Source organism: Micromonospora sp. NBC_00617, assembly GCF_045161355.1.
In the GTDB taxonomy this organism is placed as follows: Bacteria; Actinomycetota; Actinomycetes; order Mycobacteriales; family Micromonosporaceae; genus Micromonospora.
The window spans coordinates 1,034,554-1,092,224 of record NZ_CP107751.1 but is presented as its reverse complement, the minus strand read 5'-3'; the positions used below and the strand labels follow the sequence as shown (position 1 = coordinate 1,092,224).

Annotated in this window: 45 protein-coding genes and 8 pseudogenes (2 of these 53 only partly in view); 21 read left to right on the top strand and 32 right to left on the bottom strand. The window is 70.0% G+C overall.

Features of this window, described 5'->3' with window-relative positions; genetic code table 11:
• The 7 genes in view from OG505_RS04895 to OG505_RS04865 are tightly spaced (at most 5 nt apart) and all read right to left on the bottom strand, a layout consistent with a single transcriptional unit that may run on beyond the window.
• On the bottom strand, positions 1–6,451 hold the 5' portion of the coding sequence (locus OG505_RS04895; protein WP_405431291.1) for an amino acid adenylation domain-containing protein. The gene continues 710 nt to the left of window position 1, outside the view; the window shows 6,451 of its 7,161 coding nt (coding positions 1–6,451); the start codon lies at positions 6,449–6,451; its stop codon lies beyond the left edge, outside the window.
• Entirely contained in the window at positions 6,448–12,903 is a 6,456-nt protein-coding gene (locus OG505_RS04890; protein ID WP_405434391.1) for an amino acid adenylation domain-containing protein, read from the bottom strand. Before OG505_RS04890 ends, OG505_RS04895 begins: the two co-directional genes overlap by 4 nt.
• 5 nt (positions 12,904–12,908) lie before the next feature.
• Complete coding sequence (gene sbnB / locus OG505_RS04885) at positions 12,909–13,919, bottom strand: 2,3-diaminopropionate biosynthesis protein SbnB (protein ID WP_405431289.1); 1,011 nt, start codon at positions 13,917–13,919, stop codon at positions 12,909–12,911.
• A complete protein-coding gene (gene sbnA, locus OG505_RS04880) occupies positions 13,913–14,923 on the bottom strand; it encodes a 2,3-diaminopropionate biosynthesis protein SbnA (protein WP_405431288.1) in 1,011 nt (336 codons plus the stop codon). The genes sbnB and sbnA overlap by 7 nt, the downstream gene beginning before the upstream one ends.
• Positions 14,920–15,975 (bottom strand): threonine/serine dehydratase, encoded by a 1,056-nt coding sequence (locus tag OG505_RS04875; protein WP_405431286.1) that lies wholly within the window; start codon positions 15,973–15,975, stop codon positions 14,920–14,922. The genes sbnA and OG505_RS04875 overlap by 4 nt, the downstream gene beginning before the upstream one ends.
• On the bottom strand, positions 15,972–17,444 hold the full coding sequence (locus tag OG505_RS04870; protein WP_405431284.1) for an amino acid adenylation domain-containing protein: 1,473 nt from the start codon (positions 17,442–17,444) through the stop codon (positions 15,972–15,974). The genes OG505_RS04875 and OG505_RS04870 overlap by 4 nt, the downstream gene beginning before the upstream one ends.
• Positions 17,441–18,388, bottom strand: coding sequence for an ornithine carbamoyltransferase (locus OG505_RS04865; protein ID WP_405431283.1), 948 nt, complete (start codon positions 18,386–18,388; stop codon positions 17,441–17,443). Before OG505_RS04865 ends, OG505_RS04870 begins: the two co-directional genes overlap by 4 nt.
• A gap of 178 nt (positions 18,389–18,566) precedes the next feature.
• On the opposite strand from OG505_RS04865, the gene OG505_RS04860 reads away from it, so the two are divergent.
• Positions 18,567–18,764 carry an MbtH family protein gene (locus OG505_RS04860; protein WP_093402962.1) on the top strand — a complete coding sequence of 66 codons (198 nt, stop codon included), beginning with the start codon at positions 18,567–18,569 and terminating at the stop codon, positions 18,762–18,764.
• Positions 18,765–18,947: 183 nt separating this feature from the next.
• Positions 18,948–20,195: a diaminobutyrate--2-oxoglutarate transaminase gene (ectB, locus tag OG505_RS04855; RefSeq protein WP_405434390.1), complete on the top strand. Its 1,248-nt coding sequence runs from the start codon at positions 18,948–18,950 to the stop codon at positions 20,193–20,195.
• On the opposite strand, the pseudogene OG505_RS04850 reads toward ectB, so the two are convergent.
• The 5 genes and pseudogenes from OG505_RS04850 to OG505_RS04830 form a co-directional block, all read right to left on the bottom strand.
• Positions 20,193–20,501: pseudogene (locus OG505_RS04850) on the bottom strand (transposase); the annotation flags it as partial. The gene ectB and the pseudogene OG505_RS04850 sit on opposite strands and share 3 nt — an antisense overlap.
• A gap of 91 nt (positions 20,502–20,592) precedes the next feature.
• Positions 20,593–20,946: pseudogene (locus OG505_RS04845) on the bottom strand (cation:proton antiporter); the annotation flags it as partial.
• 38 nt (positions 20,947–20,984) lie between these two features.
• Positions 20,985–21,164: a hypothetical protein gene (locus tag OG505_RS04840; protein ID WP_405431282.1), complete on the bottom strand. Its 180-nt coding sequence runs from the start codon at positions 21,162–21,164 to the stop codon at positions 20,985–20,987.
• 55 nt (positions 21,165–21,219) lie between these two features.
• A complete protein-coding gene (locus tag OG505_RS04835; protein WP_405434388.1) occupies positions 21,220–21,624 on the bottom strand; it encodes a ChaB family protein in 405 nt (134 codons plus the stop codon).
• Between the two features lie 53 nt (positions 21,625–21,677).
• Complete coding sequence (locus OG505_RS04830) at positions 21,678–22,115, bottom strand: phage holin family protein (protein ID WP_405431281.1); 438 nt, start codon at positions 22,113–22,115, stop codon at positions 21,678–21,680.
• 475 nt (positions 22,116–22,590) lie between these two features.
• Between OG505_RS04830 and OG505_RS04825 the strand changes: the two genes are divergently transcribed.
• Complete coding sequence (locus tag OG505_RS04825; protein ID WP_405431280.1) at positions 22,591–23,037, top strand: hypothetical protein; 447 nt, start codon at positions 22,591–22,593, stop codon at positions 23,035–23,037.
• On the top strand, positions 23,030–23,188 hold the full coding sequence (locus tag OG505_RS04820) for a hypothetical protein (RefSeq protein ID WP_405431278.1): 159 nt from the start codon (positions 23,030–23,032) through the stop codon (positions 23,186–23,188). The genes OG505_RS04825 and OG505_RS04820 overlap by 8 nt, the downstream gene beginning before the upstream one ends.
• A gap of 79 nt (positions 23,189–23,267) precedes the next feature.
• On the opposite strand, the gene OG505_RS04815 is transcribed toward OG505_RS04820, so the two are convergent.
• The gene (locus OG505_RS04815) at positions 23,268–23,546 is read right to left on the bottom strand and encodes a hypothetical protein (protein ID WP_405431276.1); all 279 of its coding nucleotides are present in this window, start codon (positions 23,544–23,546) and stop codon (positions 23,268–23,270) included.
• Positions 23,547–23,823: 277 nt separating this feature from the next.
• Positions 23,824–23,994 carry a hypothetical protein gene (locus OG505_RS04810; protein ID WP_405431275.1) on the bottom strand — a complete coding sequence of 57 codons (171 nt, stop codon included), beginning with the start codon at positions 23,992–23,994 and terminating at the stop codon, positions 23,824–23,826.
• 261 nt (positions 23,995–24,255) lie between these two features.
• On the opposite strand from OG505_RS04810, the pseudogene OG505_RS04805 reads away from it, so the two are divergent.
• Positions 24,256–24,645 (top strand): annotated as a pseudogene (locus OG505_RS04805) (helix-turn-helix domain-containing protein); the annotation flags it as partial.
• 38 nt (positions 24,646–24,683) lie between these two features.
• Here OG505_RS04805 and OG505_RS04800 read toward each other — a convergent pair.
• Positions 24,684–25,448: pseudogene (locus tag OG505_RS04800) on the bottom strand (IS256 family transposase); the annotation flags it as partial.
• Between the two features lie 254 nt (positions 25,449–25,702).
• Here OG505_RS04800 and OG505_RS04795 point away from each other — a divergent pair.
• Positions 25,703–26,413 (top strand): annotated as a pseudogene (locus tag OG505_RS04795) (IS630 family transposase); the annotation flags it as partial.
• Positions 26,414–26,433: 20 nt separating this feature from the next.
• Here the strand turns inward: OG505_RS04795 and OG505_RS04790 are convergent.
• Positions 26,434–27,093 (bottom strand): helix-turn-helix transcriptional regulator, encoded by a 660-nt coding sequence (locus OG505_RS04790; protein ID WP_405431273.1) that lies wholly within the window; start codon positions 27,091–27,093, stop codon positions 26,434–26,436.
• Positions 27,094–27,206: 113 nt separating this feature from the next.
• Between OG505_RS04790 and OG505_RS04785 the strand changes: the two genes are divergently transcribed.
• The 4 genes from OG505_RS04785 to OG505_RS04770 are packed head-to-tail and all read left to right on the top strand — an operon-like array spanning position 27,207 to position 30,000.
• Positions 27,207–27,716, top strand: coding sequence for a DUF2231 domain-containing protein (locus tag OG505_RS04785; RefSeq protein WP_405431271.1), 510 nt, complete (start codon positions 27,207–27,209; stop codon positions 27,714–27,716).
• Positions 27,716–28,111 carry a hypothetical protein gene (locus OG505_RS04780; protein ID WP_405431270.1) on the top strand — a complete coding sequence of 132 codons (396 nt, stop codon included), beginning with the start codon at positions 27,716–27,718 and terminating at the stop codon, positions 28,109–28,111. The genes OG505_RS04785 and OG505_RS04780 overlap by 1 nt, the downstream gene beginning before the upstream one ends.
• A gap of 1 nt (position 28,112) precedes the next feature.
• Positions 28,113–28,709 carry a GTP cyclohydrolase I FolE gene (gene folE / locus OG505_RS04775; RefSeq protein ID WP_405431268.1) on the top strand — a complete coding sequence of 199 codons (597 nt, stop codon included), beginning with the start codon at positions 28,113–28,115 and terminating at the stop codon, positions 28,707–28,709.
• A gap of 28 nt (positions 28,710–28,737) precedes the next feature.
• On the top strand, positions 28,738–30,000 hold the full coding sequence (locus OG505_RS04770) for an NAD(P)/FAD-dependent oxidoreductase (protein WP_405431267.1): 1,263 nt from the start codon (positions 28,738–28,740) through the stop codon (positions 29,998–30,000).
• A gap of 358 nt (positions 30,001–30,358) precedes the next feature.
• On the opposite strand, the gene OG505_RS04765 is transcribed toward OG505_RS04770, so the two are convergent.
• From OG505_RS04765 to OG505_RS04755, 3 genes are all read right to left on the bottom strand, one after another.
• Positions 30,359–31,645, bottom strand: coding sequence for an SLC13 family permease (locus OG505_RS04765; RefSeq protein WP_405431266.1), 1,287 nt, complete (start codon positions 31,643–31,645; stop codon positions 30,359–30,361).
• Positions 31,646–32,137: 492 nt separating this feature from the next.
• Positions 32,138–32,596 (bottom strand): CBS domain-containing protein, encoded by a 459-nt coding sequence (locus tag OG505_RS04760; RefSeq protein ID WP_405431264.1) that lies wholly within the window; start codon positions 32,594–32,596, stop codon positions 32,138–32,140.
• Positions 32,597–32,743: 147 nt separating this feature from the next.
• On the bottom strand, positions 32,744–33,016 hold the full coding sequence (locus tag OG505_RS04755) for a hypothetical protein (RefSeq protein WP_405431263.1): 273 nt from the start codon (positions 33,014–33,016) through the stop codon (positions 32,744–32,746).
• Positions 33,017–33,271: 255 nt separating this feature from the next.
• On the opposite strand from OG505_RS04755, the gene OG505_RS04750 reads away from it, so the two are divergent.
• From OG505_RS04750 to OG505_RS04740, 3 genes are all read left to right on the top strand, one after another.
• Positions 33,272–34,291: a histidine kinase gene (locus OG505_RS04750; protein WP_405431261.1), complete on the top strand. Its 1,020-nt coding sequence runs from the start codon at positions 33,272–33,274 to the stop codon at positions 34,289–34,291.
• A 2-nt stretch (positions 34,292–34,293) separates the two neighbouring features.
• Entirely contained in the window at positions 34,294–34,950 is a 657-nt protein-coding gene (locus OG505_RS04745) for a response regulator (protein WP_405431260.1), read from the top strand.
• Positions 34,951–35,369: 419 nt separating this feature from the next.
• Positions 35,370–35,720, top strand: a complete 351-nt coding sequence (locus OG505_RS04740) for a hypothetical protein (RefSeq protein ID WP_405431259.1) — start codon at positions 35,370–35,372, stop codon at positions 35,718–35,720.
• Positions 35,721–35,828: 108 nt separating this feature from the next.
• Here the strand turns inward: OG505_RS04740 and OG505_RS04735 are convergent, their stop codons facing one another.
• Complete coding sequence (locus OG505_RS04735) at positions 35,829–36,323, bottom strand: hypothetical protein (RefSeq protein WP_405431258.1); 495 nt, start codon at positions 36,321–36,323, stop codon at positions 35,829–35,831.
• 319 nt (positions 36,324–36,642) lie between these two features.
• On the opposite strand from OG505_RS04735, the gene OG505_RS04730 reads away from it, so the two are divergent.
• Together OG505_RS04730 and OG505_RS04725 are read left to right on the top strand one after the other, a co-directional pair.
• Positions 36,643–37,275 carry a hypothetical protein gene (locus tag OG505_RS04730; RefSeq protein ID WP_405431257.1) on the top strand — a complete coding sequence of 211 codons (633 nt, stop codon included), beginning with the start codon at positions 36,643–36,645 and terminating at the stop codon, positions 37,273–37,275.
• A gap of 135 nt (positions 37,276–37,410) precedes the next feature.
• Positions 37,411–37,689 (top strand): hypothetical protein, encoded by a 279-nt coding sequence (locus OG505_RS04725; protein WP_405431255.1) that lies wholly within the window; start codon positions 37,411–37,413, stop codon positions 37,687–37,689.
• An 86-nt stretch (positions 37,690–37,775) separates the two neighbouring features.
• Here OG505_RS04725 and OG505_RS04720 read toward each other — a convergent pair whose 3' ends face one another.
• Genes OG505_RS04720 through OG505_RS04710 form a run of 3 tightly spaced genes read right to left on the bottom strand, consistent with a single transcriptional unit; the run spans position 37,776 to position 40,805 of the window.
• A complete protein-coding gene (locus OG505_RS04720; RefSeq protein WP_405431254.1) occupies positions 37,776–39,539 on the bottom strand; it encodes an FtsX-like permease family protein in 1,764 nt (587 codons plus the stop codon).
• A 1-nt stretch (position 39,540) separates the two neighbouring features.
• On the bottom strand, positions 39,541–40,269 hold the full coding sequence (locus tag OG505_RS04715; protein WP_405431252.1) for an ABC transporter ATP-binding protein: 729 nt from the start codon (positions 40,267–40,269) through the stop codon (positions 39,541–39,543).
• The gene (locus OG505_RS04710) at positions 40,266–40,805 is read right to left on the bottom strand and encodes a PadR family transcriptional regulator (RefSeq protein WP_405431251.1); all 540 of its coding nucleotides are present in this window, start codon (positions 40,803–40,805) and stop codon (positions 40,266–40,268) included. Before OG505_RS04710 ends, OG505_RS04715 begins: the two co-directional genes overlap by 4 nt.
• A 440-nt stretch (positions 40,806–41,245) precedes the next feature.
• Here OG505_RS04710 and OG505_RS04705 point away from each other — a divergent pair.
• A pseudogene (locus tag OG505_RS04705) lies at positions 41,246–42,535 on the top strand (IS701 family transposase).
• On the opposite strand, the gene OG505_RS04700 reads toward OG505_RS04705, so the two are convergent.
• Both OG505_RS04700 and OG505_RS04695 read right to left on the bottom strand, forming a co-directional pair.
• Entirely contained in the window at positions 42,423–42,755 is a 333-nt protein-coding gene (locus OG505_RS04700) for a hypothetical protein (protein WP_405434894.1), read from the bottom strand. The pseudogene OG505_RS04705 and the gene OG505_RS04700 overlap by 113 nt on opposite strands.
• Positions 42,756–43,003: 248 nt before the next feature.
• Positions 43,004–45,694 carry an RICIN domain-containing protein gene (locus OG505_RS04695; protein ID WP_405431250.1) on the bottom strand — a complete coding sequence of 897 codons (2,691 nt, stop codon included), beginning with the start codon at positions 45,692–45,694 and terminating at the stop codon, positions 43,004–43,006.
• A 563-nt stretch (positions 45,695–46,257) separates the two neighbouring features.
• On the opposite strand from OG505_RS04695, the gene OG505_RS04690 reads away from it, so the two are divergent.
• A complete protein-coding gene (locus OG505_RS04690; protein ID WP_405431249.1) occupies positions 46,258–47,388 on the top strand; it encodes a LacI family DNA-binding transcriptional regulator in 1,131 nt (376 codons plus the stop codon).
• A 369-nt stretch (positions 47,389–47,757) separates the two neighbouring features.
• On the opposite strand, the pseudogene OG505_RS04685 reads toward OG505_RS04690, so the two are convergent.
• The 4 genes and pseudogenes from OG505_RS04685 to OG505_RS04670 all read right to left on the bottom strand — a co-directional run.
• Positions 47,758–48,017: pseudogene (locus OG505_RS04685) on the bottom strand (transposase); the annotation flags it as partial.
• A gap of 25 nt (positions 48,018–48,042) precedes the next feature.
• Complete coding sequence (locus tag OG505_RS04680) at positions 48,043–48,441, bottom strand: peptidase inhibitor family I36 protein (RefSeq protein ID WP_405431247.1); 399 nt, start codon at positions 48,439–48,441, stop codon at positions 48,043–48,045.
• Positions 48,442–48,451: 10 nt separating this feature from the next.
• Positions 48,452–49,504: a polysaccharide deacetylase family protein gene (locus OG505_RS04675; RefSeq protein WP_405431245.1), complete on the bottom strand. Its 1,053-nt coding sequence runs from the start codon at positions 49,502–49,504 to the stop codon at positions 48,452–48,454.
• Positions 49,505–49,560: 56 nt separating this feature from the next.
• Complete coding sequence (locus OG505_RS04670; RefSeq protein ID WP_405431244.1) at positions 49,561–50,865, bottom strand: aspartate aminotransferase family protein; 1,305 nt, start codon at positions 50,863–50,865, stop codon at positions 49,561–49,563.
• Positions 50,866–51,121: 256 nt separating this feature from the next.
• Between OG505_RS04670 and OG505_RS04665 the strand changes: the two genes are divergently transcribed.
• The 3 genes from OG505_RS04665 (at position 51,122) to OG505_RS04655 (ending at position 55,077) form a co-directional block, all read left to right on the top strand.
• Positions 51,122–52,393, top strand: a complete 1,272-nt coding sequence (locus OG505_RS04665) for a helix-turn-helix domain-containing protein (RefSeq protein ID WP_405431242.1) — start codon at positions 51,122–51,124, stop codon at positions 52,391–52,393.
• A 246-nt stretch (positions 52,394–52,639) separates the two neighbouring features.
• Complete coding sequence (locus OG505_RS04660; RefSeq protein ID WP_405431241.1) at positions 52,640–53,902, top strand: condensation domain-containing protein; 1,263 nt, start codon at positions 52,640–52,642, stop codon at positions 53,900–53,902.
• Positions 53,899–55,077 carry a cytochrome P450 gene (locus OG505_RS04655; protein ID WP_405431240.1) on the top strand — a complete coding sequence of 393 codons (1,179 nt, stop codon included), beginning with the start codon at positions 53,899–53,901 and terminating at the stop codon, positions 55,075–55,077. Before OG505_RS04660 ends, OG505_RS04655 begins: the two co-directional genes overlap by 4 nt.
• A 42-nt stretch (positions 55,078–55,119) precedes the next feature.
• On the opposite strand, the gene OG505_RS04650 is transcribed toward OG505_RS04655, so the two are convergent.
• Positions 55,120–55,947, bottom strand: a complete 828-nt coding sequence (locus OG505_RS04650; RefSeq protein WP_405431239.1) for an RNA-guided endonuclease InsQ/TnpB family protein — start codon at positions 55,945–55,947, stop codon at positions 55,120–55,122.
• On the opposite strand from OG505_RS04650, the pseudogene OG505_RS04645 reads away from it, so the two are divergent.
• Positions 55,934–56,136 (top strand): annotated as a pseudogene (locus tag OG505_RS04645) (transposase); the annotation flags it as partial. The gene OG505_RS04650 and the pseudogene OG505_RS04645 sit on opposite strands and share 14 nt — an antisense overlap.
• 88 nt (positions 56,137–56,224) lie before the next feature.
• Here OG505_RS04645 and OG505_RS04640 read toward each other — a convergent pair.
• Together OG505_RS04640 and galE are read right to left on the bottom strand one after the other, a co-directional pair.
• Positions 56,225–57,484, bottom strand: coding sequence for an FAD-binding protein (locus tag OG505_RS04640; protein ID WP_405431237.1), 1,260 nt, complete (start codon positions 57,482–57,484; stop codon positions 56,225–56,227).
• Positions 57,485–57,513: 29 nt separating this feature from the next.
• Positions 57,514–57,671 carry the 3' end of a UDP-glucose 4-epimerase GalE gene (gene galE / locus OG505_RS04635; protein ID WP_405431236.1) on the bottom strand. It continues 799 nt past the right edge of the window, so only the last 158 of its 957 coding nucleotides appear in the window; the start codon falls outside the window, past its right edge; its stop codon occupies positions 57,514–57,516.

Genomic DNA, 57,671 nt, shown 5'->3' with positions numbered 1-57,671 from the left:
CGAAGGCGACCACCGGCAGATTCGGATCGAGGTGCTCGGCCAACCGCCGGTACCAGTGCGCGCTGCCGCCGCCGGGGTGCACACACACCAGTGGCGGCTGGTCGCCGGTCCGGCGCAGCCAGAGCAACGCCGTGACCGGCTGCCGCTCGCCGTCGATCGACGCGGCGAGCGCCGCGAGCGTGCGGTGCTCGACGAAGGTTCGAACGGTCGTCTCTATGCCGTGCCGGTCCCGCAGCATCGCGATCGCCCGCAACGTCAGCAGGGAGTGCCCGCCGAGGTCGAAGAAGTCGTCGTCACGGCCGACCCGGGGCAGGTGGAAGACCTCGGTCCAGACCTCGGCGACGGCCACTTCCGTGGGCGTACGCGGCGCGCTGTATTCCCGTACCGACGTTCCCGCCGCCGGCCGGGGCAGCGCGGCCCGGTCGAGCTTGCCGTTGTTGTTCAACGGGAGCCGGTCCAGGCGGACCCAGGCCGTCGGGACCAGGAAGCCGGGCACTCTGCTGCGCATCACGTCACCGAGCCGGGCGGGGTCGGCCGGGCCGCCCTCGTCGAGCACGACGTACCCGACGAGCTGCTTGATGCCGTCCACGCCCTGGTACGCCGCCGCCGCGGCAGCCCGCACCGTAGGCAGCTCGGCGATCGCGGCCTCCACCTCGCCCAACTCGACGCGGTGCCCACGAATCTTCACCTGGTGGTCGCGCCGCCCGATGAAGTGGATCGTGCCGTCCGGATCCTGGCGGACCATGTCCCCGGTGCGGTAGAGCCGGTTTCCCGGCGCGTGTCCGGACGGGTCCGGTACGAAGCGTTCGGCGGTCAGGTCCGGACGGCTCTGGTATCCGCGCGCGACGCCCGGCCCCCCCAGCAGCAGCTCACCCGGCACGCCGAACGGAACCGGGTCGAGGTTCTCGTCGACGACGTGCACGTAGGTGTGATTGATCGGCTTCCCGATCGGAATGACGTCGGTGAGCGCCGGCAGTGGGATCCGTGGGTGGACGGTGGCGAACGTGGTGCTTTCGGTCGGGCCGTACCCGTTGCTGACCAGCACGCCGTGTTCCATCGCCTTACGCACCTGCAGCGGCGGCAGCACCTCGCCGCCGACCACCACTTCCCGTATCCCGGCCAATGCCTGCGGCCGAACGTCCATCATGGTGTTGAAGAGGCCGGTGGGCAGGCACAGCACGGTCACCCCGTGCCGGCGCAGGAGCTCGTCGAGCTCGTCGGCGGTCGGCGTTTCCGGGGCGACGACCAGCCGCGCCCCGTTGCACAGCGCGCCCCAGAGCTCGAACGTCGACGCGTCGAAGGCGAGCGTGCCGGCTTGCAGCATGACCTGGTCGGCGTCCAGCTGCGCGTAGTCCTGGCCGTGCACCAGCCGAACGACGCCACGGTGCGGGACCAGCACGCCCTTCGGACGTCCGGTGGACCCCGACGTGTACGTGATGTAGGCGAGGTTCTCCGGTGACAGCGTCACCTGTGGCGCGGTGGTCGACCGGCTGCCGTCCGACCACCAGTCGGAGTCCAGGTTCAGCGTGGTCAGCCCGGCACGCGCCGCGAAACGGTGGGCGTGGGTCGGTCCGCTCACCAGGACCTGGGCGCCGGAATCATCGAGGAGATAATCGATGCGGCCGCCCGGATACTTGGGGTCGAGCGGCAGGTAGCAGCCGCCGGCCTTGAGGATGCCGAGCAGCGCGACCACCGTGTCGATCCCGCGGTCCATGCAGACCGCGACGGGCGTTTCCAGGCCGACGCCGTGCTCACGAAGCGCCAACGCCAACTGGTTGGCCCGGGCGTCGAGTTCGCCGTAGGTCAGGCGCGAATCGCCGCACTCGAGTGCGACGGCGTCCGGCCGGGCCTGCGCCTGAGCCGTGAACAGGTCGGTGACGCACGCCTCGGGCAGGGCGGGCCAGTCCTGCTGCGGCTCGGTGAACCGGTGCGCCGGGGTCGAGCTGAGGTCGACCGGATTCGCGCCGTCGTCGGCGATCATCGCGGTGAGCAGTTCGAGGAAGGTCTCACCCAGGGCGGTAAGCCGCTCCTGGGTCGCCCAGCCGGCCCGGCACTCCAGGCGCAGCTCGCCGGGGAAGGTCAACGTGACCAGGGTGAACTCGTTGGGGCTGTCGTCGACGACCGTGCCGAACACGTCCTGCTGTGCGTCGAGCACGTGGAAGTCGAGGTAGGAGAAGATGCTGCTGATCAGCGGCGTACCGGTGCCCCAGGCGCGCTGCATCGCGGGGATCGGGTAGCGCCGGTGCGGCCAGACGGCAAGCTCCTCGGCGAACACGGCGCGCACGAGGTCGCGCCAACGGGGCGTACGCAGGTCCACCGCGAACGGCACCGTGTTGAGGTACATCCCCATCACCTCGTCGCCGCGCAGCAGTTCGGGCCGGCCGTTGACGACCAGACCACTGAAGAACCGCCGCTGGCCGGTGATGACGCCGATCATCGCGAGGTGCGCGGTGTGCAGCACGGCCTTGAGCGAGGTCTGCGTCCGCGCGGCCAGCTCACGCAGCCCCGGTTCGAGATGCCGCCAGGACATCCGCAGCTCCGGCACCGCGCCGTGGCCGGCCGGGGCGGTGTCCGCCGGCAACGCGATCCGGTCGTACTCGCCGACCCGGCTCCGCCAGAACCGTTCGTCCGGCCCGGCCGACAGCGATCGCCGTTCCAACCTGACGAAGTCGGCGTACCGCCCCGGGGGCGGGGGCTTCAGCGCATCGGGGTCCGCGTCCCGGATCGCCCGGTAGGTGTCCCGCAGCTCGGCGATGAGGGAGTGGTGGCTCCAGCCGTCCAGGATGGCGTGGCACTCGGTGTGGGTCAGCACCCACGTCCGCTCCCCGGTGCGGTGCACGTGCCAGCGCAGTTGCGGCGCGTGATCGATGGGCAGCATCGCCAGCTTCATCGTCTCCCGGTACCGCTCCAGGATGTCCTGCTGCTCAGCTTCCGGGAGCTCGCGCAGATCGTCGAAGCCCACCTCGACCCGCGCCTCGGCGTGGACGAGTTGCATCGGCTCGGTGTAGCCGGACACGTCGAACGTGGTGCGCAGGATCTCGTGCCGGTCGACCAGCCATTGCGCGGCCTGCTGCAACGCGGCCAGCGAGAACGGGCCGTCGTCGACGATGTCGAAGCTGGTGACGTTCTGGTATGCCGGGTGCGAGCCGTTGACCAGCATCTCGTACACCATGCCGGCCTGCACCTGACCCATCGGGTAGGCGTCCACCAGGCCGTCGGGGAGCCGGTCACGGTCGGCCGGGTCGAGTTGCTCGAACGGGCCGACCGGCGGCTCGTCCGCACCGGTCGCCGGCCGGTCGGCGAGCGTCGCCAGCTGCGCCGCGGTCTGGTGCGTGAAGATGTCCTGCACCGACAGGTTCAGCCCGCCCCGGCGCAGGGTTCCGATCGCGCGGATGGCACGGATCGAGTCACCCCCGACGTCGAAGAACCGGTCGTGCACACCGATCCGTTCGATGCCCAGCGCCGCCGCGAGCGCCTCGGCGACGACGCCTTCGGCCTCGGTGCGGGGGGCGACGTACGCTCCGGCCGCCCAGGCACGGCCAGGTGTCGGGGCCGGCAGCGCGCGCCGGTCAGTCTTTCCGCTGGTGGTCAGGGGCAGCGCGGGCAGCAGCTGCCAGTGGCTCGGGATCATCGCCTCGGGCAGTCGACCGCGCAGGAACGACGCCACGTCGCTCACCTCGACGCCGGCGTCCGTGTCCTGGGCGACGAGGTAGCCGACGAGCTGGCCGTCGTGCACCGCGACGGCGACCGCGGACACTTTCGGGTGCTCCGCCGCCACCGCCTCGATTTCGCCGAGTTCGACGCGGTGCCCACGGATCTTCACCTGGTCGTCGAGCCGGCCGAGGTAGTCAATCCGGCCGTCCGGCAGGTACCTCGCGAGGTCACCGGTGCGGTACAGCCGCCCTCCACCGCCGGACTCCTCGAACGGGTCGGGAACGAACCGCTGTGCCGTGAGCCCCGGGCGGCTCAGGTATCCGCGGGCCAACTGCACGCCGCCCAGCAGCAGCTCACCCGGCACTCCGATCGGGACCGGTCGCAGGTTCTCGTCGACGATGTAGGTGCGCGTGTTGGCGATCGGCCGTCCGATGGTGACCGGCGTCCCGGGCACGCACCGCACCGCGGTGACGTCGACGGCCGCCTCGGTCGGCCCGTAGAGGTTGTGCAGCTCGCAGCCGATCCGCTCGTGGACGGCGGCGACCAGGTCGGCGGGGAGCGCCTCGCCGCTACAGATCATTCGGCGCACCGACGGCAGCGGCCCGAACGACTCGGCCAGGAACACCCGCAGCATCGACGGTACGAAATGCAGGGTGGTGACCTGCTCGGTGGCGATCAGGTCGGCCAGGTAGTGCGGGTCGCGGTGGCCGTCGGGCCGGGCGATCACCAGGGTGGCCCCGGTGATCAGCGGCCAGAAGAACTCCCACACCGAGACGTCGAAGCTGTACGGGGTCTTCTGCAGCACCCGGTCGGAGTCGTCCAACCGGTAGGCGTCCTGCATCCAGCGCAGCCGGTTGACGATCGCGCGGTGGGTGACCACGACGCCCTTGGGCCGGCCGGTCGAGCCGGACGTGTAGATCACGTACGCCGGGTGGTCCGGCCCCGCCGGGGTCGTGCTCGCCGGCGCCGATCCGCTGCCGGTGATGGCCGGTTCGCCGTCGGTGAGCACGATGGTGACACCGGCGTCGGCACACATGTAGTCCCGGCGCTCGGCCGGGTGGTCCGGGTCCAGTGGCAGGTAGGCGCCGCCGGCCTTCTGGATCGCCAGCAGGGCCACCACCAGCTCGATACTGCGTCGGCGGCACACGCCGACGATCGACTCCGGCCCGACGCCCGCGTCGACCAGGTACCGCGCCAGTCGGTCGGTCCGCCGGTCCAGCTCGGCGTAGGAGACATCCTCGCCCTCGAAGCGGAGGGCGACGGCGTCCGGGGTCCGGGCCACCTGTCGCGCGAACAGCTCCGGCAGGGTGCCGGTCGGGTACGCCACCTCGGTCTCGTTCCACGTCCGCACCACCAGCTCCCGCTCCGCCGGTGGGGACTCGACCAGCTGGCTGATCGGTGTGTCCGGCGTGGCCGCGATGCTGCCGACGAGAGTGGTGAAGTGGCTCGCGAACCGCTCGACGGTGTCCCGGTCGAACAGCGCGGTGGCGTAGTTCAGGAAGCCGGCGAGGGTGCCGTCGGGCTGGTCGACGACCACCAGGGTCAGGTCGAACTTGGCGTCGCTCTCGCCGACCGGCAGTTCCTCGGCGCGTAGTTCGCCGACGCGGCGGGCCGTGGAGTCCCCGTTGGCCCACAGGAACATGGTCGAGAACAGCGGGGTCCGGGACGCGTCGCGCACCGGGGCCAGCTCGTCCACCAGCCGTTCGAACGGGAGTTCCTGATGGGCGTAGGCGCCGAGCGCCATCTCCTTGACCCGCCGGAGCACCTCGCGGAAGGGCGGATCGCCGGACAGGTCGGTGCGCAGCACCAGCGTGTTGAGGAACAAGCCGATCAGGTCCTGCACCTCGGCCCGGTCGCGACAGGCCACCGGGGTGCCGATCGTGATGTCGTTGCTCCGGCCGAACCGGCCCAGCGTGATCGCGTACGCGGCCATCAGCACCATGAACGGCGTCGCGCCGGACTGGCGGGCGAGTTCGTGCAGGGCTCGGGCGTCCGGCGCGGACACCGCGAACGGGACCAGGTCGCAGGCGCTATCCCGGACCTGTGGGCGGGGCCGGTCGAGCGGCAGTTCCACCGCGGTGGCGCCGGCCAGCGCCTGCCGCCAGTAGTCGAGCTGACGGTCCAGCTTGGCACCGGACATCGCATCGCGCTGCCACGCGGCGAAGTCCGCGTACTGCACCGGTAGGGGCGCCAGCGGGGACGGCCCGCCGGTCAGCGCGGCGGTGTACAACCGGTCGAGCTCACGCCACAGCACCTGCTCGGACCAGCCGTCGAAGGCGATGTGGTGCAGGGTCACCACCAGCGCGTGCTCCTCGTCGGCCAGCCGCGCGAGGGTTCCGGTCAGCACCGGGCCGGTCGCCAGGTCGACGGGTGCCCGGTCGTGGGTCATCCAGCCGGCGATCCGTTCGTCCTGCGCGGCGGGGTCGAGGCCACGCAGGTCCACCTCGTGCAGCGTGGCCGGCTGCGGAGGGTCGATCACCTGGCCCGGTTCACCGTCGACCACCACGTAGCGGGTGCGCAGCACCTCGTGCCTGGCCACGATTGCGTCCAGCGCCGCCCGCAGCGCGCCGGGTTCCAGCGGCCCGAACAGGCGCAGGCCGGTGCTGGCCAGATACTCCGTACCACCCGGCCGGACCTGGTCGAGAATCCACAGCCGGCGCTGCGCGAACGACAGCGCGGGGGGCGTCTCACGCGAGACCCGGGTGATCCCCTCGTCCGGCGCGGCGGTCGCGACACCTCCGAGCCTGCGCCGAAGCAACTCCGCGCGCAAACCGGCTCGATCGATTGTCTCAGTCACAGGGCACCATCCTGGGAAAGCAGTTCGCTCATCTGGGCGTCGGTCAACTCGTCGAGTTCCGCCGTGATCAGGTCGGTCACCGCCACCGCCAGCTCGGCCACGGTGGTCACCTCGAACAGGCAGCGCAGCGGGACCTCCACGGCGAAGGCCGCCCGCAGCCGGGCCAGGACCCGGGTGGCCAGCAACGAGTGGCCACCGAGCCCGAAGAAGTCGTCATCGACGCCGACCCGGTCGACGCCGAGAATGTCCGACCAGATCCCGGCGATGGTCTCCTCCGCCGGGTCCCGCGGTGCCACGTACCCGCGGGCGCCGTCGAGTTCGGACGGTGTCGGATCTGGCAGCGCCGCCCGGTCGACCTTCTTGCTCGGTGACAGCGGCAGGGCCGCGACGGTGACCCAGGCCGACGGGATCATGTACGAGGGCAGCGACTCTCGTAGGTACGCCCGCAGCTCGTCGAGGTCGGGTCCGGTGTCGTGAGGCCACTCCAGGTAGGCGACGAGCCGCTTGTCGCCGAGCCCGACGTCCTTCGCGACGACGGCAGCCGCGGACACCGCGGGGTGCCTGGCCAACACGGCTTCGATCTCGGCGAGTTCGATCCGGAAACCCCGAATCTTCACCTGGGTGTCAAGGCGGCCGAGGAAGTCGACAGCGCCGTCCGGCCGGAGCCGCACCAGGTCGCCGGTGCGGTAGAGGCGCGCTCCCGGTTCGGTGGCGAACGGATCGGGCACAAACCGTTCCGCGGTCAGCTCCGGCCGGTCGTGGTAGCCACGGGCCAGGCGCACGCCGCCGAGGTACAGCTCGCCGGGTACCCCCACCGGGAGCGGACGCAGCTCCGCGTCGAGCACGTACACCCGGGTACCGGCGGCCGCGCGGCCGATGTGCAGGGTGGCCGTGCTGCGCTCGTCGGCGAGATCGCCCGACACAGGGTTGAACATGCAGGTGACGGTCGCCTCGGTCGGCCCGTAGGTGCAGAGGAACCGGCCGGGTAGGCCGGTCGCCGCCCAGCGTTGGGCGTCGTCGACGGTCACCACGTCCGAGCTGATGTTGATGGTCTTCATCGCGGTGAGCCGGTCCACGCCGGACTCCATCATCTCCCGGTAGTACGCCGGGGTGATCTCCATGATCGTCACGCCGTACTGCGCCAGCTTGACCGGCAGCTCGCTGGGCGTCCAGAAGACCGGATCGCTCACCACGATCGTGGCACCGGCGGCCAAGGTGGCGCCGATCTGATCCATCGCGACGTCGAAGGTGAGTGCCGAGAGCAGCACGACCCGTTCGCCCGCGCGGATGCCGTACTGGTCGGCGACCACCCGGCAGTGGTGCGCGTACGCCCGATGCGAGATCATCACGCCCTTGGGGCGGCCGGTCGACCCGGACGTGTAGATGATGTACGCGAGGTTGTCCGGCACGGTGACCGATGCCGGGTCGGCCGTTGGCCGGCCGCTCGCCCGGTCCCCGTCGTCGACGACCAGCACCGGCCGGTCGTGCCCGGCGAACCGGTCGGCGAACGCGCCGGTGGTCACCACCAGGTGCGCTCCGGCGTCGGCGAGCATGTAGCGCAGCCGCTCCGGGGGATGTTCCGGGTCGAACGGCGCGTACACCCCGCCGGCCTTGAGCACCGCCAGCAGCACCACGACCGGTGCGATCCCGCGCTGAAGGCACGAGCCGACGATGACCTCCGGACCGACCCCCATCGCACGGAGCTGGTGCGCCAACTCGTTGACCCGGGCGTTCAGCTCGGCGTAGCCGAGCCGCTCGGCGCCGAACACCACGGCGGTCGCCTCCGGAGTCCGGGCCGCCCACTGTTCGAACAGTTGCGATACCGAGAGGTGCCGTTCGCCGGGCGGGTCGAGCAGGTCCAGCCGGTCCGCGTCGGGGTCCGCCCATTGGTGCACGATCGTGTGGCGTTCGTCGGCCGACAGCAGATCCAGCTCGCTGATCCGGGTCTGCGGGGCGGCGGTCACGCCGCCCAGCAGGCGTAGGTACTGGCCGGCGAGGCGTTCGATCGTCGAGCGGTCGAACAGCGCCGTGGCGTACTCGAACCAGCATTCCAGCCGGCCGTCCGGCTGCTCCATCACGGACAGGGTGAGGTCGAACTTGGCCACCGACAGGCCGCTGTCCAGGCCGGTCGCGGCGCACCCGGCGAGGGTGGACGCCGCGTTACCGGCACCGGTGTGCTGTACCTCGAACATGATCTGGAACAGCGGGTTGCGGGACAGGTCGCGGTCCGGTTGCAGGGCGTCGACGAGGTGTTCGAACGGCACCTCCTGGTTGGCGAACGCCTCCAGAGCGCTCCGGCGGACCCGGTCGACCAGGTCGAGGAAGGTCGGGTTCCCGCCCAGGTCGGCCCGGACCACGAGGTTGTTGACGAAGAAGCCGACCAGGTCCTCGGTCTCCGGCCGCGTCCGACCGGCGACCGGGGTGCCGATCGCGATGTCGGTGCGGCCGGTGTGGCGGCTCAGCAGCACGTCGAACGCGGCCAGCAGCACCATGAACAGGGTTGCGCCGATCTGGTTGCCCAGCTCGCGTACTGCTGCTCCGGTGGTCTGCGGAATATCGACGATCAGCATTTCGCCGCGCAGGTCACGCCCAGGCTGGCGGGGCCGGTCGGGGGTCAGCTCGACCGGCACGAGCCCGGCGAGACGGTTTCGCCAGTGCTCGATCTGGTTGCCGATGGTGCCGTCGGCCTGCCGTTCGCGTTGCCAGGCGGCGAAGTCGGCGTACTGCACCGGAAGCGGCTGCGTCGACCAGGGGGTACCGGCGAGCCCTGCCACGTACGCCTCGTTCAGCTCGCGCAGGAAGATGCCCAGCGACCAGTTGTCGAAGGCGATGTGGTGCAGGGTGATCGCGACCAGGTGTTCGTCGGCCGCCGTGTGCACGACCGTGACCCGCAGCGGACGCTCGTGGGTGAGGTCGAACGGCCGGGCGCTCACCGCTTCGATGATCGTCCTGGCGCGCTTCGCGGCGTCCGCGGTGCCGGTCAGGTCCACCACGTCGAAGGGCACCGGGCCGGGGGGATCCACGAGTTGCAGCGGAACACCGCTGTCCCCGACGTAGCGGGTGCGCAGCACCTCGTGCCGGGCGCTGACCTGCTCCACCGCGCGGCGCAGCGTCGCGGTGTCCAGCGTTCCGGTGAGGTGGTACACCATCGGGATCAGGTATTCCGCGCTGCCCGGTTCGAGCTGGTCCAGGAACCACAGTCGTTGCTGGCCGAACGAGGTCGGCAGGGTGCCGTCGCGGGGTACGGACACGATCTGCGGCTCGCTGTCGGGTGTCGTGCCCGCGTCGATCGCCGCGGCGACCCGCTCCACGGTCCGTCCTTCGAACAGGGTGGCCACCGTCAGCTCCAGCCCGAACCTGCGGCGCAACCGGTGCGCGAGCCGGATCGCCAGCAGCGAATGCCCACCCAGCGCGAAGAAGTCGTCGGCGACGCCGACCCGCTCGACCCCGATCAGCTCGCCCATGAGGGTGGCGACGGCCCGCTCGGTCTCCGTCCGTGGGGCGCCGTGACCGGCGGCTACGTCATCGGGCTCGACGTGATCCGGGTCGTCGCCGGGTGGGCGGCTGCCGGGGGGCGGCAGCGCCGACCTGTCGACCTTTCCGTTGGACAGCGACGGCAGCGCGGCCAGCGGGACGATGCTTGCGGGAACCATCGCGGCGGGCAGCCGGGTGCCGAGGAATCCAGACAACTCGTCGGTCTCCACCATCGCCCCGGCGGTCGGCACCACGTAGCCCGCGAGTTCCAGGTCACCGGTGACGGATCGGTAGGAGGTGACCACGGCCGCCGCGACCGACGGATGCGCCCGGAGCGCGCCCTCCACCTCACCGGGTTCGACACGCACCCCCCGCACCTTGACCTGCGCGTCGAGGCGGCCGACGAACTCCAGGACCCCGTCGTCACGCCACCTGGCGAGGTCTCCGGTGCGGTACCACCGCTGGCCGGGCCGGGTGGCGAAGGGATTCGGGGTGAAGCGTTCGGCGGTGAGGTCGCCGCGCCCGGCGTAACCGCGGGCGAGGCCGACACCGCCGATACACAACTCACCCGGCACGCCGATGGGCGCGAGCCGGCCGGCGGAGTCCACCACGTACAGGTCGACGCCGGGTAGCGCGGCACCGATCGGAACCGTACCGTCGGTCTCGCCACGCGCGTAGCGCCACGCGGTCACGTCGATCGAGGACTCGGTCGGTCCGTAGGTGTTGTACAGCTCCACCTCCCGCACGCCGAGCAGTCGCTCGCACAGTTCGGTCGGCAGCGGCTCGCCGGCCGAGCACACCAGCCGCAGCGCGTCGCAGGCGGCCAGCTCCGGCTCCTCGACCACGGTGCGCAGCACGGACGGGACGAGTTGCACCACGGTGATCCGGTACGCGGCGAGGGCACCGACCATCACCGCGGTGTCGCGGTGCGCGTCCTGCGGCGCCATCACCACAGAACCGCCGGACACCAGCGGCGCCAGGAACTCCCACATCGACGCGTCGAACCCGATGGTCGTCTTCTGGAGTACACGGTCGGTACTGGTGAGCCCGAACCGGTCCACCGCCCACAGCACCCGGTTCCGGATCCCGCCGTGACTGATCACGACGCCCTTGGGGCGACCGGTGGAGCCGGACGTGTACATGACGTAGGCGGCGCTCGCGGCGTCGAGCGCCACCGGCGGCGGTGGCGTGGCGCGGGCGATGTCGTCCCACTGCTCGTCGAGCACCACCACCGGGGTCTGCTGCGGAATCCGCTGTCGCAGCGCCGTGTCGGTGAGCACCAGTTCGACGCCCGCATTTTCGATCATGAACTCGAGTCGCTCGTCGGGCAGGTCGGGTGCGAGCGGGACGTAGACCGCGCCGGCGGTGAGCGAGCCGAGCAGCGCGACCACGAGATCGGTACCGCGGTGCAGGGCGACGCCGACGGCGGTTTCCGCGCCGACTCCGCGAATGCGCAGGAAGCCGGCCAGGTTGTCCGTCCTGGACCTCAGCTCGGCGTAGGTCAGCTCGGTGTCACCACAGACCACGGCCACCGCGTCCGGCGTGGCCTCGGCCTGCGCCCGGAACAGGTCCGGCAGCAGCGCGTCGGTCGCTCCGCGCGGTGCGGGGTGCCAGCCGAGCAACTGCTGCTGTTGCGCGGCCGCCACGGTCGACACGTCGCGCAGCGGCGTCTCCGGCGCCGCCGCCAGGTTCTCCAGCAGCGCCACGTAGTTGTCGGCCATCCGCTGGATCCGGGCCCGGTCGAAGAGCGCGGTCGGATAGGTGATCCGGGCGACCCAGGATCCGTCCGGCTCCTCGGTCATCTGAAGCGACATGTCGAAGGTGGCACTGCGTACGGGGGTCGGCACCCAGTCGACCTCGATGCCGGGCAGACTCGGCGGCTCCCCCTGGCCGTTCAGGACCGCGAACCCGACCTGGAAGAGCGGGTTGCGGGACAGGCCGCGGTCCGGTGACAGTTCGGCGGCCAGGCGTTGCAGGGGTACGTCCTTGTGCTCGAAGGCGTCCAGGGCCGTCTCGCGGACCCGGCCGAGCAACTCGACGAAGGTGGGATCGCCGGACAGGTCGGTCCGCAGCACCACCGTCTGCGCGAGCGAGCCGATCACCGGCTCCAGCTCGACCCGGTTCCGCCCGCTGGTCGACACCCCGACACCGAAGTCGAGCTGGTCCGCGTAACGGCTGATCAGGAGCTGGTAGGCGGCCAGGAACACCATGAACGGGGTCGCCCGGGCGGCGCGTCCCACGGAGCTGATCCGGGCCGCCAACGGGGCCGGCACCGCGAACGCCACCACGTCGCCGGCCGGTTCCCAGGCGGCGGGGCGCTGCCGGTCCGTGGGCAGTTCCAGTGACGGCAGTCCGGCCAGTCGCTCACGCCAGTAGTCCAGGTGCCGGACGAACGCCGCGTCGTTCGCGTCCCATCGGCTCCGTTGCCAGTCGGCGAAGTCGGCGTACTGGAGCTCCAGCGGCTCCAGCGGCGACTTCTCGCTGGCGGCATGGGCCGCGTAGAGCACGCCCAGCTCCCGGGCGAGGATGCCCAGCGACGGGCCGTCGAAGGCGATGTGATGCACCACCAGCATCAAGATCGCGTCAGTGGGGGAAAGCTGCACGAGGGTCAGCCGCCAGGGAGCTGATTCACGCAGGTCGATCGGTGTGGTCACCGCCGCCTCGCCGATCTCCCGTACCCGTCGGTCCTGTTCAGCTGCCGGGTGCCCGGTGAGGTCCACCACCGTGAGGTCGGCCGCCGCCGGCTCGTCGATGATCTGCACCGGCTGTCCGTCAACCGTCGAATAGCGGGTGCGCAGAATTTCGTGCCGGCCGGCGATGTCAGTGAAGGCGGCGGTCAGCGCCGCCCGGTCCAGCGGCCCGCGCAGCCGGAATCCCCAGTGCAACAGGTACTCCTGGGTGCCGGACCGGACCTGGTCGAGAAACCACAGCTGCTCCTGCTCGAACGACAGTCGGAGCTGGTTGTCGGTTTCGAGGATGTCAGTCATGCGCACACCTGCTGCTTTGTCGGTAGGAAGTCATCCAATGTGGTGCCCAGGCTGCGGCCCGACGCCGCACGCCGGACCAAATCGGCCACTGCCAGATCCAGGCAGCCGAGTCCGAACGGGGAGAACACCGTCACGGCTTCGTCGCTTCTGACGTACCGCTCACCGGCCACCAGGACTTCGCCGAGCGAGGCGGCGATGAAGTCGCGGTGGCCGGCTTCCTGTTGGGCCAGGTCCAGCGATGTCGCGGCCCGGCACACGTGGTCCGCGTCGTCGACGATGTTCACGCTGGAGCGGATCGAGTCGGTGGTGAGGTCACGCAGGGACAGATGCAGCACCAGCGTTCCCGGGCGGCAGTGCTCGGTACCCAGGTGCGGGGCGCTCGCCGTCGTAGCCAGGCACACCAGCTTGTGGCGGGACATGGCGTCGGCCGCGTTCTCGGCCACGTCGATCTTCAACGTCGGCCAGACCGACCGCGCCTCGGCGGCGAAGGACTGCGCCCGTTCGGCGCTGAGGTCGTACAGGGTCACCGTGTCCAGCGTCGGCAGCACGGTGCGCAGATACCTCAGCACCTCGAAGTTGATCGGACCGCAGCCGACGAGCGTCACCGCGGATTCCGGGCTGGACGAGGAGAGCGTGGACGCCGCCAGGGCGGCGCTCGCGGCCGTACGCCCGGCCGAGATCGCCGACGCTTCGAGGATCGCCTCCGGCACGCCGGTGTGTACCGAGTTCAGGATCATCACGGCCGAGGCCCGGTGCATCCCCCGGTCGAGGTTGCCGGGGAAGGATGACACCCACTTCACCCCGCAGGTCGGCGTCTCATCTCCCAGATAGGCCGGCAGCGCGATGATCCGCTCGCGCTCCCCGTCGGGGAAGCGGAGGAAAACCGACTGCGGTACCCGGGTACGGCCCAACGCGTGCGACCGGTACGCCGCCTCCACTGCGGACACCACATCGCGCTCGCCCCCGTCGAGGACGGAACGGACCTCACCTGCTCCGAGAATCAACATGGTGCCACCTCCATGTCGGGCTTGGTCCACAGGTGCGACACGTCACCGAAGTACGTCATGACCCAGTCGTCGTCGTAGATGGTGTCGAGGTACCGCTCACCGCGGTCGGGAAAGACCATCGCGCAGGTGGCCCCGGGTCGGATCTGATCGCGTATCTGCTCCAGGCCCGCCACGACGGCACCCGACGAGCCACCGACGAGAATCGCCTCGCGGGCGGCCAGCCGGCGGCACGCCACAATTGCGTCGAGATCGTCGACTCGGACCACGATGTCGGCCAGATCGCTGCGGTACAGCTTCGGACGCACCGATGCGCCGTGGCCGGGAATCATCCGCCACCCCACCGCTGGGCCGAATATCGCACTGCCCAACGCGTCCACCGCCACGATGGTCACCGGCAGTTGGTGCGTCCGGATGTATTCGGCGCACCCCCGCAGGGTGCCGCAGGAACTCGTGGCACAGAACAGGTAGTCGATGTCCGGCAGGGCGCGCACGATCTCTCGTACGGTCGTATGGTGTGCCTGCGGGTTGAGCGGGTTCGAATACTGGTCCGGGCAGTACGCGTGATCGATCGTAGCGACGAGTTCACGCACCCGACGGATGCGGACGGGCAGGTACTCTCCGGTGGCCGGATCGACATCGGTGACCACCTCGACCTGCGCGCCCAGCGCCCGCATGATGGCGATGTTGTCCTTGTTGGTGCGCGGGTCTACCACACAGATGAAGCGAATTCCGTAGTACCCGCAGACCTGCGCGAGCCCGATTCCGAGATTGCCGGAACTGGACTCGATCACCACCGATCTTCCGGGTAAGAGCCGCCCGTCGTGTATGCGTTCTCGCAGCATCTCCAGCGCCGAGCGGTCCTTGATACTGCCGCCCGGATTGTGCGACTCCAACTTAGCGAACGTCCTGAACGGACTCTCGGGGTCGAGCTTCACCAGCTCGACGATCGGTGTCGCTCCGATGGTCGCCAGCACTCCTGACCCGGTGGGGGTTTGTTCGGTCATAGAGCCGCTCCTCGAATTGCATCCGCCGCGATGCGCCTACTACGAGATTCCTCCGCACCATCGAGACAGCGCAGGGAAGAACATGCAGACTCACCGGTTGACGCCGGCAGCAGTTCTGCCGGAGGTTCTTCTGTTTTCTTCGTACTGCTGCTGCCGGCCGCGCCGTTTCCACCCGAAACGATCACCACCGCACGGCCGGCAGATCCGCGCCGTAGGGCGCCGGCCAGCGCTACCGCACCGCTTGGTTCCGCGCTGACACCGGCTCGGCGAAGGACACCCAGCGCGTGGGTGATCGCCTCGTCGGTCACGCCGATCAGGTCGTCGACCCGGTGCCGAATGATCGGCCAGGGAACCGCACCGGGTCGTTGCCCGCGCAGGCCGTCGGCGATCGTCATGGACGGTGGCAGCTCGGTCGGCGCACCCTGGGCAACGGAAACCGCGTAGCGGCGTGCGGACATCGGCTCCACCCCGACGACCCGCACCCGCCGGGACAGCGCCGACGCCGCCAGGCAGACGCCGGCCAGCAGGCCGCCACCGCCGGTCGGTACGAAGATCGTCGTGACGCCCGGCACCTGTTCGAGCACCTCAAGCCCGACCGTGCCGGCCCCGGCCACCACCAGCTCGTCGTCGGAGGAAGGCACGAAGACCGCCCCGGTCGCCGCGGCGATGTCCGCGGCCCGGCGGTCGCGTTCGACCACGCCGCCGGTCACCTGGACCACGCTGGCGCCGAGTGCCCGGATCGTCCGGGCCTTGCCGTCGCTGGCCCCAGCAGCCATCACGATCGTCACCCTGATGCCCAACGCGGCACCGAGCATGGCGACGGCGATGCCGTGGTTACCGGAGGAACCCGCCACCACCTCGTCGGCGTACCGGGTAAGCATCGCGTTCGCCGCGCCCCTGATCTTGAACGAGCCGCCGCGCTGGCGGTGCTCGGCCTTGACCAGCACCCGCGAATCCAGCGGCAGCACCGGAGTGCGATCCACCAGGCCGGTGATCCGGTCGGCGGCCAGACGCACGTCCGCGAGGGTGGGCCCGACACCTGTCGTCCTCATGGCCCGTCCACGGTGACCGCCCTGCGGTCGGTCTTGCCGCTGACCGTCGTCGGTAGGCGGTCGATCCGGGCGAACCGTCGCGGGATCATGTAGTGGGGCAACGTCATCGCCAGGTGGGCGCGCAGCGCTGCGTCCGTCACCTGCGCCGACGCGGCGGCGACGTGCGCGATGAGGAAGACCCGGCCGCCGGCATCGGTACCCGCGGTGACCACCGCGCCGGTGACGGCGGGATGGGCCAGCAGCGCGCCCTCGATCTCGGCCGGGTCGATCCGGTAGCCCCGGACCTTGATCTGCCGATCGATGCGGCCGAAATACACGAGGCCACCGTCGGGCAACCGACGCGCCAGGTCACCGGTGCGGTACATGCGCGCGCCGGGCGCGCCGTGTGGGTCCGGCAGGAACCGGTCCGCGGTCAACCCCGGCCGGCCGCTGTACCCGCGCGCGACACCACATCCACCGATCCACACCTCGCCGACACCGCCGTCCGGCACGGCGTGCAGCTCGTCGTCGAGCAGATGCACGCTCACGCCGTCGATCGGTGTCCCGATCAGGTCGACCGTCGTGTCCGGGACCGGCGGCACGGCGAAGCGGGTCGAGGTCATCGTGGTCTCGGTCGGGCCGTACTGGTTGATCATCCGTCCGGGCACCCGGTCGCGGCCACCGGCGACGAGGAACGGTCGCAGCGACTCACCGCTGGACACGGTCAACCGCAGGTCGGGCAGATCGCTGCGTCGCAGCGACGTCAGGAAGGTCGGGGTGGCCGACAGAATCGTGTTCACCCCCCACCTGCGGAGGGCCGCAACGAACTCACCGGCGCGCAACAGGGTGGAGCGCGGCACCAGGACCACCTGCCCGCCGGCGACGAGCGGGGCGAACGTGTCGCGGATCGAGGCGTCGTACCCGAACGGCGCGAGTTGCAGCACCACGGTGTCCGGACCGAGTTGGTAGTCGTCGACGATGAACCGTAGGTAGTTGGTGACGCCGCGGTGCTCCAGCAGTACCGCGTTCGGCGGCCCGGACGAACCGGAGGTGTGACTGACGTAGGCCAGCGATCGGGGCGACAACGGTCGCAGGGGTGCCGGCGCGTCAGGCGCGTCGACGAACACGGTCGGGCCGTCGATGGCGAGGTCGTGCTGCACGGCCCGGGCCGGTGTGGTGACCAGGAACCGGGCCTGGGCGGTGCGGACCATCGCCGCCAGTCGCTGATCGGGCAGCTCGGTGTTGAGGGTGAGGAAGGCGCCGCCGGCCCGAAGCACGGCCGCCATCGCGATGACGGCCTCCGGGCCCCGGTCAACCATGACCGCGCAGACCTGCTCCGGTCCGACGCCCCGGGCGACCAGCGCCCGGGCCAGCCGGTCGGTCCGGGCGGCGAAGTCCTCGTAGCACAGGGCGGTGTCCGGGGTGACGATCGCCGGTGCGTCGGGCCGGGTCGTGGCGTGGGTCAGGATGTCGTCGAGAAACGTGGTCACCGCCCCGCTCCGCCGCTCGGCCGGTCGACGACGCACCACTCCAGGACCGCCCGGGCGCTGTGGTACTTGTTCTCGGCTTGGGCGAAGGCGATGCTGTCGGGACCGTCGAGTACCGCCCCGGTCACCTCCTCGCCCCGATGTGCCGGCAGGTCGTGCATGAACACCGCGCCCGGGCAGGCCGCCATCAGAGCCTCATTGACCTGGAACGGGGCGAACTCGGAACGCCAGTCGGGCGTCGGCTTCGTCGAACCCGTGGTCTGCCAGCGGGTGGTGTAGAGGACATCCACCGGTGGCAGGCCCGACAGGTCGTGCCGCTGTTCGACCCGCGCGCCGCTACGCCGGGCGGACACCGCCGCCTGGTCGAGGTACCGCTGCTCCACGCCGTACCCGGGCGGGGTACGCAGGTGCAGTTCGGCGCCGGGGTACCGGGACAGCGCGAGGGTCAGCGCCGAGGCGGTGTTGTTCCCCTCCCCCACGTACAGCACCCGTACGCCCTCGACCCGACCGAAGTGCCGGACGATCGTGGTGAGGTCGGCGAGGGCCTGAGTCGGGTGTTCGACCGCACTCATCGCGTTGATCACCGACATGCGCTTCTGGGCGGCGTACGCCCGAAGCTCGGACTCCGGCCCGACGGTGCGGGCGACCAGGACGTCGAGCATGCCGAAGAGCACCGCGCCGGTGTCCTCCACCGACTCGCCGGTGGCCAGTTGCAGGTCGTTCGGGCCGTACGTGATCAGGCCGGCGCCGAGACGCAGCGCACCGGCGGAGAACGCGGTCCGGGTACGGGTGGAGGTCTTGCGGAACAGCACGCCGACGACCGCCCCGGACAGGGGCTGGTCGGCTCCCGCGGAACCACGCGAGTACTCGGCGCCGCGCTGGACGATCCAGCGCAGTTGGTCGTCGGAGAGGTCGTCGATGGAGATCAGATGGCGTCGCTCGGTCATGCCGAGCCCCCTTCCAGGTGGCGATCGGCCGTGACCCCAGAGCCTGCGCGAGGTGCGGACCGTCGAACAGGGAGGGAGCCGCACGACGCGTCTGCGTGTTCGTCTCTATGGGCGGTACGCGTGGGCCCGGCAACATCGGGCTCAGCTATCCGGATCACCCGACCATGCCGGAGGGGTCATGACTGACGACGGTGTCTACCGCGTCGTGCGCAACGACGAGGAGCAGTACTCGATCTGGTGGGCCGACCGGGAGCTGCCGCTCGGCTGGACCGCCGAAGGGACGTCCGGGTCGAAGCAGGAGTGCCTGGACCACATCGGGAAGGTGTGGTCGGACATGCGGCCGCGAAGCCTGCGGGAGCAGATGGCCCGGGCCTGACGGCCGAAGTCCGTACCGCACCACACCTCATGCCGCCCCGCCGAACATGGCGTGCGGCGGGGCGGCAGCACAACGTCCCGTCGCCGAGGGCCGGCAGCTCAGGGTCGTGGACGCAGGCAGCTACATCGACGCGGCTCCGAAACCGTAATGGACGGGCAGCTCCAACTCCGAGGAGACATCATGATGGCCCCGACTATTGAGTCAGAGGTCCGTAGTTACTGCCGAAGCTGGCCGATCGTGTTTGACCACGGGCGTGGCAGCCGAATGTTCGCCGACGACGGCCGCGCCTACCTTGACTTCTTCGCCGGCGCGGGCGCCCTCAACTACGGCCACAACCATCCGATCCTCAAGCGAGCCCTGCTGGACTACCTGGAGCGGGACGGGGTCACCCACAGCCTCGACATGCTGACCGCCGCCAAGCAGGACTTCCTCGCCGAATTCGCATCGCAGGTACTCGCCCCCCGCAGCCTGGACTACCGCGTGCAGTTCACCGGACCCACCGGTACGAACAGCGTCGAGGCGGCACTCAAACTCGCCCGCAAAGTGACCGGACGCCACACCGTCGTCGCCTTCACCGGCGCCTTCCACGGCATGTCACTCGGCTCACTGGCCGTCACCGGAAACGCCACCTTGCGCGCAGGTGCCGGCGTCCCACTCGGAAACACCTGGCGCGTCCCGTACGACGGCTTCGCCGGTGGCCAGATCTCCGGGCTCACCCTGCTCGACACCATGCTCGCCGACAGCAGCAGCGGAATGGACCTACCGGCCGCCGTCATCGTGGAGACCGTGCAGGGCGAAGGCGGCATCAACCCGGCCCGCGCGATCTGGCTCGCCGACCTCGCCGAGCTGTGCGCCCGCCGCAAGGTGTTGCTGATCGTCGACGACATCCAGATGGGCTGCGGTCGCACCGGCCCGTTCTTCAGCTTCGAGCACGCCGGAATCACTCCCGACATCGTCTGCCTTTCCAAGTCCATCAGCGGGTACGGCCTGCCGATGTCCCTTACGCTCTTCCGCCCCGAACTCGACGTGTGGCAACCCGGCGAACACAACGGAACCTTCCGCGGCAACAACTTCGCCTTCGTCACCGCGGCGGCCGCGCTCAAGGAATTCTGGGTCGACAGCAAACTGGAGAAGCAGACAGCGGAACGGGACATCCTGCTTGAGGCGAGGCTGGCGGAACTCGCCGGTCGGCACCGGGCGCAGGCAGTGACGTCACGCGGCCGGGGCCTGGTGTGGGGTCTGGCCTTCCGGGAACCGCAGCTGGCCCGACGGGTCGCCCAGGAGGCGTTCGCCCGTGGGCTGCTGGTGGAGATGTCCGGATCCGCCGACGAGGTGGTGAAGCTGATGCCGCCCCTGACCCTGACGGATGAGGAACTGGCCGAGGGCCTCGACATCCTGAAGCAGTCGGTGACGGCAGCGGTCGACCGCTAAGTGGGTGTCGGTGACGATGAACCGTTTCCGGCCGTTGATCTTCTTGCCGGCGTCGTAGCCGCGGGAACCGCGGGACACCGTGTCGGCGCCTTTCACGCTCTGCGAGTCGATGATCCCCGCCGTCGGCTCCGGCTGACGACCGTGAGCCAGGCAGACCTGCTCGCGTAGTTCGGTCAGGATCCGCTCGGTCACACCCCGGTTGTTCAACCGCGTGAAGTGCGCGTACACCGTCTGCCACGGCGGGAAGTCGACCGGCAGGTACCGCCACGCGCAGCCGGTACGCACCACGTACAGGATCGCGTCGATGACGGCCCGGCGGGCATGCTTTTACCGCATGACCGGCCAGCCAGCCGAGCACGAGGCCCACCAACACCGCCCCGAACACCCCCCACAGCGCCGCCGTCACCTGGTCGGCCCAGGGCTGCGCGCCGATGCCGGCCAGGGCGAGGACAACGAGGGGGAACGCGAGCCCGTCGTTGCCGCCGGACGCACCGCTGATCACCTGCCGCAGCCGTTCGGGCAGCTGACGCTCGGCCGGGCCGCCGGAGACGATGCTCGAGGCCAGCACCGGGTCGGTGGGGGTCAGGCAACTGCCGAGCAGGGCGGCCAGACCCAGCGGCACGCCGAGCACCAGCCAGGACAGCCCGGCACTGAGCACCGCCATGCCGACCATGCCGGCGGAGAGAAGCAGGAGCACCGGCCGCAGCACCGCCCGGTAGCCGGCGAGGGAGAAGCGCAACGCGACGGCCATCAGGGACACCGCCAGCAGGGCGCGACTCACCTCACGAGTCAGCTCGGCGCCAGCCTGTCGGCGACGTCGACCAGGCCGAACACCGGACCCACCAGCACCCCCAGGCCCAGGGCCAGCAACGGCTCGGACAGTACGGTCCGACGGATGGCGCTCGACCAGAAGGCCAGCAGGACACCAAGACCCCCGACGAGGGCGTACGCGAGCAACAGCAAACTCATGCCCGCCCGCTACCCGCCGGGCCACCGGCCATGCCCGACTGGCGGTGCCGACGCCTCACTTGCGGCGGGCGCGGGCGGTAGCCCGGGCGTTGGCCTTCTCGATCGCCTCTACCAGCTCACCCTTGTTCATTTTCTCCGGGTCGTCGATGCCGACCTTGCGGGCCACGTCGTCCAGATGGCCCTTGCCGGCGTTCGCGTCCACCCCCTGCGCGGTGGGCCGGTCGCGGTCCCGCGAGGCCGGAGTGCCCTGCGCCGCCTGCGGGTCCGAGGGGCCCTTGTGCTCCTTGGGCTCCCAGTGATCGCCGACCTTCTCGTGGGTGTGCTTCAACGACGCGTACGCGGCCCGGTGCGCCCGCTCGCCGTCACCGTAGCTCTCCTCAGCCGACTCCAGCGTCTTCTTGTACGTGCGAACCGCCTTGTCGTCCGAGCGCGCGATGGTCGACGGTACGTCGTCGCGCATCTCCTCGGCCTGCTCGTGCTTGTCCGGCACGACGTCTCCCGTCCTCGGTCCTGTCACCTGCCCAGTTCGTCGCGGGCGGCGTCGACGCCGGCGGGCAGCACCCGACCGGCGGTCTCCGTCACCATGTCCCGCACGTCGTCGGCGAGGCGGGCCGAAGGGCCGCCGGCCGCCCGCAGCTGCGCCAGCCCGACCCTGCCCAGCAGCACGGCTGCGCCCAGGTAGCCGGCGGTGAGACCGGCGGCGGCCAGCCGGCGCGGAAGCATCGTCTCCAGCATCCGCAGCACGGTGGCCGACGCGGCTCCGGCGCCGAGCACCAGGCAGCCGCCTGCGGCTGCCAGCAGCACGATTCCCAGGCCGGCAGGGCGGGCCGCCTCGCCCACCTGCGTACGCACGGCCCGGACCTCCTCGCGGACCACGTCTGCCACGTCCTCGGCCAACCGCCCGGTCGCGCTGGTACGCCGCCCGTCCGATCCTGTGGTCCCCTCGCTCATCGCACCTCCCGACTGCGCCGCCGCGTGCCTCCGGCGTACCCGGGTAGGACGGCCGCACACCGCTAGCCTTCCTCGTTGTCCAGGTCGACCCGGTGCGCCGTTGCCGGGCCACGGATGCCGGTAAGCTGTCACAGGGTGATCGATGACCCCCGCCGGCGCGGCCGTGACGACGACGCCCGCCTCAACGGTCTCGCCCATCAGCTGGACAAGCCGATGGGCATCCTGGGGCCGCTCTTCCTGCTATTCGTCCTCGCGCAGGCGTTCCTTCACGACGAGCCGCTCAGCACCGTGCTCACCATCACGAGCTGGATCCTGTGGGCGGTCTTCGTCGCCGACTTCACGCTCCGTGCCTGGCTCGCCCGTCACCACGCCAGGGAGTTCTGGAAGCACAACTGGTGGCAACTGATCTTTTTGGCGGTGCCGTTCCTGCGCTTCCTGCGCGGCGAGCGCTCTGCGGGCGGCCCGGGGCGGTGGCGTGGTTGCCGCCACCATTCGCGGGTCGCGTTCCGCCGGGCGGCTGCTCACCGACCGGCTGGCCTGGCTCGCGGCGGTGACCTTGGCCGTCATCCTCGCGGCCGGGCAACTGCTCACGCTGACCGGCTCCTATCGCAGCTTCCCCCAGGCCCTGCACGACGCGGCACTCACCACCATCACCGGGGAACCGCTGGGCGCGGGTGACACGTTCGCGCAGATCCTGGAGCTGGTGCTGGCCGCGTACTCGGTGGCGGTGTTCGGCACGCTCGCCGGCGCCCTCGGCGCGTTCTTCCTCAGCCGGGGGCGGGCGGAGGACGAACCGGTCGACCGGACGAGTGACCGCGCCCGACAGGGGCACCCGTTTGACCCCGACCGGGATGGGAACGCGACGCGCGGCGACGGCGCGGAACAGCCGTGCCGCGTAACACGGGGAGGCCGACATGGATGACCGCGAACGCCTGCACGAACTCCGTCAGCAGGCTCACGACGCCGGCATCGAGGGCAACTCCAAGATGACCGAGCAGCAGTTGCGCGACGCGCTGCGCATGGTGGGCAAGGGCGAGCAGCCGCAGATGGCCAAGCACAACGCCAAGCGGTAACGCCGGCGGCTGGCGGCAACGGCCGTCCCGCCGGTGCCGCCAGCGCCTGGCCAGCCGATGTCGAGGCTCAGAATTTTGGTCAGGGCCGCAGCAGGACCGTGGCCCTGGCCTGGTCGCGTCGGGCGAAACGCTCGTACGCCCGGGGTGCCTGGATCAGGGGCAGCGAGGCGGTCCCGTGGAACGACGACCCAGCCCCCGTACTTACACTCGGCGAGTCGACGAGGCGGCGGACCGCGTCAGGAGCCGAAAACAGCGGGGCCGCGGCCCACCCGTGGTGACCGTTCAATACACCCAGACCCCGGGTCTTCTTCGGCAGCACGTCGTGGGCCCACAGCCAGTCCATGGCTGGCAGCGTCACGCGGACGCACCCGTGCGAACGCCGTGCACGGCGGGACGCTGGTGTAGCCGGGGATCGCGATCCCCTGCTCATGGAAGTATTTCGGCCGGTACAGGCGGCCGAGCGGGCCGTCGCGCTCGCCGACTTGCGCACGGTGGCGCTGCCCGAGCACCTGCCCGACGTCCTGCGGCGCCTACATGGATGAGCACGGCCGGTGCCACCTGCGGGGTCGTCCTGCAAGCCACGAGGAACGGCGGTCTTCTCTGCGGCCGTGCCGCAGAGAACGGAGAACGCCCTCTCAGGCTGGCGACCAGGGCACGGTCGGCTGCAGCACGGCCTCCTGCAGCGCCACCGTGCGCAATCGGGTGACCTGCTGGTACGCCGGGTCGGCGACCATCGCGCAGAACGCCTGCCGACTGGGGTACTTGACCAACAGGACGGCGTCCCATGCCTGCCCGTCGTCGGCCACCAACGCACGACCGCCCGCGCCGGCGTAGATGACCTCGCCGCCGTAGCGGGCAGGAACGTCTGGTCGTAGGCGACTGGGCCCGTGAATGGGAGGGGCACGCCTGTGACAAGGCCACTGGCGCCTACGCCGTGCACGGTACCGCTGGTCGAGGTAGGCGTCACCGAGATCACCGATCGCCACGGCCGCCGCCTGCAGGACCTCGTCGGCCGGGCGACTAGTGTCCTGCGCCGGGTATTCGTTGAATAATTGTAGGGTCGGTGGGTGGCGCGTAGAGGTCGGCCGGTGGCCGAGGTGACGTTGACAGATGAGGAACGCGCGACGTTGGTGCGTTGGTCGCGGCGGGCCAAGTCGTCGCAGGCTTTGGCGCAGCGGTGTCGGATCGTGCTGGGCTGCGCGCAAGGCAAGTCCAACCAGGACGTCGCTGTGGAGTTGGGGATCTGGCCGCAGACGGTGGGCAAGTGGCGCAACCGGTTCGTCGCGCGCCGGTTGGCAGGTCTGGTCGACGAGCCGCGGCCGGGCGCACCGCGCAGGATCGGTGATGAGCAGGTCGAGCAGGTCGTGGTCGCCACCTTGGAACGCACGCCGAGCGATGCCACGCACTGGTCGCGGGCGTCGATGGCGGCCGAGTCCGGGTTGTCCCGCTCGACGGTGGGCCGGATCTGGAAGGCCTTCGGTCTTCAGCCCCACTGGGTGGAGACGTTCAAGCGAGCCTCGATCGCCTCGGGCAGGCCGGTGAGCCCGTCGCAGCAGGCGATGAGCACGTCGCGCACGCCCCGGTTACGCAGTTCGGTGCAGACCTGCATCCAGAACTTCGCGCCCTCGCTCTGCGCCACCCAGATACCCAGGACGTGCTTGACCCCATCGGCGCCGACACCAACGACGAGGTAGCAGGCCTTGTTGCGCACCGTGCCGCCGTCGCGGACCTTCACCATCAGGCAGTCGACGTAGACGATCGGGTAAACCTCGTCCAAGGGCCGCTGCTGCCAGGTCTTGACCTCGTCGAGGACCTCGTCGGTGATGGTGGAGATGGTGTCCGGGCCGACCTCGGTGCCGTAGACGCGGTGCAGGTGATGCGCGATGTCCCGCACGGTCATCCCACCGGCATACAAACTGATGACCACATCCGACAGGCCACCGAGGCGGCGGGCGTTCTTCGGTAGCAGCATCGGAGTGAACGTGCCCGCCCGATCCCGGGGCACCTTCACCTCGACCGGCCCGATCTCGGTCTGCACCGTCTTCGCGGTGCTCCCGTTGCGCGAGTTGCCCGACCCCTTGCCCGCCGGATCATGCTTGGCATAGCCCAGATGTTCCCGCAGTTCGGCCTGCAGCCCCCGCTCCAGGACCACCTTCACCAGCTCCGACAGGAACCCGCCCGGCCCGGTCAACCGCAGCCCATCGCCCTTGACCTGCGCCAAGACCGCGTCCAACGCCTGCTCGTCGACCAGCTCAGCCACCGCCCGACGAGCCGCCGCGCCCGCAGCGGCCTCGTCCAAGCCCGGCCCGGCCAACGGCAGCCGCGGCCCGTCGGCAGCGATCCGATCGACCAACTCCGCGAACTCACCAGCATCATCGCGCTCAGCCCGCACGCCCGGGCCCACCATCGGGTAACTCATCCACTCGGTCCTATCTGTGCTAGCCGGACTCCACCGGCCTTAACGGAAATTCGACATATTCCGTTACACAGATCTCCCTACAGGCCCCCGGCGCCGTGCAGCGGGTGTGGGACGCCCGAGGCATCAAGCCGCACCTGGTCGAGACGTTCAAGCTGTCCAACGACAAGCGGTTCGAGGAAAAGCTCGTCGACGTCGTCGGGCTGTATCTGAACCCGCCGGACAAGGCGGTGGTCTTGTGCATGGACGAGAAGTCCCAGATTCAGGCACTGGACCGCACGCAGCCGAGCCTGCCGCTCAAGCCCGGCCGGGCCGGCACGATGACCCACGACTACAAGCGCCACGGCACCACCACCCTGTTCGCGGCCCTGGACGTGCTGACCGGCAAGGTGATCGGCAAGTGCTTCACCCGCCACCGCCACGACGAGTTCCTGCGCTTCCTACGCACCATCGACACCACGGTGCCCCGCAAACTGCAGATCCACATGATCGTCGACAACTACGGCACCCACACCCACCCCAACGTCAAGGCATGGCTGGCCAAACATCCCCGCTTCCACCTGCACTTCACCCCGACCAGCTCGTCCTGGCTCAACCTGGTGGAGCGCTGGTTCGCCGGCCTGACCGACAAGATGATCCGCCGCGGCGTGTTCCGCAGCGTCGACGACCTCGTCACCGCGATCGAGGAGTACCTGCGCGTACACAACGACGACCCAAAGCCGTTCGTGTGGACCGCCACAGCCGAATCGATCCTGGTCAAGGTCCGACGTGGACGAGTCGCCCTCCAACAAGCGGCTAGTCAAAACTGAGACAGAACACTAGTACGCAGCTAGTGCTCCGGTAGGCAGTCCAACCGGACGCAGCAGGCCCCGGGACGCGGCGCGAGCCGGGGCAGCAGGTCGGTACGTCCCGCACCGTCGATCATGCCGGCGAGGATCGCGTGGTTGAGCCCGCACACCAGGGCGGTCTGCCGGGTGGCGAGGGCGTGGAACGGGCAGTTACGCAGCAGCACATGGTCGCTGAGCGTCTCGGGTTCGAAGCCGAGCCCGGCGAGCACGGGGATGAGGTCCTCGCTGGCGTCGCGTACCCGCGCGCCGATATCCCGGCCGCGTTGCCGGGCATACCGCCGTGCCGCCTCGGAGGCGTCGTGCGGGTCGTCGGCAACCGCGTCGGCGAGGATCTCGGCGATGAGCTCGTAGCGCCGCTCGGGAACGGTGATCGCCACGCCGTCGCCGGCCGCCTCGTAGACCTTCGGCGTCCGGCCGCGCCCCCGGGGCTGGTCGGCCGGCGTCTGGTAGTGGGACCGCAGCAGGCCGGACTCGACGAGCTTGTCGAGGTGGAACGCGGTGAGGTTGCGGGACATGCCGTGCGCCTCGGCCGCCTCCTCGCGGGTGACCGGGTGATCGGCCCGGCACACGTAGTCGTACAGCGCCCGTCGGGACCGGTCGACGAGCGCGGCCATCGCGCTCCAGCGCTCCCCCGTGCTCATGCCGAAAGGTTATCACCAACGATGGCTATTGAAATTCTCAACGTGGTGCGGCAGCATGATCGATATCACCAATGAGCGTTGGTGAAAATCACCTGGGGGTTCCCGTGCGACCCATGGATCAGGCCAAGCACCCGGTGACCAACCTGGCCGGCCGCTACGGCCACCCACTTCATCCCGCGCTGGTGGCGGTGCCGATCGGCGCCTGGGTGGCCAGCTTCGCCTTCGACCTCGCCTCCCGGTTCGGGTCCGGGCCGCAGGGCCTGACCGACGGCGCACGGTGGCTCATCGGCCTCGGCGTCATCGGCGCGCTCGCCGCCGCGCTCGCCGGCTTCCTGGACCTGTTCGCCATCCCCACCGGCACCCGCGTCTTCCGCACCGCGCTCGCGCACATGGCGATCAACCTCGCGGTCACCGGCGCGTACGCGGTCAACTTCGCCCTCCGGGGTGCCGGCCCGCCGGGTCCGGTGGCCGCGGGACCGCTGGCGCTCTCGGCGATCAGCCTCGCCGGGCTGGCCGTCGCCGGTTACCTCGGCGGCGAACTGGCCTACCGGTACGGCGTACGCGTCGCCGACGAGACCACCCAGGCGCGGGGCTACCACCGCGCAGACAAGGAGAACTCCTGATGGCCATCGCCGCACTCGTCACCTGGCTGATCACCGCCGTCGGTGGCTTCGTCATGCTCGGCACCTGGATCAGCCACGGCGGCCACCGGCCGGGAAGCGGCAGTCGACTCGCGCCGGGCCTGGTGTTCGGCCACTTCGCCCTGGCCGTGATCGGGCTGGTGCTGTGGATCGCCTACCTGGCCGTCGACAACGACGTGCTCGCGTGGGTCGCGTTCGGGGCACTCCTGCCGGTGGCGCTGCTCGGATTCACGATGCTGGCCCGCTGGATCCCCGCCCGCCGGTCCGGGACCGCCGAGTCCCGGTTCCCCGTACCGGTGGTGATCGGCCACGGTCTGTTCGCCGTCGCCACGCTCGTGCTGGCCGCGCTCGCGGCCCTCGGTGTGGGAGGTCGCTGAGGTGAGTGTCACCGCCCTGCGGGTGCAGCACCAGCGTCCCCGCCGCGACCCGGCCGCCGCCGAACGGGCGGCGGCGGAGTTCCTGGCCGCGCTCGGCGTCGACCTGTCCGCCGACGGGCTCGCCGACACCCCGGGCCGGATGGCCCGCGCCTACGCCGAACTGCTCACCCCGCGCGAGTTCCAGCTGACCACCTTCGACAACGACGAAGGCTACGACGAGCTGGTGCTGGCCCGGGCCATCCCGATCAGGTCGGTCTGCGAACACCACCTGCTGCCGTTCGTCGGCGTCGCGCACGTCGGCTACCTACCCGGCGAACGCATCCTGGGCCTGTCCAAACTGGCCCGGGTGGTCGAACTGTTCGCCCACGGCCCACAGGTCCAGGAACGCCTGACCAAACAGATCGCCGACTGGCTGACCAGCCAACTGCGCCCGCGCGGGGTCGGCGTGGTCATCGAAGCCGAACACCTGTGCATGACGCTGCGCGGCGTCCAGGCCGTGGGCAGCAGCACCATCACCTCCACCCTGCTCGGCACCCTGCGCGACGACCACCGCTCGCGCGCCGAGTTCTTCACCCTGACCGGGATCGGCACCCGCTGATCGACGCACCTCGAAAGGAGCTGGACCGATGTCGAAGACCGGCACGTTCGTGATCGTGGGAGCCGGGCTCGCCGGCGCGCGGGCCGCGCAGACGCTGCGGGAGGAGGGCTTCGACGGCGGGATCGTCGTGCTCGGCGACGAGCCAGAGCGACCGTACGAGCGGCCGCCACTGTCCAAGGGCCTGCTGACCGGCGGCGCCGAACCCGACAGCGTGTTCGTGCACGACGCCGGGTGGTACGCCGCGCACGACGTCGACCTGCGCACAGCCGCCGTCGCCGTCGCCGTCGACCGCGCCGCCCGGGAGGTCCGGCTCGCCGACGGACAGCACCTCGGCTACGACAAGCTGCTGCTGGCCACCGGCGCCACGCCCCGCGACCTCGCGGCGCCCGGCACCGACCTGGACGGGGTGCTGCGGCTGCGTACCCTCGCCGACAGCCGTCGAATCGCCGCGGCGCTGGTCGACGGCGCGCACATCGTGATCGTCGGAGCGGGGTGGATCGGCCTGGAGGTCGCCGCCGCAGCCCGGCAGCGCGGCGCCACCGTCGACATCGTCGAAACGGCCGCGCTGCCGTTGCGCCGGGTGCTCGGCGACGAGATCGCCCGGGTGTTCGCCAACCTGCACCGGGACCACGGCGTCACCTTCCACTTCGGCGCGGAGGTCCGCGAGATCCGCGGCAGCGATCAGGTCTCCTCGGTCCTGCTGGCCGACGGCACCGAGGTGCCCGCCGACGCCGTGGTGGTCGCCGTGGGCGTGCGGCCGAACACCGAACTGGCGACAGCGGCGGGCCTCACCGTCGAGAACGGAATCGTCGCCGACGCGTCCCTGCGCACCGCCGACCCGGAGATCTACGCCGCCGGTGACGTCGCCAACGCCTACCACCCCGTGCTGCGCCGGCGCCTGCGCGTCGAGCACTGGGCCAACGCACTCCACGGCGGTGCCGCGGCGGCCCGCGCCATGCTGGGACAGCCCGTCAGCTACGACGACCTGCCCTACTTCTACACCGACCAGTACGACCTGGGAATGGAGTACGTCGGACACGCCCCGCCCGAGGCGTTCGACCGGGTCGTCGTCCGGGGCGACGCCGCCAAGCGCGAGTTCATCGCCTTCTGGACCGCCGGCGGGCGGGTGCTCGCCGGCATGAACGTCAACGTGTGGGACGTCGTCCCGTCGATCCGGCGGCTCGTCGCGGCAGCCCAACCGGTCGACCTCGACCGACTGGCCGACCCCGCCGTGCCGCTCGACGAGCTGCAGCCGCCGCCGGTGTCGGCACCCGGGACTCAGATCGGGTAGCCGACGTCATTGCGGAGCCGGCCGGCACCCACCGGAGTCGGCCGGTCCCGACGTGACCGCCCACCTCGGACGGCGAGAGGATCAAGTGGTGAACGTGAGGCGGTACACCCCCCAGTGGCCACTTTTGTAGACGGCGCCGGGATCACCCCAGGCCGCCACGGAAATATGTGCGTGCGCGGCTTCCCGATAGCTGCCGGACGGACGGCAGGCAGTCGGGCTCTCCTACCGGCAGACCACTTCCGCCTATCCGCACGGGGCCGGGTCCTGGATCGTGGCCAGCGACAACCTGGGCCACCGGTCCGGCCTGACCGCGGCGGCCGGGTTGATGATGGACTAACCTCTTCGCGGCGCCGCGCCGTTACATGAAGTAGCGGAGCCAGACGTACAACCAGGCGATCAGCGTGCTCAGAATCGTGACCACGATGCCGTACTTGGTGAACTGCCAGAACGAGATCCGGTGCCCGTTCCGCGCCGCGATGCCGATGGCCACCACGTTGGCACTGGCCGCCACCGCAGTGCCGTTGCCGCCAAAGTCCGCGCCGAGGGCGAAGGCCCACCAGAGCGCCTGACCGGTTTGCGGGTCTGGCGCTTCGGCGACCAGCCCCTCCACCACCGGCGCCATCGTGGCGACGTACGGGATGTTGTCGAAGAAGGCGCCGAGCACCGCGGAGCCGAGGAGCAGGGACGTTGCCGCAGCGAAGAAGTTGTCACCCACCACGTTGATCGCCCACTCGCCGATCGTGCCGATGACACCGGTATGCACCAGCCCCGCGACCATCACGAACAGGCCCATGAAGAAGACCAGCGTCGGCCACTCCACCTCCTCCAGCACCTCGGAGATGTCCAGCTTCGAGACCAGCACCATCACCCCGGCGCCGACCAGGGCGACCAACGACGGGTCGATGTGCAGCACGGAGTGCAACCCGAAGCCGAGCACGACAAAGCCGAGGACGATCAGGCAGCGCACCAGCAGGCGCACGTCGGTGATGGCCCGCCGCTCCTGCAGCGCCATCACCGACGCGACGCGTTCGGGGTTGTAGCGGAAGGACTTGCGGAACAGCACCCGGGTGAACAGCACGAACACGGCGAAGATCACGACGACGATCGGAGCCATGTGTACGAGAAAGTCGCCGAACGTCAGCCCGGCCCGGCTGCCGATGATGATGTTGGGCGGGTCGCCGATCAGTGTCGCGGCACCGCCGATGTTGGAGGCCAGCACCTCGGCGATGAGGTACGGCTGCGCCGGGATGTGCAGCCGGTTGCAGACCACCACGGTGACCGGGGCGACCAGCATGATCGTGGTGACGTTGTCGAGGAACGGTGAGGCGACGGCCGTGATCAGCATCAGCAGCACCATCAGCCGGTACGGCTTGCCACGGGACTTCTTCGCGGCCCAGATCGCGAGGTAGTCGAAGATCCCGGTCTGCTTGATGACCCCGACAATGATCATCATCCCGAGCAGCAGGAAGATAACGCGCCAGTCGATGCCCTCGTGCTCGGAGAAGAAGACCTCGGCACCCGGGATCAACCCGAAGACGGCCATCGCCGCGGCGGCGATCAGCACAACCTTGACCTTGTCCACCTTCTCGGTGGCGATGAAGAAGAACGCCACCACGAAGATGACGAGCGCGATGACGGCGCTCATCGGGCGGACCCCGGCGGTCCGGAACCGACGCCGGCCACGGCCCGTTCGGCGAGGTCTCTACCGAACGGGATGACGTCCGCGTTGGGCAATCGCCGGGCAGGCGTCACCGCAGGACTGTGGAACATGGAATTACCTCCGGACGATGGCGTTCCGCGGTGCGGTACGCCGGGCGGATACGAGGTCAGGCGCGCGCGCCCGCCGGAACGCGGGGCGCGCGGGTGGCGCAGGGCTCCCGGGCCCAGACCGGTGCCGAGGGCTTGTCGGCGACGGCCACCGGAGTAGGCCCGCCGGGTGGCGTCAGGCCCGCGACGCGCGACGGACGTGCGACGCGCAGGGCAGCGCGGATTGCAACGCGCAGAGCGACACACGTGGCAGCGCGCCCCGTGGCACGCACAGCGACACAGGTGGCAGCGCGCGGGGCGCCACACAGCGCACCGGCCACGCGGTCACGGTGGTGGAGGTAGCTGGCACCCGTCGGGCGGGTGCGCCGGATCAGGCGTCCGGGTCCGGAACGGCCAGCCGGGCGAGCATGCTGTCCAGGGTGATCGCCCCGACGAGTACGCCGCCTTGGTCGACCACTGCCACCAGCGGGCTGCGCTGGCGGGCCATCAGGGCCGCTACCTCGAGCAGGGTCCCGTCCAAGCCCACGATGATCGGCCGAGCGGCGTCGTGGACCAGGCAGTCGCCGACGGTGAGTGTGCCCAGTTCCTCCCAGAACAGATCGGCGTGGGCCTCGTCGATGGCCCGGGCGAGCGCCGAATCCTCCTGGTACGTCCGTGGGACCGCCAGGCGGAGCACCTGGGTACCGGGCAGCACCGTCCGGGGCCGTCCCCGATCGTCGACGACGATCAGTCCAGGCAGCCTGTTGAGCGCCATCAGGCGCACGGCTTTCGCCACGGAATCCCGGACGGTCACCGTCGGAACTGTCACGGCGATCTCTCGTGCTTGCATAACACCAATCCTTGGGACATGGCCCAGCTTCGGCCAACGCTCTCGGGCGATCCGGCCACCGGCGGCCCCTGCTCAGGTGTTCCGCCGACCCGGGTACCAGCGAACCACGGAAACCGTCGGAGAGCTGACCATCCTCGCGCCGCAAGATCACGTGGAGTCGCCGACCAGCTCGGAGAAGCGCCGTTCGAGGGTGGCCAGCCGGTCGGCGACCGGGCGGCTGTGCAGGATCTCGGCGAGCTGATCGGCCTCGTCGTGTTCCATCACGATGCGTTCGACCGGTACGTCCGGGTCGTCGGCGCCGTAGATCAACAGCAGCCGCTGATCGAGGTTGTCCACGAGCGTGCCGAATCGCTGCCCGCCCCTGGTCCGGAAGTGGTGCACCACGCCGATCCCGGGGACCGTGGTATGGGTGATCTGCACTGTGCCTCCGCTCGGGTAGGGGGCCGTCGGTCGGGGAAGTACGGTGGCTGGACGGGAGCTGGCTACCCGGCCTGGCCCGGTCGACTTCCCGGTTTCAAGCATCCGGGCACGGCAGGCCCGCCACCATTGGGTCCAGCACCCATCTCCACCCGGGTGGAGCATGTAGGAACCGCTGGTGCGGGGGGCAGATGTTCGCGACCTGATCAGTGGCGCGCCGGATGGACAAAACCGCCGTGTCACGCCGACGCTGGCGACATGACCAATACCGCCGTCCGGCGAGGCCGCCCGTCGCGACGCCACCTTCCGCGCGGCCGACCGCCGACGCAGGCCCTGTTCCGCCGACTGTTCGCGCTCAACGGCCTGGTCTTCACCGTCGGAACGCTCGTCCTCGCGCTCTCCCCCGCCACGGTATCCTCGCCGGTGCTGCTCACCGAGGTACCCGTGCTGATCATCGGGCTCGCGCTCATCCTCGCCGTGAACGCGCTGCTGCTGCGAACCAGCCTGGCGCCGCTCGGCGCGCTCACCACGCTGATGCAGCGGGTGGACCTGCTGCACCGCGGTGACCGGCTGGTCGACAGCGGCAACGGCGACCTCACCAACCTGATCGAGACCTTCAACGCGATGCTCGACCGGCTGGAGGCCGAACGCAGCGCGAGCAGCGCGCACGCGCTCGCCGTTCAGGAGGGCGAGCGGCAGCGGATCGCGCGGGAACTGCACGACGAGATCGGGCAGAGCCTGACGGTCGTGCTGCTCGGCCTGAAGCGGGCGGTGGACCGAGCCCCGGAGGAACTGCGCGAGGAGCTGCACGCCGTACAGGAGACCGTCCGGTCCAGCCTCGACGAGGTGGGGCAGGTCGCCCGCCGGCTGCGCCCCGACGTCTTGGAGGACCTCGGGCTGCACAGCGCTCTGAATGCCCTCGCCACGGAGTTTTCCCAAGTCAGCGGCGTGCCGGTGACGAGGAAGTCGGATCCGGACGTACCGGCCCTGAGCGCCGAGATGGAGCTGGTGATCTTCCGGATCGTTCAGGAGAGCCTGACGAACGTTGCGCGTCACGCGCACGCCACGAAGGTGGAACTGTCGCTGCGGGCCGAGGACGACACCGTGGTGCTGAGGGTCGCGGACAACGGGACCGGTGACGTACGCCACGAGGGCGCCGGGATCCGCGGCATGCGGGAACGGGCGTTGCTCATCGGCGCGCGTCTCACCATCTCCGCGCTTCCCCGGGGCGGCACCGAGGTACGCCTGACCGTGCCTATGATGGCCGAGGGGAGTTAGCGGTGACCGTTTCCAGAACGAGGATTCTGCTGGCAGATGATCATGCACTGGTCCGTCGAGGGCTACGCCTGATCATCGACGCCGAACCGGACCTGGCGGTGGTCGCCGAGGCGGCCGACGGCGCCGAGGCGGTGGAGGCCGCCAAGGAGTCGGAGGTCGACCTGGCCATCCTCGACATCGCAATGCCCCGGATGACCGGACTCCAGGCAGCCCGCGAGATCTCCCGGCGGGCACCGGGCATCCGCATCCTGATCCTCTCGATGCACGACAACGAGCAGTACTTCTTCGAGTCACTTCGGGCCGGCGCCTCCGGCTACGTGCTCAAGTCGGTCGCCGACCGGGACCTGCTGGAGGCCTGCCGGGCTGCGATGCGCGGCGAGCCCTTCCTCTACCCGGGCGCGATCACCGCGCTCATCCGGGACTACCTGCACCGCGACCGGCAGGGAGAACGGATCCCGGAGAGCATCCTGACCCCGCGCGAGGAGGAGATCGTCAAGCTGATCGCCGAGGGCAACTCCGCGAAGGAGATCGCCGAGGCGCTGTTCATCAGCGTGAAGACGGTCGACCGGCACCGGGCCAACATCCTGCAGAAGCTCGGCATGCGGGACCGGCTCGACCTCACCAGGTACGCGATCCGGGCCGGCCTGGTCGAACCGTGAGCAGGGTGGTGGTGTGCGGGGCTGCGGACTGTCAAGCTGCTGATGGGCTGGTCATGACCGGGATGGCGGCCTGGTTGACGTGGTTGCTGTCGGGTTTGTTGATCCATGCCCGGTCGGGCAGGCGGGGCGGTAGCGGGCGGCGGCGGCCGAACCGTTGCGGGTGCGCGGCCCAGGCCGCGTCGCGCCGGCTACGGCGAGACCGCGGGCCATCCGTATCTCACTGTGTCGATGCTGTACAGCCTCTAACTCCTGGTCCGGCGCGGCTGAGCTACACAGCCGCCATCGATGTAGGGCAGACCTGGCCCCGTGATGACCAACGAGCGCCTTGATCACGTTGTCCGCCCCGCATAGATTTCATCCTTGTGGCCTACGGGGATACTACGACGACCGATGTCCGATCCCGGCGTCGGTTGCCATTGGTGCTCAAACTGTCCGGCCTAGCGCTTGTGGTCGCGGTCACGGTGGCGTTGACTCTGCTGGCTGTCGACAGACGCAGAGAAGCGGAGGCACGCGATGGGGTGCAATGGTGCCACCAAAAGGTCGTCCAGCGGGCGCTGGAGGACCAGAAGGCCACCGAATCAGCTGAGGTCCGGTTCCTGGGGGAACAGTTTGTCATCGGCCAGAACGATGCTGGACGACCCGACATCGCGGTTGACGGTGCCGTGTCGATCGGCGGGGTGGAGTCACGCTACTTATGCGGCCGGGAGTACGCGGACGGCACTGGCCACCTGACAGTGCACTGGGCCAATGAAAGGACTGGACAGGGCTAGCTGTGGCAGTGATCGGACGGCAGGCAAGCGGGTCTCCTCCTCGGGCACTCGCCAGACCTTCCAGGCTCCCGGGACGGGGACAAGGTGGAGCGTCCTGCCGGACGAGTCTCAATGATGGTTGTCAAGCCCGGGGTTGTCGGGCCTGATCCGGCTGGCCGCTCTGGGCCATGACACGGTGGGGCAGGTAGCTGCGTCGGTGGCGGTGCAGCCGTTCTGTTCGCGGAGGCGGCGCCACTGCTCGTGGGCGGCGAAAATGCGGTTCAGGCCGTCGCGCTCGTCTCGTAGTTCCAGGAACTCGTCGAGTAGGTCGAACAGGCTCTCGACGGTGCGGGCGTCGAGGTCGGGGTCCATGTCGCCGACGTCCTTGGGGCCGGTGGATTCGGCCAGGTGAGCGACGGTGCTCCACCAAACGTGGTTGTCGAGGCAGCCGGCTTGAGTCACCAGCCACGGTTGGAAGCCGGTCAGCAAGGTCCCTGCGTTTGCCTGGTTGCACCCTTCGATGAAGGCCACGACACTGGCGAAGTCTTCTCGGATGAGCCACATCCTGGGCCGCTTGCGGATGTTGGCGAACAAGTCCCGGTAGTTGGTGATCGTGATCGTCACCGCTGGATTCTGCCTGGCTGTTGGCTGTCCATGCGCCCGCGGTAGGGGTCTCCTCGGTCGAGCAGCCCTGTGGGTGTCCGGCGGGCACCGACTCTGACGCCTTCGGTGCCCGCCGACGAGGTCAGCGTTTAGGAAGCCCTGCTCAGAGGTTCGCAATGGGACGGTGTCAGATGACGGACTCGCGACAGGCTTCAGCCCGCGCACCTGCAACGCTTTGCGTCGATCTACAGCACGCCTGCAGACGCGGCGTTAGGCGATTCGAGACGATGCTCTGCCGATCAACGGAGTTCGAAGAATGCCTTCCATCCACCCAGACAGGGTGCAGTTCGCGTTGAATGAGTTGGCTGACCGGCTGGTAGTTCCAGCTGACTTAATCTCTGTTCACCGAGATGACCCCGCGCGAAGTCGCAGCCGCCGCTACCAGAGCATCCGTTACGGAGCTTTTCTTTTCACCTACGGGCCATTCGAGCGCTTCTTCAACCGGCTAATCGAACTACATGGCGGGCCAAGTCAAGGTTTATCGTTGACCACGGACAAGCTGAGATCGACCTTCGAGCAGCGACTCGCGGTGCCCAACCTGACGAAAACGTGGAAAGCACGGGTTCGAGTGGCTCCCGGCCAACATGGTGGTAACAAGCGTTGGCGCTGGACTTACCTGGCTGGACCCGACCTTCGGGACTACCTGCTCGATGCTCGCCGGCTGCGGCACCTTCTGGCCCATGGCGCCGATCCGAGCGACGCAGAGAACTTGTCTATGACGCTATACGTGCGCCGCAGCGACGGCGGACGCTCAGTAACTCTGATGTGGGCGGAGGGTTTTCTGCAAGCGGCACAGGACATCGCATCATCGACCGCACGCCGGCTTGCAGGCGGGGACGTTGCCCTACCGGACTGGCCGCAGCCGGTACGGTCCGGTGTCAGTGCGCGACTACCGGATGCTCCATACCAGTAGGTCGATCGAGCTGAGACCCTTGCCGATGAGGCGGTAGGACGCCTTGACCGAATCGGTGGCTGTGGCGACGCGGTCGCCAATACGCGCGGATCGCGGCATGAGCGGAAGCCGCCGTCCTCAGGAAAGATGCCTGCCATGACCGAGATCTCGCTCTCCGTGCCGGCTTATGACCCCGCGATAGGCGTCGTGGCGCCAGCTGAAGGCGGCACCGTCACCGTCGAGATCGTCAACGGATCAGTCGAGATCTTCGGTGACCCTGCTGGTCTCCGGGACCCCGCACGAATGTGCCTGGCGTTGGCAGACCCGCGGGCACCGGCCGGCGCGCATATTCACCTCGACCCCGGCATCAACCCGCTTGATCTCGGTTCCGCCTCCCTCATGCTTGCCCGCCACACGGCGCCGTCGAAGCCGTAGCCCCCTATCCGCGGCTACTTGTCCGTGCGTAATCTTCGGTGGTTTCGCTCGGTTCGCCGTGAGCGGCTGCATGCCGTTGGCGGCCGTCAGGTCGGTGCGGACTGGAGGGTGTCCGCGACCGGGTGGCGTGCGGCGGTCAGCGCGGGGATGGCGGTGAGCGCGGCGATGGCGAGCAGGACTCCGAGTGCGGTGGCGAGCAGCCAGGAACCGGGTGGGTACGGGACCTCGTCGGTGCTGAGGGACGCAACAAGCCCGATGCCGGTCGGGATCCCCACGGCGACGCCGGGTATGGCGGGAAGCAGTTGCGCTGCCGCCAGGCCCACGCCGGCCTGCGCGGGCGTGGCACCGAGCGTCCGCGCGACGGTCAGCGGCTGCCGGGCGTCGAGTACCGCGGTCCAGGTGCTCACGACGGCGTTGATGAGCGCAAGGATGCACAGCACGACGGTGAGCAGGACCATGGCCTGCTCGCCCCGTTCCCACCGGGGATTGGCGAGTTGTGTGTAGCCGAGGTCGAAGTGCACTACACGGGTGTTTTCCATGAGTATGGCGACGAGCGTGGTCGTGGTGATCAGGGTGTTCACCATGACGAGTCGGGCGCGGCGCGGCCGGCGCGCGTTGATGCGCACTCCGATCAGCAGGGCGGTGGGCAGCCGGCGTGACAGCCAGATGCGCCACCGCCGGCGCCGCGGCGGCGTTGCGGTGTCGGCCAGTGCGTGAACGGTGCTGGTGGCGGCGGCGCGCACCACCGGTATCAGAGTCGCCGCCACAGCGATCGTGAGGGCGAGGGCCGTGACGGCGATCGCTATGCGCAGCGCGGGGGGCTGGGCGTTGACGGAGCCGATGAGTCCGGCGCTGGGGCGGATCAGCACGGGTGCGGCGAACCAGCCGGCGGCCAGGCCCGTGGCGGCGGCGGCGAGCCCGATGACGAGGTATTCGGCGAGGTGGACGGCGGCGATCATGGCTGGTCCGGCGCCGACGGCCTTGAGCAGCCCCACCCGGCGGCGCTGGCCGATGATCCGGCCCGCCACGATGCCGGCGACGCCGGCCAACGCAAGGCCGGTGAGCAGCCAGCTGCCGACGAGCAGCACCGTCCGCGCATCGCTGTACAGCCGACCGTTGAGGTAGCTGATCTCCTGCCAGGTGGTGAGTTGGTCGCTGACGGTGTACGTGGTGCTGGCCGCCGGGTCGGCGAGTTTGAGGTTCAGGGTGTACGACAGCGGCTGTTCGCCGGCGAGCGTGGCGATGTCGCTGTGGTCGACCCAGACCAGGCCGCCGCGCTCGACCAAGATGCTGCCGGGGTAGTGCCACCCGGCGTACGGATACGTCGCTCTCGCGGCGGTGACCGCGGTCCCGATCACGCGCAGCGGATGGCCGTCGATGTTGACCGTGTCGCCGGTGCGGATGCCGAGGGCGTCGGCGAAGAAGCGCTCGACGACCACGCCGCCGGGGCGTACCCAGGTGCCGTCGGTCACGGCGGGCCGGTCGGTCGATACGGGTGTGGTGTCCCGGCCCTCGACGACGGCGTGCGCGGACTTGCCGCGGGCCGTCATTGTCAGGTAGGCGATCGGGAAGGGGCCGCTGTGATCGGTGACGCCGGCCGCGGTGGTCAGCGATGCGAGCTCGTCCAACGCGGCCTGGCCGGTGGCCCGGGGTGTCGCGATCACGTCCGGGCCGACGGTGGCGGTCCGGGTCTGCTGGTACGGCCGGTCGGCGATTTCGTTGAGGGTGAGGCCGAGGGTCAGCGTCGCGGTGGCGGCGGTGATCGCGAGCAGGAGCAGTACGGTCTCGGTGCGCCGCCGGCGCAGGTCCCGCACCAGCAGCCGGCAGACGAGCAACAGACGTCCGGCCATGTCAGCGCCACCCACCGTAGACCGTACCGGTGGTGGTGCCGGCGAGCCGGCTGTCGTCGGCGAACGACCCGTCACGCATGGAGATCACCCGGTCGGCGACCGCGGCGATGCGCGCGTCGTGGGTGACCACCACCAGCGTCTGCCCCGTCGTACGCAGCTCCTCGAACAACCGCAGCACCTCCAGGGTAGCGGCGCTGTCCAGGTTCCCGGTGGGCTCGTCGGCCAGCACGACCAGCGGCTCGTTGCTCAACGCGCGGGCGATCGCGACCCGCTGGCGCTGGCCGCCGGACAATGCCGACGGCAGGTGCTTGGCGCGGTCGGCGAGCCCCACCCGGTCGAGCAGAGTCATGGCGCGCTGCCGAGCCCGGCGCGGCGACTGTCCGGCCAGCAACGCGGCCAGCTCGACGTTCTCCACCGCGGTCAACTCGTCCATGAGGTGGAACGACTGGAAGACGAAGCCGATGTGATGCCGCCGCAGCCGGGCCAGGCCGCCCTCGCTCATCCCGTCGATCCGGTGCTCGGCCAGCCAGATCTCGCCGTCGGTCGGGCGTTGCAGCCCGCCCAGCAGGTGCAACAGGGTTGACTTCCCGCAGCCGCTTGGACCCATGATCGCCAACGTCTGCCCGGCGGGCACGTCCAGGTCGACCTCGTCGACCGCGCGGACCAGTGCGCTTCCCCGGCCGTACCACCTGGTCACCCCGCGTGCCCGCAGCATCGTCGATCCCGTCACGCCCCCGCCTTCCCCCCGGTCCGAGCACGCTCGGTCCACATGCGCTCGCACGCTTCCAACCACTCCAGGTCGGCCCGCAGCCGCAGCACGACACCCTCCAGCAGCAACCCGGCAACCGGGTCCACCGACCGGTCCAGTGCGGCCCGCTGGGCGTCACGCAGCCGGCGCAACACCTCCCGCCGCTGGGCGTCGACCAGCGCCACGGGATCGGCCAACCGCGCCGTCACGGCGGCCACCAGCTTGAGATGGAACTCCGCGAGGTCCGGCTTCGGCCAACTCACTTCGGCCAGCCAGGCGGCGACCCGCTGCTGCCCCGCCGAAGTCAACGCGTACACCCGCCGGTCCGGCCGGTCCGGCAGCCCCTCGGCCCGCTCCGAGGTCACCAGCCCGGCCTTCGCAAGCCGGGCCAGCGTCACGTAGATCTGCCCGGCGTTCATCGCCTCGCCGAGCGGACCGAGTGCGCCACGCATCCGGCTACGCAGCTCGTACCCGTGCGCCGGCTCCTTCGCCAGCATGGCCAGCACCACATCCTGCACCCAGACACACCTCCGTCGACCGACAATAGATAACCGCTATCTATAGCGCTGTCAAATCGGAAGGGGAGGGGCGCAGCCAGACAGAGCCGGCCGCCTACCTCGATGGTGTTCTGCGCGGATGTGCTAGAGGCGGCAAGGATCACAGCCCTCGCTGATCAACGACGCCACGTGCACGCTCATCGGCATGAGCGGATGCCACCCGACCACGACCAGGACCACCAGTGCTGACGCCTTCGGATTCGCCGAAGAGGTCTCCAGCCTGAAGGGCCAGGTCAGAGCACTGCACGTGGGATCGGTGTCTCGAATGACGGAACAGCGGCGGACTCCAGCATGCTCACCCGCAACGCTCCACATCGATCTGCAGCACGCCCACCGACGCGGCCTTAATACTGCAACGGCAGTAGGCGAATCGAGTTCGACTCGCGTTCGTTGGTCTGCCTGTGACGGACGTTGATGTTGATCGTTGGCATTGGGAGTTGGACCGGTTGCATGCTCGGATCGGGCCTCGGTTTCGCCGGTCGGAGCCGCGGCGGCGTGCGCGGCAGTACCTGTGTGGGCTGGTGTCGGGTCTGGGCCGTAAGAACGGTTGGACCTTGGCTGAGCAGGCCGGTGATGTGTCGCCGGACGGGATGCAGCGGTTGTTGCGGTGGGCGGACTGGGATGTCGACGCGGTCCGTGACGATGTTCGGGACTACGTGGTCGAGCACCTCGGCGCCCCGGCCGGAGTGCTGATCGTCGACGACACCGGGTTCCTGAAGAAGGGCACCCGGTCGGCCGGGGTGCAGCGGCAGTACTCCGGCACCGCGGGGCGAACGGAGAATTGCCAGGTCGGGACGTTCCTGGCCTACCGGTCAGCGAAGGGTCACGCGCTGATCGACCGGCAGCTCTACCTCCCGGCGTCGTGGACCGATGACCGGGACCGGTGTCGGGCAGCGGGGATCCGAGGTGCAGTTCGCCACGAAGGTGCAGATGGCCCGGGACATGTTGGCCCGGGCGTTGGACGCTGGGGTGCCGGTCGGGTGGGTGACGATGGACGAGGCCTACGGCCAGTCGAAATCCCTGCGGGTCTGGTTGGAACACCGGGATGTGGGTTATGTGGTCGCGACCCGCCGCAACGACGACATGATCACCACCACGATGGGCGCCGCCCGGGCGGACGCGCTGATCGCCGCCCTGCCGGCTCGGGCGTGGTGCCGGCTGTCCGCTGGCGCCGGTGCGCACGGGCCTCGGGAGTACTGGTGGGCGCGGGTGCCGGCGCGTATCTGCTGGCAGCCTGGCCGGGGGCACTGGCTCCTCGCACGCCGGAGCATGACGACCGGGGAGATCGCGTACTACGTCTGCTACGGACCACGCCGCACCCGCCTGGTCGACCTGGCCCGCATCGCGGGGGCGCGGTGGGCGATCGAGGAGTGCTTCCAGCAGGCCAAGAACGAAGCAGGTCTCGACGAGTACCAGGTCCGTGACTGGCGAGCCTGGTACGCCCACATCACCCTGTCCATGGCCGCCCACGCCTGGCTGTCGGTCGCGCGATCCCTTACCGCAAAAGGGGATCCAGCTCCGGCGACGACATGATGATCGGCTACACCGTACCGGAGATCCGAAGACTGCTCACCGCTCTCATAGTGCGATCAACTCAACCACCAGAGCGCGTCTGGGCCTGGTCCCACTGGCGCCGACGACGCCAACACCAAGCCCGGACCTGCCACTACCGACGACACGGCTACCCCTAACCAACTGCCGTTGCAGTACTAAGCCCGAGTTGTTCGAGCGCGACGTGCCGGCCGTCGCGAGGATCACGCCGAGCACGAGCCAGCAGACCTGGGCGGTCGACAGCTGCTCGTCGGCGATGGCGAGCCCGACCGTTGCTGTTCCGGCGACGACCGTCACGGCGCGCACCAACGCTGAAGCATCAATGCGGCGAGTGCGCTTGTTGCCGGAACGGTCGACCATGTCTTCCATGATGCCCGAATCCAACTGCCAGTACGCCGTTCGACCGTCCGTGCACTCAGCCGCGACGCCCGGGCCTGGCTCACGTATGGGTAGCGAGCGGACCGGCCCGAGTCTGTTCGGATCGGTAGCTCGTGTCCCACCGTGATTGATCGCGGCCGACTCGGGCGCACAAACCGTGCCCCCGAGTCGGCACGACAATCGGCAGCCCGTTACCGGCGGCCGAACTTGACACTCATCTCTGCCACTGGTCAGGCGGGTACGAACTGCCACTGCTGGTTGGTCCCGCCGTTGGCGGTCCACTGCACGACCTGCGCCCCGTCGCTGGTCGAGGCGGCGTAGACGTCGGCTGCCAGTCCGCTGGCCTGGCTGACGATGGTGTAGTAGCCGTCACCGGTGGGCCGCAGGTACCACGACTGGTTGGTACCGCCATTGGCCGACCACTGCTGCAGTTGCAGACCCGCCGTGGTGCTGCCGCCGTTGACGTCGAGGACCTTTCCGGAGGCGGTGTAGCGCAGGGTGTAGGCGTCCTGCGTGGTGCTGATCGTCCAGGTGGGAGTGCCGCTCTGCTGGACCGCCTTGGCGCCGTCGGCGGTGGAGTTGCCGGCGATGGCGAGGGGCTTTCCGCTGTTGCGGTTGACGATGCGGTAGGTGCCGGGAGTGGGCCCGGTTCCGCCGCTTCCGCCGAGGTTGAGGTACTCGACCGCGTCGGTGAAGACGGTGCTGCCGGACTTCGTGGTCGACAGCTGCAGGTACACGCGGCTGCCGGTGGCCGGGGCGGTGAAGGAAACCGGTTGGGTGACCCGTGAGCCGAGCGGGACGGTCAGGGTCGTGCTGCCGGACGCGACGACCGCGCCGGTGGGGCTGTCGAGCCGGGCGGTCCAGGCGAAGCCCACCGAGGTGTTGGTGAAGTCGTCGTTGAACACGGTGATGGTGCGGGTCACCGTGGCGTTGCGGGCGTAGCTGGGTACCGCCTGCGGCAGCGGGAAGGTGCCGTTCGAGTCCGAATTGCCGGAGGCGGACCAGTACGGGAGATCGACCGCGGCCACCGGGTTGAACGCCGCCTGCACGCGCTGGATCTGCGGGTTGCTCCACGGGTCGGGCAGGTTGTCCGCACCGTAGATCGGGTGACCGCCCTCCTCCGGGGTGAAGTCGGTGCTCCGCACGCCGGGCACGACGCTGGCCCAGGCGGACAGCAACGTGTACGGACGCAAGTCGGTGGCGCCCTTACCGCGCTTGGCCAGGGTTGCCGTGGCGAACCACTCGAAGCCCTGCTTGTTGTTGCATGCCGGCCAGATGAACTCGCCCTCGCCGTCGGGCCGCCCGTTCACGCTGACCAGGCCCTCCCCGTACCTGCCGAAGCCGTCGACGTAGTGCGGGATCACCGCGAAGTTGGCGTACGTCATCCCGGGATACAGGCTGACATTGTTGCCGACGCCCACCTCGACAATGATCGGCCGGGTGCCGTCGGCGCCGTTCATCGCCGCGTACAGGTCCTTTTCGAACTGTTCGGAATCCTGGCCGCTCTGGTTCGGCTCGTTGTTCTGGCTCCAGCGGATGATCGCGGGGTGGTTGCGGTCGCGCAGGACCAGCGCACGGGCGTGGTTGATCATGTTGTCGCGCCCGACGGAGTTCTGCCACTCCTGCGAGGATTGGGAGCCGCGAATCGCGACCTCGTCAATGATCATCAGGCCCATCTCGTCGGCGACATCCAACATGTACGGGCTCCCGGGCTCCTGGTGGATGCGCACCACGTTGTAGTTCAGCCGCTGGTAGTTGTCCACCGCCTGCGGCCAGCCGCCGTTGCCGGACGACGGGGGCAGGAAGCCGGGCAGGGTGTGGTACGCGTCGCCCTTGCCGTTGTTGTTGATCCGGTCGTAGTCGGCACCCTGGAGGTTGTCGCCGCGGAAGTTCACGCGCACGCCGTTGAGGTAGTAGTAGTCACCGTTCTGGGTGGCCTCCCGGAACCCGAACCGGTACTCGGCGTCGCTCGTCCGGCCGTCGTCGGTGACGGCATGCACCGTCAGCCCGTGCAGCTGCGCCCGGTACCCCGACCGGTACGGCACGTTGGGCCACCAGTACGAGGTGCTGTCGAGGTTCCACGCGACCGGCCCGACGGTCACGGTCACGGTCGAGCGGGCCGCCACGGTGACCGTACGGCTGGGCAGTGCCGGGTAGCTGAAAGCCGTTCCGTTGTTGGACGACAGCGACCCGGTCAACGTCACCGACCGGGAACTGCCCGACGTGTTCCGCACCGTCACGTCGTAGGTCAGCGTCTTGTTCGCCACCGACGTACGCACGAATGTGTCGCTGACGTACACCGCCGGGTACACCCGCAGGAACGCGGACCCGAAGATCCCCTGGGGGACCGCCTCGGACCACGTGGCGGCGTCGGGCACCAGGTACCGGCCGTTGGATGCCTTCAACGCGCCGCGGCCCTTCACGTTCACGGTGATCGTGTGGGTGGTGCCGGGCGCCGCGTATGCGCTGATGTCGAAGTTCGACGGGGTGAACGCCGTCGTCTGGGTGGCGACCACGCGGCCGTCGACCGACAGTGTCGCCTGGTGGTTGACGGCGCCGAACTCGATCCAGGTCGACTGCGGCTGCCCCGAGTCCGGCACGGTGATGCTGCGCGAGTACACCGCCTCGTTCACGTCGGTGAAGCCCTGCTTGTACCAGCCGCCTCCGGGTACCGCGATCGTGGTCGCCCCCCGACCCGCGGGCGTGAAGCCCCAGGTCCCGGCCAGGTCGACCGAGGCGATCGCGGCGTTACCGGCCGCCACACCGTCAACACCGGCGGCCGCGACACTCTGCGTCGCGACCGGCGCGGCCAGGGCCGACCCGTGGATCGCCAGGGCCACGCTCGCGGCGACCACGGCTACGGCCAGCCCTCCAGCCGCTGCCGGCAACCAGCCGCGCCGGCGGGCGTTCGAACGATGCATGCCAACCTCCTGTGACTCATCCGCCAGCTCCGCGACACCGGTTCAGGGCACAGCCTCAAGGCCGGTACTCGAATCGATTCGACAAATCTGCCGGCGTCGCCGACCACCCGGGAAGGGTGACTGCGGCCCGAATACATAGATATGTATTAATGGGTGCATCGAGTGTAAAGTCAAGGTTTCGAGGCGGTTACTTCCTGCTCCTGACGCCGCGCAGGCTTCGAGTGGCCGCCAATGAGTACGACCCTTCCGGAGTGCTAGGGCATCGCGTTCAGCCATTCCGTGTCGCCGGCTCACCGACGCGGCGCCGATCGAGTAGCGAATCGATTCGCCTCTGCGGCACCCAGCCGTGTGACACGTCGAAGGCGTGGACAGCACTGCGGTCCTCGGCGAAGTCGGCGGGCGGCCCGGCCTGACCTGTTCGGTTCGGAACTGGAGTTAGGGTGTTGGCAAGGAACGTGCTTTGCCAGCGTCAGGGCGGGTTACGGGATCTTGATGGCGAGTGCCTGACTGCGTAGACATGACTGCGCAATCATACAGGACTATGGCCGGCGATGGGAGGTGCCGTGACGCGACTGGCGAGGCCGGGCGGAAGCCCTCCGACGCCGCGCAGCGTGGACGTCGCGCGGCTGGCCGGCGTCTCCCAGAAGACGGTGTCCAGGGTCCTCAACGACGAGCCGTATGTCTCGGCCGACGTGCGCCGGCGGGTTCTGGACGCCGCCGCGGAGCTCGGCTACCGGCGCAACCAGGCGGCCCGGGCGCTGGCCTCCGGGCGGACCCGGTCGATCGGCGTGGTGACGCTCGGCAGCGCCTTGTACGGGCCGGCGTCGTGGCTCATGGGCATCGAGCGGGCGGTCCGGAAGGTGGGCTACACGCTGCGGGTGGCCACCACGATCGAGGGCGACCCGGGCGGCATCGCGAGCGCCCTGGCGTCGCTGCTGGACCAGGGCGTGGACGGCGTCGTCATCTCCGAGCCGATCGACGAGGGCGTCGGCCTCATCAGCGTCGACGTGCCGGTCCTGGTCCTCGGCACGCCGCCCACCTTCACCGCGCCGCAGGTGGTGACCGCCAGGGTCGGCGCGGGCCGACTCGCGCGGGCCGCGACCGAGCACCTGCTGAAGTTGGGGCACGCGACCGTCCATCACCTGGCCGGCCCGCAGCGGTGGTATTCGGCACGGGACCGTCTCGCCGGCTGGCGCGAGGCGCTGCGAGCCCACGGTGCGGACGAGCCGCCGGTCGTCGAGGGCGACTGGTCGGCCGCGTCCGGCTACGCGGCGGGCCGAGAACTGGCCGGCGACGGCACCGTGACCGCGGTGTTCGCCGCGAACGACGACATGGCGATCGGTCTCATCCGCGCGCAGCTCGAGGCCGGGCGCCGGGTGCCCGAGGACATCAGCGTCGTCGGGTTCGACGACATCCCGGTCGCCGCCTACGTCACTCCCCCGCTCACCACCGTGCGGCAGCCGTTCGACGAGGTCGTGCGGCAGGGCCTCGCGCGGCTGGTACAGGTCATCGAGAAGCCGGACGTCGAGCTTCCACCGGCGGCCGACCGACCGGTCGAGCTCGTCGTCCGCGCCTCGACGGCGCCACCACCGCCCCGGCCGATCCCGGGAGGTAACCGCCGAGCGATCCCCTACGCCCACGGTGGCCCGCACGGTCAGCCCGCCGGCAGCGAAGTCCCATCCACCCAGCCCTGATCAGCTTCGATCTGTCCACCTACGGCGGCACGTCACCCGAGGCCCGCACCGGCCGTCACTGACGAGCGGCGGTAGCACCCGCGTGCGGGCGAAGATTGCAAGCTCATTGGATCAATCGACGCCCCGGCTTTCGATGCCGCCACGGCCATACCAGCACCCAACAGCCCACCAACCGCCGGTGCAAGATCCTCTACCTCAGGGAAGACCACGTCATGGCAAGACTCGCCGACCATCCCCGCCTCCCTAGCGGGATCCAGACTCCATCCACGCAGCCGTCAGATCTGTCCATCCTGCCGTCGCACGTCCCTGACGCTGATCAGGAACGGCAGATTCCCGAAGCACCTCTCCCCCAGGGCCCCCGCAAAGTCGTCAGGGGCTGTCGCTGCTGGTGACGGTGTGCACGTCGTGGCGGGAGGTGGGTTCGCGGTTGGGTTGTCCGGGTGGCCGTCCAGGACCTGGCCGGGTGGGTTCGGTGCACTGGCGGGACAGGCGGTCGTCGGGCGGATGTGACGAAATACGCGGCGGACGTGGGCCGGGGTGAGTCGTTCGGGTCGGGCTGGTCGCTCCTACGGGTGGCGCAGGTCAGCGGCGAGGGGCCGGGCCAGCCGGAGTTGGGTGTGGGCAGCGATGAAGTCCGTGGGCCGCGGCCGGCGCTCAGTACACGTAGACGCTGTTGGAGTTGTAGCTGATCGAGCCGTAGGAGCCAGCGGGCATGATCTGGTAGTAGCTGCCGGTGCAGTTGGTGCTGGTGTACAGGCGGGCGGGCTGGTTGGCGGTGTTGCGGGCGGACTCGGCGCGGCCGTTGCCCCAGCCGTGGGCCGCGAGGCTGACACACGTGCCGATGGTCGGGTCGGCCGCCTGCGCGGTGAAGCGCTCACCGGTGTAGTTGGTGCCGTCCCACAGGCAGAGCGTGCGGGTTGACGCGCACGTGCTGTCGGCCGCCGCACCGGTGGCGGACGCGTTCACCGGAGTAGCGGTCAGCGACAGCGCCGGGGCGGCGGCGCAGAGCACGGTGGCCACCAGCAGGCGGACGCGCGTGGTTCCGTTGGACATGAGATCTCCTCTAAACAATGGCGATACTGACCGAACTAGGGGATGAAACGGGTGGGGTGAGCGCCTCCACGGGCACGAACCGATACCCGCGCGCGAGGAGCCCTTCGATAATCGGCGGCAGGGCCGCGACGGTCTGCGACCGGTCGCCACCGCCGTCATGCAGCAGGATGACCGAACCGGGACGGGCCCGGTCGAGGATCCGGCGGGCGATGACATCGGCGCCGGGCATCGCCCAGTCCTCCGCCTCGGCGTCCCAGAGCACGACCGTTGGATCCAGCTCGCGCAACCAGCCGATGACCTGCGGGGTGCGCGAACCGTACGGCGGCCGGAAACACGACGGCACCGGTCCGCCGCTCGCCGTGGCCACCGCCTCGCCGGCCCGCTGCACCTGGTCCGCCAGCTCCGTGCGGGACAGCTCCTGCAGGAACGGGTGGGACCAGGTGTGGTTGCCGACCTGGTGGCCCTGCTCCCGCATCCGCACCAGCTCGTCCGGATGGCCTCCGGCGTGCAGGCCGACGCTGAAGAACGTGGCCGGGACGCCATATCGTTCCAGGACGTCCAGGACCTGACCGGTGTACGGCGGCTGGGGGCCGTCGTCGAAGGTCAGCGCTACCTCCGGCCGGGCCCGGTCGCCGTGGCTCAGGCAGCGTCCGGCCGCCGTGGCCGCGGCGAGGGCCGGCTCGCTGCGGGCGATGACGGCCGCCAGCTCGTCCTCGCGGCCGGTCTGGGTGCCGCGGTGGCGTTCCAGCCGGGTCAGCGCGGAGAGGTCGCGCTGCGCCGCCCGGGCGATATCGATCGCCGGAACGGAACCGAACCCGGGCCGGGGCGGCAGAACGTGTGGGTCGGCCCGGTAGACCGGCAGTCCGGCCGCCATCAGCTGGCCGTCGACTATCCCGTTGGTGCTGTCCACCACCGCAGATCCGGCGGTGGTGCGCACATACGCCACCAGGGCCGCGAGTCGTCCCCGGCCGAACAGCACCAGCTCGACCGGCTGCCGTCCATGCTCGTCGACGACCGCGACCTGGTAGCCATCGGCACCCCACGCGACTGCCGCGTACCGCATGTTTCCTCCTTCCGTCGGTCTTGCCTCACACCCCGGGGACGCACACCGGGGTGGACTCACACCCGGACTGGCAGCGCTACCCCCAGCCTCTCCAGCAGCTGCTCGACACCGTCGTCGTCGATGACGAGCGGCGGCACGATCAGGACCGCGTCGCTCTGCCGGCGCACCAGCAGCCCGGCGTCCCGGGCACGCTCCACCACCGCGGTCGCGGCGGCCTCCGAAGTCAGCTCGATAGCGACGATGAGCCCGAGCCGCCGGACATCGACCACGTCACCGGACCCGGCCAGCGGCGCCAGCCGGTCCAGCAGCGCGCCGCCCAGCCGCTCGGCGCGCTCGATCAGCTGCTCCTTCTCCACGACGTCGAGCGTGGCGAGAGCCGCAGCGCAGGCGACGGCGTGGCCGGACGTGGTGTGCCCGTAGCGCAGGCCGCCCAGCACCGGATCGGCACTGAAGCTGTCGTGCACCCGGTCGGTCACGGTCACAGCCGCGATCGCCGCGTAGCCACCGGCCAGGCCCTTGCTGGACACCACGATGTCGGGGATCACATCCTCGCGGTTGACCGCGAACATCCGCCCGCACCGGCCGTACGCGGTGAACACCTCGTCGACGACGAGCAGCGCACCGACCCGGTCACACAGCTGCCGCAGGCCGGTGAGGAAACCGTCCGGCAGCACCACACCGCCGCCGACGTTGAGGAACGGCTCGACGACCACCGCGGCCGGCGGCTCGGCCGAATCCGCGTCGATCGCCCGCGCGAACGCCTCCAGCAGCACCGGGAGTGACTCCGGCCGGCGCAGCTCTCGCGGCGGCACCGGCAGGTTGACGAGCGTGGCCGGCACCGGAGCGGGCAGCGGGTGCCGGTTGCGCGGCAGGCTCGACAGGCTGCGGCTGAGCAGTGTGGCGCCCTGGTAGCCGCGGGCGAACGAGATGACCCGCGACCGGGGGCGGCCGGCGTGCTCGGCGAACTGGACGGCCATCAGCACGGCTGCGTCGATGCCCTCGGAACCGCTGTTGACGAACAGCGTCCGGTTGAGCGGGCCGGGCAGGTAAGACGCGAGCCGCTCGGCCAGGACGCCGGCGAGCTCGTGCGTACTGAGTGACAGGTCGACGTGCTGCAGCCGGCCCGCCTGCTCGGCGAGGCTGCGCACCACGGCCGGGTGCGCGTAGCCACACGTCGAGTTGAGCGCCGATGCCTCGATGAACTCCCGTCCGTGCACATCCCAGAGCCGGTAACCCTCGCCGTGCGAGAACATCGGATGCGACCGCTCGGGGTCCACCGGCGACCAGGTGTGCCAGACGTATCGGCGGTCGCGTTGCCCGGCCGGGTCTGCGCCGAGGTGCCGCTGGTTGCTGCTGGCCATGGTCTGCTCCTCGTCCGCGAAAACGGGTGCCGCCCTAGTTGGCAACTATTGCCTGACGAGGTTACCAAACTTGCCAAGAGTTTGCGCTGCTCGGAACTCCACAACTCCGTTACGCACCGAATTCGCCCCAATACACCAGCGGGCAGATGTGCCAAAGTTGGTCCAATGGCGACCTGACCTGGCATAGTAGGCACACGATGCATTGTCGGTCGGTGCCAGCATGGAATGCCGACTGCGAGGAACCAGCGAGGAGCAAATGTTCGAGCAGCCGACCTTCGGCCAGCGCCTCCGGGCCCTGCGGATCAAGCGTGGGCTGTCACAGGCGTCCCTCGCCGGCGACGTGATCTCGACGGGCTATCTGTCCCGGCTCGAGTCCGGCGCCCGCCGCCCGAAGTTTCGGGTCGCGGAATACCTGGCGAAGCGGCTGAATGTGCCGATGACCGAGTTCGAGGCGCCACCGGGCGAGGCCGGTCCGGCCGCCGTCCAGACGTCGGTCGTGGCGCCGATCCTGGCCGCGGTCATCTCCGGCGCCGACGACGACATCGCCGACACGCTCGCGGAAGCGTTGCGCACCGGCGAGGAGTGGGATCCGGCGCTGCGCTGGGAGGGCTTGTGGTTACTGGCCGGCGCACGGGGCCGGCAGGGACGCGTCGACGACGAGTACGCGTTGTTCGGCGAGCTCGTCGAACTGAGTGACGAGCTGGGCATCCCGACCCTGCAGGCACGCGCCCGCACCCAACTGTCCCGCTGCGCCCGCATCCGGGGTGACAACGTCGCGGCGCGCGAGCACGCGGCTGAGGCGCTCCGGTTCGCCGACGAGATCCCGTTGAGCGACCGCGTCGCCGCCCTACAGTCCTTGGTCTCCGCGGAGGCCGAGCTCGGCCTGGTCGGCGAGGCGCGCACGCACGTCGACGAGCTGTGCGCGCTGACCGAGCCGGCCGGCGACAAGCACCATGCGGAGGCGCTGTGGGCCGCCGCCACCGTGCGCGTGCGGCAGAACGACCATGCCGGCGCCCGCGAGCTGCTCGAGCAGGCACTGCTCATCCTGGACAGCCGCCGGGACCTGGTCATGTGGATCCGGCTCCGGCTGGCCGCCGCCTCGCTGTATCTACAGGCCAGCCCGCCCGTCACCGACCACGCCCGCACGGTGCTGGAAGAGGTAGCCCCGGTGATCGGCCTGGTCGGCACCGAGCTGCACCAGCAGCAACTGCTGACGCTACGCGCCCACCTGGCGTTCGGGGAAGACCGGCTGGACGAGGCGCGGGAGATCTGCGCCCAGGTCGGCGACGAGCCGGCCCTGCTGTCGTTCCGGGACCGCATCCGGTTCGGCGCGCTATGCGGGCGGCTGCGGATCGCCGACGGCGACCACGAGGGCGGCATCGAGGCACTGCAGAGCCTGGCAAGGCAGAGCGAGGCCGCGCACAACCTCGAGCTGGTCGCGGAGATCTGGCGCGTGCTCGCCAAGACGCTCGCGGCCGGATACCCCGCCGCGCCGAAGCAGAGCCGAGCGCGCTCGCGCGTCCGCTGACAATCTTTCCGGTACGGGCTGGGCGCGCTCCCATGATTCGGGTTGCCACCATGGACAACCTCGTGACAACCTCGAACCATCGATGACATCGAGGGTGCACATCACGGGGAGAAACACGTGCAACCAGATCCGGCAACGATGGTTGGCCTGGCCACCGGTCTCCCGGCGGACAGTCGGAGCGGCAGTGTCGCCGACAGTCCCCGCGCCCGGGAGGCGGCACCGGCGCACCCTCGAAGCACCGCGCCGGTGCCCGACGACCTGGTGCCGCTGACCGACACCCAGCTGCTCTATCTCACCCGCCACCTGCTCGATCCGAGCGACCTGACGTCGCACTGCCTACTCACCTGGGTGGTCGACGGGCAGCTGGACCGGGAGGCGCTGGCCGTGGCCGTCGCGGCGGTGCACCGGCGGCACGAGCCGCTGCAGGCGGCCTACCGCGCGGAGCCCACGCCCGTCGCCCAGGTGCTCGACGTGGACCCGCCGCCGCTGGAGGAGCTCCCCGACCAGCCCTCCGTGGACGCGGCCATTGCCGCGCTCCGCGCGCTACTCGCGGGCGAACTGCTCGTCGAGGAGGCCGACGTCTGGCGGGTGGCCGTGGCGTCCGCCGGGCCGCACGCCGTGATCGGGTGCGTCGTGCACCACATCGCCTTCGACGGGTGGTCGGAGTCGGTGCTGGCACGGGATCTCGCGACGGCGTACAACGCGGTGGTGCGCGGCAGGGATCCCGCCTCCGTCATGGCGGCGCCCCGGAGACTGGCGCACGTCCACCGCCACTATGTGCGTCGCCGCGCGGATCCGGCGCTGCACGCGCGACGCGAGCAGCAGCGCATCGAGCTGGCCGACGTCCCGCCCTTGCGATGGCCCACGGAACCAGCCGAGGCCGCGGCCGCGGGTCCGGAGATGATCCACGTGTCGCTGCCGGCCGACGTCCGGGCCGGTGTGCGGCGGTGGTCCGCCCAGACCGGCGCGAACGAGTTCACCGTGCTGCTCGCGGAGTACGCCGCAGCGTTCGCAGAGGCGACCGGCCTGCGGGACTTCACGATCGGCGTGCCGGTGTCGCAGCGGCACGACCAGGACCTCGACGACGCGATCGGCTGCCACACCGCGCTGACCTGCATCCGGCTGCGCGGTGCCGCGCTCAACGGCGGGGCGGCCGGCGTCAGCGCGGTGGGCCGGCTCTTCAGCACCACGCGGGACGTGCCGTTCCAGGATCTGATCCCGCCATCGGGCCAGTCCGGAGAGCCGTTGCCGCCGATCTTCCGGACCCTGTTCGCGGTGCAGGACGACACGTCCGTCCAGCTGCCGCTCGACGACCTGCGCACCACGTTCGTCCGCCAGCCCTATCTGGACCTGCCACTCGACCTTTACACGGAGTTGTGGCCGGCCGACGACGGGCTGACGTTGACGGTGTGCTTCCGGCCCGACACGGTCGCGCGGTCCTGCGCCGCGACGATCGCCGGGCTTTATGAAGGGCGGCTTCGTCCCAGCACCACGGGAGGCCGGCCATGACCACAGCCGTGACACCGGAGGTGCTGACCGATCCGGAGCTGCACGCACACGGCGACCCGCACGAGGTGTGGCGCTGGATGCGCCGCCACGCGCCGGTGCACCGCCACCCCGCGACGGCGCTGCCGGCGTTCTGGTCGATGACCCGCTACGACGACGTGCGTGCGGTCTACCGCGACCCGGAGACGTTCTCCTCCCGGCACGGCGTGCTGCTGCGCCCGGTCGACCGCGGTGTGGATCCCGGCGGCGGCCTGACCCTGGCGCTGTCCGATCCGCCGCGGCACAAGCAGTTGCGAGCCGTCGTCGCCGACTGGTTCAGCACCCGGGCCGTGCGCGATCTGGAGGAGACGACACTCCAGGCGGTGCGCGACGTGCTCGACCGGCTGCCCGCCGACGGCACCTGCGAGTTCGCGCACGACGTCGCCGGGCGGCTGTCGATGTACCTCATCGGCGGCATCATCGGCGTGCCACGCCACGACCACGAGCGCCTCTTCCGGTGGACCAACGAGGCGTTCGCCGCGGGCGTGTCCCTCGCTGCCCATCAGGACCTGATGCGGTACTTCATCGACCTCATGGGCCGGCGCACCGCCGAGCCCACCGACGACCTGGTCAGTGCCCTGCTCGGCGGCACGATAGACGGCGAGCTGCTCACCGAGGAGGAGATCCTCCTCAACTGCGAGAACATCATCGGCGCGACGGAGAACGGCGGGCTCGCCGTCGCCGGCGGCATGCTGGCCCTCGTGCAGCACCCGGACGAGTGGAGGCGTCTCGCCGAGGATCCGGAGGCACTGCCCGGCGCCGTCGAGGAGATCCTGCGATGGACCTCCAGCGCGACGCACAGCATGCGCACGGCGACGCGGGACTGCGAGGTGGCCGGCCAGACCATCGCCGCCGGTGACCGGGTGGTGCTCTGGGTGCCGTCGGCCAACCGGGACGAGGACGTGTTCCCCGAGCCGTACCGGTTCGACGTGGGCCGCAGCCCGAACCGGCACCTGGCGCTCGGGTCGGGCGAGCATTTCTGTCTCGGTGCCACGCTGGCCCGCAGCCAGATGCGCCTGCTCCTCAAGGAGCTGCTGGAGCGTACCGCGCGGATCGAACTGTGCGGGCCGGTGCACCGGATCAGCTCGATCGCGGTGTCCGGCCCGGAGTCACTGCCACTGCGCCTGGTCCCACGGTAATTGAGGCCCTCTCCGCCCTGAAGGGGTGGAGATTCCGGTCTGCTACGCCCCCGAAGGGGCAAGCTCCCGGCGGGTTACCGCTTCCCTGCGCGGTGCCGGCACGGGTGCCGGTCTTACCTGCGCTCCACGGTCGTTGAGGTCCGCCCGTCCGGCGGCCCTGATGATCCTGGCGGCGTTCACGTCCCGGTCGTGCAGGCTCCCGCATGGGCAGCCCCACGTCCGAACGTTGAGCGCCATCTTGTCGTTGATCCGGCCGCAGTCCGAGCACATGCGCGTCGACGGGAAGAACCGATCTACCCGGGCGAAGGTGCGCCCATACCGGGCGGCCTTGTACTCCAGCATGGCCACGAACTGCGACCACCCAGCGTCGTGCACCGACTTCGCCAACCGTGTCCGGGCGAGACCGGCCACGCACAGGTCCTCGACGAACACCGCTTGGTTGTCACGGATGATCTGCGTCGAAAGCTTGTGCTGCCAGTCCCGCCGGGTGTCCGCCACCTTCGCATGCGCGCGGGCGACCTTCCGGACGGCCTTCTTGCGGTTGTTGCTGCCCCGCTGCTTACGGAACAAGCCCTGCTGCAACCGGCGCAGCTTGCGGGCTGCACGGCGCAGGAACTTCGGCGCGGTCACCTTCGTCCCGTCGGACATCACCGCGAAGTGCGTCAACCCCAGGTCGATGCCGACCTCCGAGTCCAGCTCGGGCAACGGCTGGTCGGCGGTCTGCACCACGAACGAGGCGAAGTGCCGACCGGCGGCGTCTCGGACCACCGTCACCGACGTCGGCGCAGCCGGCAACTCCCGCGACCAACGGACTTCCAGATCGCCGATCTTCGGCAGCCGCAGTCGACCGTTGTCGGCGAAGCTGGTCAACTCTCTCAAGGGTGTGTCCAGCCGGCGGCTGCGCCAAGAGTTCCCTGACCTTGTCCGCCGCTACTACCGCGCCAGCCGCCTGTGGTCGGCGTCGTACTTCGCCGGCTCCGTCGCGGGGCACCCCTGAGCGTCCTGAGGCAGTACATCGAGCAACAGAACCATCCGGTCCAGGGCACACTCGGGCCTTGACGGCCCTCCCGCACGGCCTTTCACCACCACCCTGAAGGCGGTGCACCAGCCGGCATTTCGGTAGCAGTCCCCGGTAGGTAGAGCCGGGTCAAGCCCGCGGAAAGAGTGCCTCGACGAACGCGTTGCCGAACGTGCCGCCGGGGTCCATCGTCTCCAACAGCTTCACGAAGTCGGTGGCCCGCGGATAGGCGGCGACGATCTCGTCCGGCCGCATCAGGGTCAGCTTGCCCCAGTGCGGCCGCGGCTGGAACGGGCGCAGCCGCTCCTCGACCGCCCCGATCACCGGCGTCACGGCGGCCAGGTCGTCCACCCAGGTGAAGTGGACGGTGACCGTGTCCCGGCCGCACGCGGGGCTGAGCCACAGCTCGTCGCCGCGCACCGCGCGCAGTTCGGAGATCTGCAGGACCGGCGCCATTATGTCGCCGAGCCCGCGCAGAGCCGCGATCGCCGCGGCGGCGGACTCGCGCGGCAGGAAGTACTCGGACTGCAGCTCCGCACCGGACCCGGGGACGTAGTCGGGGCGAAAGTGCGGCAGCCGTTCATGCCACGGACCGGGCCGGTCTTGCTGCTCGGTGCAGTTGTCGGCGGGCTGCTCGGGCACCGGGTGCACCGGCGCGGTCGCCGCGCGGCCACCCGCCCAGTTCCCGGCCGGCCGGTCGGTGCGCCGCTTCAAGAACACGACGGCCCGGCCGGTGCGCCACGAGGTGAAAAGACTCACGCTGTACGCCGCGGCGAACACCTCGTCGAGTCGTGCCGCGATCTCGTCCAGCGGCACGTCGAGCCGAACCCGTTGCGCCACCTCGTACGCCGGCTCGATGTCGAGCGTCAGCCGGGTCACGATCCCGAGCGCGCCGAGGGTGACCACCGCGCCGGGAAACCCGGCGGGGTCACGGTCGCGGTCGAGCTCGACTAGGTCGCCGTCGGCGCCGACCAGCTGGATCGCGCGGACGGCGGCGGCCAGCGACCGTTGCGTCTCGCCGGATCCATGGGTGCCGGTGGAGCACGACCCGGCCACCGAGATGTGTGGCAGGGACGCGAGGTTGGCCAGCGCGAAGCCGGCTCGGTGCAGCCTGCTGGCCAGGTGCGCGTACGTCGTGCCGCCAGAGACCTCGACGGCGCCCGCCTCGGCGTCGATCCGCACCGTGTCCGGCATCCGGTCCATGCGGACGAGTTCCGCGGTGGTGTCAGCGGCGCGGCTGAACGAGTGGCCGGTGCCCAGCGCGCGGATACGAGGGCTGCCGGACACCGTGCGGCGCAGTTCGTCGAGCGTCGTCGGCCGGTGCAGCCGGGTGGCGCCGTAGGTGAGGTTGCCCGCCCAGTTGTGCAGGGGCGGCGAGGTGCCGTGCATGCGAGCTCCGATCGTCGGGGGCCGGGCGGTCACGTCCGGCGGAACGCCTGCCAGGTGCTGTAGACCATCTCCGGCAGGCCGTTGCTGGCCTTCCAACCGAGATCGCGCCCGATTTTGTCGACCTCGGCCACCACCTCGGACGGGTCGCCGGGCCGCGCGGGCTGAATCTCGACGTCGACCGGCAGAC

Coding starts and splice junctions, on each gene's coding strand:
- OG505_RS04765 (WP_405431266.1), bottom strand. CDS start 31,645: ATGAGCGCCGTCATCGCGCTCGTCATCTTCGTGGTGGCGTTCTTCTTC.
- sbnB (WP_405431289.1), bottom strand. CDS start 13,919: ATGTTGATTCTCGGAGCAGGTGAGGTCCGTTCCGTCCTCGACGGGGGC.
- OG505_RS04760 (WP_405431264.1), bottom strand. CDS start 32,596: ATGCAAGCACGAGAGATCGCCGTGACAGTTCCGACGGTGACCGTCCGG.
- OG505_RS04695 (WP_405431250.1), bottom strand. CDS start 45,694: ATGCATCGTTCGAACGCCCGCCGGCGCGGCTGGTTGCCGGCAGCGGCT.
- OG505_RS04665 (WP_405431242.1), top strand. CDS start 51,122: ATGTTCGAGCAGCCGACCTTCGGCCAGCGCCTCCGGGCCCTGCGGATC.
- OG505_RS04875 (WP_405431286.1), bottom strand. CDS start 15,975: ATGAGGACGACAGGTGTCGGGCCCACCCTCGCGGACGTGCGTCTGGCC.
- OG505_RS04790 (WP_405431273.1), bottom strand. CDS start 27,093: ATGAGCACGGGGGAGCGCTGGAGCGCGATGGCCGCGCTCGTCGACCGG.
- OG505_RS04750 (WP_405431261.1), top strand. CDS start 33,272: ATGACCAATACCGCCGTCCGGCGAGGCCGCCCGTCGCGACGCCACCTT.
- ectB (WP_405434390.1), top strand. CDS start 18,948: ATGGCCCCGACTATTGAGTCAGAGGTCCGTAGTTACTGCCGAAGCTGG.
- OG505_RS04655 (WP_405431240.1), top strand. CDS start 53,899: ATGACCACAGCCGTGACACCGGAGGTGCTGACCGATCCGGAGCTGCAC.
- OG505_RS04725 (WP_405431255.1), top strand. CDS start 37,411: ATGACCGAGATCTCGCTCTCCGTGCCGGCTTATGACCCCGCGATAGGC.
- OG505_RS04860 (WP_093402962.1), top strand. CDS start 18,567: ATGACTGACGACGGTGTCTACCGCGTCGTGCGCAACGACGAGGAGCAG.
- OG505_RS04720 (WP_405431254.1), bottom strand. CDS start 39,539: ATGGCCGGACGTCTGTTGCTCGTCTGCCGGCTGCTGGTGCGGGACCTG.
- OG505_RS04840 (WP_405431282.1), bottom strand. CDS start 21,164: ATGAGTTTGCTGTTGCTCGCGTACGCCCTCGTCGGGGGTCTTGGTGTC.
- OG505_RS04780 (WP_405431270.1), top strand. CDS start 27,716: ATGGCCATCGCCGCACTCGTCACCTGGCTGATCACCGCCGTCGGTGGC.
- OG505_RS04680 (WP_405431247.1), bottom strand. CDS start 48,441: ATGTCCAACGGAACCACGCGCGTCCGCCTGCTGGTGGCCACCGTGCTC.
- OG505_RS04865 (WP_405431283.1), bottom strand. CDS start 18,388: ATGACCGAGCGACGCCATCTGATCTCCATCGACGACCTCTCCGACGAC.
- OG505_RS04640 (WP_405431237.1), bottom strand. CDS start 57,484: ATGCACGGCACCTCGCCGCCCCTGCACAACTGGGCGGGCAACCTCACC.
- OG505_RS04675 (WP_405431245.1), bottom strand. CDS start 49,504: ATGCGGTACGCGGCAGTCGCGTGGGGTGCCGATGGCTACCAGGTCGCG.
- OG505_RS04835 (WP_405434388.1), bottom strand. CDS start 21,624: ATGCGCGACGACGTACCGTCGACCATCGCGCGCTCGGACGACAAGGCG.
- OG505_RS04700 (WP_405434894.1), bottom strand. CDS start 42,755: ATGGTCGACCGTTCCGGCAACAAGCGCACTCGCCGCATTGATGCTTCA.
- OG505_RS04785 (WP_405431271.1), top strand. CDS start 27,207: ATGGATCAGGCCAAGCACCCGGTGACCAACCTGGCCGGCCGCTACGGC.
- OG505_RS04830 (WP_405431281.1), bottom strand. CDS start 22,115: ATGAGCGAGGGGACCACAGGATCGGACGGGCGGCGTACCAGCGCGACC.
- OG505_RS04670 (WP_405431244.1), bottom strand. CDS start 50,865: ATGGCCAGCAGCAACCAGCGGCACCTCGGCGCAGACCCGGCCGGGCAA.
- OG505_RS04770 (WP_405431267.1), top strand. CDS start 28,738: ATGTCGAAGACCGGCACGTTCGTGATCGTGGGAGCCGGGCTCGCCGGC.
- OG505_RS04820 (WP_405431278.1), top strand. CDS start 23,030: ATGGATGACCGCGAACGCCTGCACGAACTCCGTCAGCAGGCTCACGAC.
- sbnA (WP_405431288.1), bottom strand. CDS start 14,923: ATGACCGAACAAACCCCCACCGGGTCAGGAGTGCTGGCGACCATCGGA.